Consider the following 57127-nt stretch of genomic DNA (forward strand, 5'->3'; position numbering starts at 1 on the left):
TCGCCGAAAAAGTTAACCCGGCCTTCAAACTCGCCGAGGCAGTCGACGCCGCCGTTCTCTTCAGAGAACTCCATCAGCGCCTGGTAACCGACACAGATACCGAGGAACGGCTTACCGGAGGCGATCGCCTCGCGCACCTCTTTATCCACACCCAGACGACGGATCTCGGCCATACAGTCGCGGATCGCGCCAACGCCGGGCAGCAAAACACGGTCGGCACTGCGCACCTGTTCCGGATCAGCGGTTACACGCACTTCAACACCGGGCTGGACATGCTCGAGCGCCTTGGCGACCGAGTGCAGGTTGCCCATGCCGTAATCGATAACTGCGATACTGCTCATCTCAGAGGCATCCCTTGGTCGACGGCATGATTCCGGCGGCACGCGGGTCTTCCTCCAGTGCCATGCGGATGGCACGGCCGAACGCCTTGAAGATCGTCTCGGCCTGGTGGTGGGTGTTCTTGCCCTTGAGGTTGTCGATGTGCAGCGTCACCTGAGCGTGGTTGACAAAGCCGTGGAAGAATTCACTGAACAGATCCACGTCGAAGCTACCGACGCGACCACGGGTGAAGTCCACATCCATAGCGAGGCCCGGACGGCCGGAGAAGTCGATAACCACGCGGGACAGCGCTTCATCCAGCGGCACATAGGCGTGGCCGTAACGGCGGATCCCTTTCTTGTCACCCACAGCCTGATGGAACGCCTGGCCCAGGGTGATGCCGATATCCTCGACGGTGTGATGATCGTCGATGTGCAGATCGCCAATGGCATTGATCTCCATATCGATCAGACCATGACGGGCAATCTGATCCATCATGTGGTCAAGGAAAGGAACGCCAGTATCGGACTCGAACTGGCCTGTGCCATCGAGGTTGATCGATACGGTGATCTGGGTTTCCAGAGTGTTACGGGTCACTCTGGCGGTACGATCGGCCATCTCTGTCTCCACCGTTGCGCGTGCGTGGGCTTTTGAAAGTGTTTAAGGCGCACATTATACAGTAAGCAGCGACCAACGGCAGCGCCAGGAAAGCTATGGAGTTCATAGTCTGAACGGTTTGACCTCGGGTTTGTCACATAGCAGCATGAAACACGCGTTAGCCTGCCTTCTCACAATAAAGACACGCACAATAGACAATTAGCTACAATGACTGCGGCAACCCCTGCACATACAGAGGCTTACAGGACCCACCTATGAAATTGATAACACGGCTGTTAATCGGATTGCTGGCAGTAATCGTTATAATCATCGGAGCCGGCGGCGCGCTGCTTGGGTTTATCGTCGATCCGAACGACTACCGCAGCGATATAGAACAGGCGGCCCGAGACCAGGCCGGCCTCGATCTCAAGATTAACGGCGAAATCGACTGGTCCGTGTTCCCCTGGTTGGGGCTGGCGGTCAACGATATCGATCTACGCTACACCGATAAGCCGGAGCTGGCCCAGCTGCAGCAGGCCCAGGTGTCTGTGAAGCTGATGCCGTTGTTTGGCGGTAACGTGGAGATGAGCAGTGTTCAGATTAACGGTCTGAAACTGAATCTGATCGCCAACGAGCAGGGCAATAACTGGACCGGTCAGGAAACCGCCGCCAGCAACGACGAACCGGCACAGCAGGAAAGCGGCAGCGACGAAAGCAACGAATCCTTCCTGAAAAGCCTCAGTATCGAAGAGATCGTGCTCAGCGATGCCCAGGTTACCTACAGCGATGAATCCGCCGGCAGCCGCGTGGAAGTCACCGGCCTGAACCTGACCACCGGCCAGCTGATGCCCAACCAGCCGATCCCGCTGGAGCTGAGTGCCGAGGTCAAGCAGTTCCAGAACAACGCAGAAACCCTGTCACTAACCACCTCCCTGACCGCCAACGCACTTCTGGACCTGGCCAGCCAGAGCTACCAGCTCAGCGATATCGTTGCGACCACCGGCATCACGGGCCTGACCCCGGGAGAACCGCTTGAGCTGAACATCGAAGCCGATCTCGATGCCAACCTGGCTGAACAGCTGGCCAATCTGGATCTGCAGAAGCTGGCCCTGGCTAACCTTAACGCCAGTGCCCAGGTCAGTGTGGAGCAGTTTGACTCACCTATGATCAAGGGCGCCCTGAAGGTCGATGACTTCGATCTGAAGCAGCTCCTGGAAACTCTGGGTCAGAGCGCGCCGGAAACCGCCGATGCTGACGCACTGACCCGTATAGGCCTCAGCGCCACCCTCAGCGGTACCCGCGATACCCTGGCGTTTAACCCACTGACAATCACCGTTGACGACAGCAGCTTCACCGGCAACGCCGCCGTTGACCTCAACACCCTGGGCCAGGCGGTCACCCTGAAAGGCGAAAGCTTTAACGCCGACCGCTACCTGCCGCCAGCCAGTGAAGGTTCAGATAGCGCAGCGGGCGAGGGCAGCAGCACCGCCAGCGGCGAGCGCTGGTCGAAGGAAGAGATCATTCCGATCGAACCGCTGCAGGCACTGAATCTCAATGCCAGCTTTGACCTGGGCAAACTGACTATCTCCGGCATCGTCGCGAACAATGTGGGCCTGACGCTGAGTGCACATGACAGCGTGGTTGAAATGAGCCGCATCAACGCCGATATGTACTCCGGCACCATCCGCAACAGCGCCAAGCTGGATGCCCGTGAAAAGCCGCTGAAGATCAATATCAGCGAAAAGATCAGCGGTATTCAGATCGGCGAGCTGCTCACGGACCTTACCGACAGCGCACCGCTGACAGGTACTTTCAGCTCCGACGCCCTGCTCAGCGCCCGTGGCCAGTCGGTACACTCCATCATCAACTCCCTCAGCGGCATGCTGAACATCAAGGCCTCCGACGGTGTCATCGAAGGGATCAGCATGGCGCAGACCCTCTGCCAGGGGATCAATAACGTGGCCAGCCTCGGCGTGAATGCCGAGCAGGTGGACCAGTCCACACCGTTCGCCGATATGGGAGGCTCGTTCAATATCACCAACGGCGTGGTCAGCAACAAGGACCTTACCGCCAACCTGGATGCGCTGACCCTGGGCGGCAGCGGCAACGTGGATCTGCCTCAGGCGCTGATCGACTACCGCCTGGGCCTGACCATCAAGTCCAACCTGTTCAACGAAACCTGCTCGATCAACAACCGTCTGGAAGGTGTCGAGTTCCCGGTGAACTGCAAGGGCTCCTTCGATACAGATCCGGCGCAGATGTGCCGTCCGGATGCCAGCGCCTTCACCAACCTGATCAAGGCGGAAGCACAGAAACGGATTGAAGAGGAAATGGGCGGTAAGATCGAGGAACAGAAGGGCAAGCTCGAAGAAAAACTGGGTGAGAAACTCGGCGACGAGGGCGCCAAATCCCTGCTGAAAGGGCTGTTTGGTAACTGATGACCAGTTTGACTCACATCGAAATGACGCCGGAAGAGTTCCATACGGCCGTACTGGACTGGTTTGACCAGCACGGCCGCAAGGACCTCCCCTGGCAGGAGGAAAAGCTCGCCTATAACACCTGGATCTCTGAAATCATGCTGCAGCAGACCCAGGTGGCCACGGTGATCCCCTACTACCAGCGCTTTATGCAGCGTTTTCCGGATGTACACTGCCTCGCCGAGGCCCATATCGACGAGGTATTGCATCTCTGGACAGGGCTGGGCTACTACGCCCGCGCCCGCAACCTGCACAAAGCGGCGAACATCGTCAGCAATGATTTTGGCGGCGAGTTTCCGCTCAGCGTCGACGAACTGGAAAAGCTGCCCGGCATCGGTCGCTCCACCGCCGGCGCTATCCTGTCGATCTCCAGCGGCCGCCGCGCTGCCATCCTCGATGGCAACGTCAAACGGGTACTGGCACGCTGCTATGCGGTGGAGGGCTGGTCCGGTCAGACAGCTGTGCAGAAAAAGCTCTGGAGCCTGGCGGAACGCAACACCCCCAACCATCGGGTGGGGGACTATACCCAGGCAATGATGGACCTGGGTGCGACTCTCTGCACCCGCAGCAAGCCGAGCTGCCTACTCTGCCCGCTACAGCCCTCATGCAAGGCCTTTGCCCTGGGCATGACCGACAAACTGCCGTCGCCGAAGCCGAAAAAGGTGCAGCCAGTCAAACAGACGCAGATGTTGATCATCCGTAACCAGGAAGGCGACATACTTCTGACCCAGCGCCCACCCACAGGCATCTGGGGCGGTCTATGGAGCCTGCCTGAGGTGCAGGACCTGCGCGACGCGCCTGCCGAACTGGGGCTGGAAATAGCAGCGGCAGAGCCGTTGGAACCCCTGCGCCACACTTTCAGCCACTACCATCTGGATATCACCCCGGTGCTGGTTAGCCTGAAAGACCCCACAAACTGCGTCATGGAAGGGCCGCCAACACTCTGGTATAACACCCGCCAACCACAAAATATTGGCCTGGCTGCACCGGTGAAAAAACTGCTGCACTCCATCACCGACACCAGCAACACGGGAGACAAACCATGAGCCGCACAGTGATCTGCCGCAAATACAAAAAAGAGATGGAAGGTCTGGACCGTCCGCCGTATCCCGGCCCGGTTGGTCAGGATATCTTCGACAACGTCTCCAAGCAGGCCTGGCAGGAGTGGACCGACCACCAGACCATGCTGATCAACGAGAAGCACCTGAGCCTGATGGACCCGAACAGCCGCAAATATCTGCAGGAAGAGATGCAGAAATTCCTCTCCGGTGAAGAGTTCGACAAGGCTGAAGGCTACGTGCCGCCATCCGAGAGCAACTAATAGAAATTAAATAAAGAAAAGTGAAAACAAGGCGTTGACACCCTCCATGAAGTCGGGTTTAATACGCGCCTCGTTGCCCGGATAGCTCAGTCGGTAGAGCAGGGGATTGAAAATCCCCGTGTCGGTGGTTCGATTCCGCCTCCGGGCACCAACGACTTCAGAAGCCCTGCATCATTGATGCGGGGCTTCGTCGTTTCGGGCCCTCTGAAACTATTTTCGCCGCCTCTTTCAGCGACGCTCCCAGACAGTCTTAGCCTTCGGACCCAAGCGCTTTATCAGCCTCGCCGGGTGCTCTGCTCACTACTCTGCTCACCTCCTGCTTCACTGATTCTTCCGTTCTGAAACCACACTCGCATCACCCCGGCCACTCCCTGTAACCGCCCGATAACATTTGTCGTGTCTAATCCCCGGCTCTATTCGTTCAACTCCTTGTTCAATTTTGGGGGCACTATGCTCGGCAATATCAGTATCTGGCAGTTGGTTATCGTGCTGGCGATCATCATTCTGCTTTTTGGCACCAAAAAACTGCGCAACATCGGTGGCGACCTGGGCAGCTCCCTGAAGAGCTTTAAGAAAGCGATCAGCGATGAAGATTCCAAGTTGAATGCTGACAGCGCCCAGCGCAGCGTGCCTGCCGATCAGGACGCTTCCTTTGCGGAATCCGCCCAGCCGGAGAGCCGCAGCAACCCTCTGCCCAATAAGTAAAGCGCAGCTTCATGGTTGATATCGGCTTCACAGAAATGCTGTTAGTCGCTGTCGTCGCACTGCTGGTGCTGGGCCCTGAGCGGCTTCCGGTCGCGGCCCGCACCTGTGGCCTCTGGCTGGGACGCATCCGCCGCATGGTCGGTTCGATCCAGCAGGAGATCAACGAAGAGCTCAAGGTGGATGAACTGAAGCAGGCCACTGCCGCCAGGAAGGCACAGTTCAAGCAGGAGTTCGACAAGGCACGTCGTCCCTTCGCTGCGGACGCAGCAGATGATGCTGCCACGAACACCGCAACCGCACGCAGTGCCGACGATCTCGCGACAGCCAGCACTTCAACACAGACTTCGCCCAACACAGGCACTCTATGAGCACTCAAACTGCCGATCAGGCGCTGCCTTTGCGGTCGCACCTGATTGAACTGCGCCAGCGCCTGTTGCGTTGCGTGCTGGTTATTCTGGTTATCTTTCTCGCCCTGTTCTCCTTTGCCAACGATCTCTACACCTGGGTTTCCGCGCCGCTGACGGCACTGATGCCGGCAGGTACCAGCATGATCGCGACGGATGTCACCTCGCCGTTCTTTGCACCGTTCAAGCTGACCCTGATGGTATCGATATTGATCGCCATGCCGCTGCTGCTGCATCAGGCATGGAGTTATATCGCCCCGGGTCTGTACGGTCATGAGAAGAAGCTGGCGGCGCCGATCCTGGCGTCCAGCGTGGTGCTGTTTTACCTAGGCATCGCTTTTGCCTATGGCGTGGTGTTTCCGATCATCTTTGGCTTTTTCACCAGCGTGGGGCCGGAAAACATCGCGGTGATGACCGATATCAGCAGCTATCTGAATTTCGTGCTGAAGCTGTTTTTCGCTTTCGGGGTGGTGTTTGAGATACCGATCGCCACGCTACTGGTGATCAGCTCGGGCATGACCAGCGTGCAGGAGCTGCAGTCCAAGCGCCCTTATGTGATCGTCGGCTGCTTCGTGATCGGCATGCTGCTGACACCGCCGGATCTGATCTCCCAGAGCCTGCTGGCGGTGCCGATGTGGCTGCTGTTTGAGCTGGGTCTACTGCTGGGCAGAGCGATGACACTGGGTTCATCCCAGGCGAGTGCAGCGGTAGAGGAAAACTAAGCCGCTGCTCTTTTATCAGTTTATCTGCGTTTTAGCGGCGCTTCACCAGCGCCAGCCGCGTTTAACCACGCCAGTTCCATCTGACACCAACCCCAGCAGTCTGGCCGGCTCATCCAGGCTGCTGCCGGGCTCAATGTTGCCCCGCAAGCGGCTGCGGCGGCTCTCCAGATCTGCGTAAAACCGTAGCGCCTGTCCCGTTCCCTGGGTGTTAAGCTGCAACCGGGTTGTCTCGCCACAGTTCAGCATCAGGCGTACCTGGCCAAAATCGGTTTTAACCGGCTGCCGCAGCTGCAGCGAATCACTGGAGACTTGCCCCGAGGCTCGCTGACAGTCGATCCCGCTGCCTGCCAGCGTGATCTCGCCCTGCCACTCGCCCTGCCAGACAAAGCCGGAGCCCGGCTGCGCAGCCGCCCTGACAAAGCCATACTCACTGGGCTGAGGCCGAATCCTGCTCTGCCACTGCCAGGGCCAGCCCTGCCAGGTCGCTGCCCAGCGTTGCTGGGATACCTGAAGATCGACTTCAGCCTGCAGCGGCCAGCCGGGCTTCAGTTGCCAGTTCAGTGCTCCCAGCTGCCAACCGGGCCCGGACAGGGACGCCAGGCCACCGTTAAGCAGGCTGCCATGCGCCTCGCCAAGCTGAAGATCCCTGGGCAGGGTCACCCGATCCAGCCAGAATGACAGCGGCGCCCCCAGCACCAGGGTAACCAGGAACAGGCTTAGGGCCGCCAGCCCGCAGGCTGATGGCCAAAGCAGGGATTTAATCTTCATATTGATCCTTCCCGCAGATTGATCGCCTGGAACAGAAACGCGAACTGCACCTCATCGCCACGGTTATCCAGCTGCCAGTCGCGGCTATACCAGCCACGGGCGCTGGCATCCCTGACCAGCCGCTGTACCGCCTCAAGTTCCATCCCCTGGCCTCGCAGCTGCCAGCCATCGCCGACGGGGCTGAGCTCCTGCGCCAGCAGATCGTGCTGCTGCAACAGCTGCCGCCAGTCCGCTTCCTGCATAGGTACACTCAGCAACAGCTGCTCACTCTGTTGCGACAGCTGCTGCCAGCGCTCGCCGTTCTGCTTCCAGTTGAGCAGCTGCTGCCCCAGCAGCCAGGCGATCAACACCAGTATGATCACTCCGGCCAGTGCCAGACGACGGCGCTCATCCGGCGAGCGGCTGTGCCAGTATTTTTGCTTCAAGTTCATGATTGCACCTCCGCATCCATTAGCTGTGACAGCTGCAACCGCGCTTTTCCATCCAGAATTTCCAACGCCATATTCACACGCTGAGATTCCGGAAGCTGAGCCGACCAACTCTCCCTGATCTGTTCCAGCGCGGGTGTCTCACCTTCGCCCTGCCAGATCAGGCTGGCGTGAAAACCGGTCTCGATACTGTTTCCAAGCCGCTGCAGCCGCCACTGGGGATGTTGAGCAAGCCAGTCAGACAGTGCAATGGTGAGCCCTTCCGTCTCGCTCAGCTGCTGTAACGGCAGTTGTTGCATGCGCAGCTGACGCGTCAGTTGCCGCTGCACCTGCTCCAGATCGGTGCTGGATCCAAGCCCCAAACGCTGCGCCAGCAGTTGATTCGCAGCCTGCTGCTCGCGCCATTGAAAGGCGCCGGTGGCGAGGAGATAAGCCAGGGCGGCCACAGCGGTCAGCTGCAGCGGACGGCGCAGCCCTGTCGGGAGCTTGATCCCCGACGCCTTAGCCTGCCGTGTGGGTTTCAACAGCGAGGTTGCTGCGGAGCTACCTGGCGCCAGCGCCTCGAGTTCATCGACTTCATCGCTGTATTCGCGCCAGCTCTGTACCGCCCATTTTTCCGGCAGCGCGGGCAACTGATTGCCCGGCCAGCTGAGAAAACCGCCGGCACTTTCTTTGTCCGCCGCTTTCAACAGAAGGAGGTTGGCAGGCCCCTGCCAGCCCAGAACACTACCCGGTACAGGCGGCATCAACTGTAGATCGAACAGGACTCGCGTCAGCTTGAAACCCTGCTCAGCCAGCCAGGATTGCCAGGAGTGCAGCAGCGACTTGTCGCAGGCCAGCAGCTGCAGACGCCCCTCGGCCTGGCCGAGTTTCACAATCTGTTGAGTCTCCGGGTCAGACAGCAGCTGCTCCTCCAGCAGAAGCGCATATTCCTGTGCCTTGAGGCCCGGTGGGGCGACCACATCAAACAGGCTGGCGTCAGCTCCCTGCAGCACCAGGGTGACCGGCAGCCGCCGATGCTGAGACGGCGGAAGCCCCCGCCCCGACGCCTGGGTTTCGCCATGACGTCGCTGCAGCCAGCAGAGTCCTGCGCCTTCATCCGGGAGTCCGGGACTCGCAGGGCGCAGTAGCAGTTCTTCCCTGGAGGAAGCACCGAACCAGCGCTTCCTGCCAGATGCCGTCTGAGCGGCAGCTGCTGTGGCCAGAGCGACCTCTTTTTCCACGTCCATTATTCTGTTCATCGTCTTCAATTCTCACCCGGCAGCACGAAGGTGCAGACATAAGGCGCGGGCGCAGTGCCCGGCTTCAGTGCCATCCGGAAATTCAGTTGTACCGCTTCGGTGTGGCTGCCCGGTTGCCCGGGGTATTCCTGCCAGCGCTCGCCCACCCGGAAAGCCAGCCGCACATCGCTGACCCGCTCCAGCAACGCCAGGGTTTGCCAGCGTGGAGCTGCCGGCGTATCCAGATCGGCACTGACACCCAACCAGAGCTGTCCCTCCTGCCAGTGCAGCGCCTGGCGCTGCACCGCGCTGTGCTGATGCGCCGCCACCTGCCAACCCTCGGTTGCACCAAAGCGCTCCGATACAGGCCCAGCGCTGTTTTCAGTCGAGGCGATCACACCGGCAAGCCCCGGCCCGCTCAGCGCCACCCACTCCAGCCGTTGCCGATCCGGCTGCCAGTCGAGGCGATCGTTGTAGAGCGCCAGGTTGTGCGCCTGCAGCGGACGCAGCACCAGCGCCGCGAAGCGGTTGTCCAGCTGCTGGCATAGCTCCAGCACCTCGCTATCCCGGGTAGAGGCTTCCGTTTTGTGGGTGCGCAGCCCCACCCAACCGTCGATCAGCGTGGCCAGCATCACGCCCAGCAGAGCGGTCATCGCCAATGCCAGCATCAGCTCGATCAGCGTCAGACCCTGCTGGCTTTTTTTATCGGCGGTCGACTTCATGGCGCCGCCAGAAACAGGCTGTAGCGATCCAGCGGGCGCTGTTTATCGGTCTCGTCAAACAGCACCAGTTCACCGCGTCTAACACCGCGCAGCCCGGTGGAGTTCACATCCATCTGCCAGTGACAGACACGCTCGCCCTGCACCAGCTCACCCTGCTGTCGCCCGGGAGATGGCCAGTAGGATTCCACTTCAAAGCGCGCCATCAATTCGCGGGCACAGAGCGCGGTGAAGGTGCGGTCGACGCTGGCCAGCTGCAGTTCTACCCGCTGGCCGATCACCTGGCTCACCGCGACTGCCATGGTGGCGGCAATAAACAGCGCTACCATTACCTCGATCAGCGTGAAACCCTGTTGCAACCGCATCACTGGCTCCCCAGATACAGCTGGCCGTGCTCATCCAGCCGTGCCTGGCCATTGGGCCAGGACCAGCTCAGCGCCTCACCCAGGCGTTCGCCGCCGGGCATCCAGATACGCTGAGGCTCAGGCAGATCCTCGCCGCGAAATGGATTGATGGATCGCCCGGTGTTTTGAGCCAGCAGAAGATCCTGGGGCCAGTCCTTGCTGTTGCCGGGGCCATCGCGGCCCAGATCGGTCCAGCCGAGCTGACCACTCTCCGGTGAGAGCCGCATAAAGCGGTAAGCACCGGCGCTGAAATACCAGCCGACGACCCAACCGCGCTGGCGTGCCAGAGTATCGGCCTGGGCGAAACGCACTTCCAGTTGCTGCAGCCGCGATTCGTAGAGACGTCCGGGATCACCGCCCAGCCAGGCCAGCCCCAGGGCGCTGATCATCCCGATCAACGCCAGCACCAGCATCAGCTCCAGCAGGGTGAAGCCGGACTGGCCCTGTGCTGCCGAGGTACCTCCACGCATCGACCGAACCCGCCGTCAGAGCGACCAGTTACCGATATCGGCATCGCTGCCTTCGCCACCGGGCAGGCCGTCGGCACCCAGGGAGAACACATCGATACGGCCATGCTCGCCCGGCATACGGTACTGGTAGGGCATGCCCCAGGGATCTTCCGGCAGACGTCGGATATAGCCATCATCCCGATAGCTGCGCGGTTCCGGCGGCTGCGCCGGACGGGTTACCAGCGCCGCGAGTCCCTGTTCGGTGCTGGGGTAGCGCAGGTTATCGAGGCGGTACATATCCAGCGCCTGCTCCAGCGTCGCCAGGTCGGCGCGGACTTTCTGCTCCACCGCCTTGTCCTGGTTGCTGAGCACGTTGGGCGCCACGATCGCCACAAGGAGACCGATGATGAAGATCACCACCATGATCTCCATCAGCGTGAAACCGGCCGAGGAATGATGTTTGCGTTTAATGCTGGGCGACATGATCACCTCCATGAACAGTTAAATCGGAAATCAGAAATTCAGTGCCTGGTTGAGCTGCATGATCGGCAGCAGGATCGCCAGCACGATGAACAGCACCAGGGAGCCCATGCAGAGGATCATCACCGGCTCGAACAGCGCCAGCGTGGTATCCACGCGCTGGCCAAAGCTGCGTTCCTGATGCGAGGCGACGCGATCGAGCATCTCATCGAGACGGCCGCTGGCCTCACCACTGGCCACCATGTTCACCAGCAGCGGGGGAAAATGACCGCTCTGGCCCAGCGCACGGTACAGAGAGGTACCACCGCGCAGATCCTGGCAGCTGTCCCGCAGCGCCGCCTGCAATACGCGGTTGCCGAGGGTATCGACGCTGACCCGCAACGCATCCAGCAGCGGCACGCCACTGCTCACCAGGATCGCCAGGGAGCGCGACAGGCGTGCGCTGTCGAGCAGCACCAGCAGTCCCCCCAGGCGCGGTAGCCGCAGTAGTGCCCGGTCTCGCCGCAGCGCCCAGGCAGGCTTGCGCAGCAGGATCACCGCGACAACTACACCCAACGCCAGCAGCACCAGCGCCAGCGGCCCGAAGGTCAGCACCGCGTCACTGAGCACAATCAGAATGCGGGTCAGCAGCGGCAGCGCCTGGCCACTGTCGATAAACTGTTCGGTCAGCTTGGGCACCACGAAACTCATCAGGCCGACAACCACCGCCAGAGAGACAAACAGCAGGGCGGCGGGATAGATCAGCGCGGTCATCGCCTTGTGACGCTGCTTCTGCACCTGCTCCTGGTAATCGGCCAGGCGCTCCAGCACCAGGCCAAGCCGTCCGCTGCGCTCGCCGGCGGCCACCAGGGCGCAGTACATGGCGTTAAACTGGCCGCCGCTCTGCCTCAGGCTATCGGCCAGGCTGTGCCCCTCCTGCACGCTGGCCAGCAGCTGCAGCAGCACGGCGCGCAGTCGCGGCTGGGTGCTTTGTTCGGCCAGCAACTGCAGCGACTCGGCCAGCGGCAGCGCCGCCCCCACCAGCGTTGCCAGCTGTCGCGTCAATTCGACCCGCTCGGCATGATTCAATCGCCGGCGTGAGCCTCGCGTACTTTTTTTCTCTCCCACCTCACCCGAAGCACTAGAGGTCGTGGAGGCAAGCTGACGCGGAAACAGTCCGCGATCCCTTAACAGCTGACGCGCCTGGCGCTCGCTGTCAGCCTGAATCAGGTCGCGAACCGTCTTACCGCTGGCATCCAGAGCCTGGTATTTGAACGTCTGCATCGGCCTCTTACCTCAGCTGTTAATCTCAGCGCTCTGTATCAAGCCTGCACAGCGCCGAGCACCTCTTCGAGGCTGCTCTCGCCGGCGGCCAGCCGCGCCAGTGCGGTTTCCACCAGGCTTTGGCGACGGCCCTGGAGAAACTTCTCCAACGCGGTTTCACTGGCGCCGCAGTGGATAAGATCGGCCAGCTCTGAATCCACGCGGATAAATTCATACAGGCCGATCCGGCCCTTGTAGCCGCTGCCCTGGCAGGCATCGCAGCCCACGGCCACCGGCAGCTGTTCCAGCCTGTCGAGGCCCGGCAGCAGCTCGGTTTCGGCGGCGCTGGGCACGCGCCAGTCATGGCACTCTGGGCAGAGCCTGCGCACCAGCCGCTGGGCCATTACGCCCTTCAGGGTCGAAGCCAACAGAAACGGCTCCAGCCCCATATCCAGCAGGCGGGTGATCGCACCCACGGCGCTGTTGGTATGCAGGGTCGACAGCACCAGGTGGCCGGTAAGGCTCGCCTGCACCGCGATACTGGCGGTCTCCTGGTCACGGACCTCACCGATCATGATCACGTCCGGGTCCTGGCGCAGGATGGCGCGCAGGCCACTGGCGAAAGTCATGCCGGCACGGGGGTTGAGCGGGGTCTGGCCGATACCGGGGATGGCGTATTCCACCGGGTCTTCGACGGTGAGGATGTTGCGCTGACCGTCATTGAGCTCATTCAGGCAGCTGTACAGCGTGGTGGTTTTACCCGAGCCGGTGGGCCCGGTGCTTAGCAAGATGCCGTTCGGCTGCGCCAGGGTTCGCTGCAGCGACTGCAGCACCTGCTCCGGCATACCCAGGTGATCCAGCGACAGCCGCGCCGCCTGCTTGTCGAGCACTCGCATCACCACCCGTTCACCGTGGATACCGGGCAGGGTCGATACGCGGATATCGATCTCACGGCCACCGGCACGCAGGCGGATACGGCCATCCTGAGGGGTACGCTTCTCGGCGATATCGAGCTGCGCCATCACCTTGATACAGGAGACCAGCATCGACGCCAGCGCACGCGGCGGCTGCAGCACCTCGCGCAGGCGGCCATCGATACGAAAACGCACCCGGATCGCATCCTCGAAGGTTTCCACGTGCAGGTCCGAGGCGCCGAGGCGGATCGCTTCGGCAAACAGGCCGTTAATCAGGCGGATCACCGGCGCTTCGTTCTCGCTGTCGAGCAGGTCGCCACTGGTGGGCAGATCCTGCATCAGGCTGTTCAGATCCACCTGATCGGCGAGGCCATCGAGCAGGGCGGCGGCATCGCCGTGGCGGCTTTCATAGACCGCGGTCAGGCGCGCATCGAAGGTCTCGCGATCTAGCCACTCCAGCCTGGACGGCAAACCCTTGGTACGCTGCAGCTCCTGCAGTGTGACCGGGTCAAACTCCGGGCTGCAGAACAGCTGCTCTTCACCGTTTTCGCGGATCAGACAAAGGCCCGAACGGCGCGCGACGCGGTAATTCAACAGCGCCTCGATCACATCCAGCCCTCCAGCCGCGCCCGCGAGGAGGGGAACAGCTGACGCCAGGCCAGGTCCTGGGATTCATCTTCAGCTTCGCCGCGACGCTCACGCTGCTGCTTAAGCTCCTTATGGATATCGCGGTATTTCTGCTGGCTGAGCTGCTCCAGCTGTGCCGGATCGCGGACGATTTTCGGCCGGATAAACACCAGCAGATGCTGCTTGGCGTGGCTTTCGCCGTCGGAACGGAACAGCGGACCGACGCCGGGCAGATCGCCCAGCAGCGGCACCTTCTGCTGGCTGTTCTGGCGCTCGTCGCTGATCAGGCCGCCGAGCACCACCATGCCCTGGTCATCCACCATGGCGCTGGTGCGGATCTCGCGCTTGTTGGTCACCACATCACTGGCGCTGGCATCATCGGAGATCGATGAAACCTCCTGCACGATATCCAGGCGCACCGAATTACCGGCGCTGATCTGCGGCTTCAGCGTCAGCTTGATACCCACATCCTTACGCTCGATGGTCTGGTAGGGGTTGGCGTTGTTCTGCGTCACCGAGCCGGTCACAAACGGCACCTCCTGACCCACCAGGATCGACGCCTCGGCGTTATCCAGGGTCAGCAGAGTCGGGGTGGAGAGCAGGTTAAAGCCACTCTCGGTCTGCAGCGCGTTGAGCAGCGCGGCAAAGCTGAAACCGCTGCCGATGCGACCAACACCGGCGGTCAGTCCTTCCAGGCCGCCGAGTAGCTCACCAAGGCTGGCATCGTCACCGCTGGCCGCCGCGGCGCCAATCGCATTGAGGCTGGTGGTGTTGCTGAAGTTGGTACCGGCCAGCGGCACGTTGCCGCCGGAGCCATCCCAGAACAGCCACTGCACACCAAGCTGGCTGGCGCGGGAATCGGAGATCTCGGCAATGATGGTTTCCACCACCACCTGGGCGCGGCGGATATCGAGGCGGTCGATAATCCGTTTGTAGGCGAGCAGATCCTCCTCGGCGCCCACCAGCACGATCGCGTTGGTGCCCTCATCCGCCTCCAACCGCACATTCTGTCTGACCGATACAGAAGAGACCGTGGCCGCCGCGTCACGCTCGGCAGCGCCCATATCGAGCTTGTTCAAAACCTCGACCACCTCGGAGGCGTTGGCGTGCTGCAGGTAAATTACCTCGCTGGTGACATCCGGGTTCCCCGGCCGATCCAGCTGCGCCAGCAGGGCGTCGATACGGTTCAGGTTGCTGCGCCAGTCGGTCACCACCAGGCGGTTGCTGGAGGGCACAGGCGTAATGACCCCGACCTGCGGATCGATCAACGGCTTCAGCGTCGCCATCAGTTCGGCACTGTCGGCGCCGCGCAGCTCATAGACCCGGGTCAGCATCTGTTCGCCGGCGGCTGTGGCCGACATGCCCTGAGACTCCACCGGCAGCGGCTCCAGACGCGCGGCCTGATCCGGCAGCAGTTTGGTCTTGCCGTTGCCCAGATCTACGGCGGCGATGCCCTGGGTACGCAGCTGCGACAGGAAGACGGCGTAAACCTCGTCGGCACTGAGCGCCTCGGTACTGCTCAGGTTGACCTTACCCTGCACCCGCGGATCGATGATGAAGGTGCGGCCGGTGATACGGCCCACGCTGCTGATCACCTCGGTCAGTTCGGTATTGTCGAAGTTGATCTCGTAGCGTGTCTGGGCAGAGACGCCCAGCGGCAGTGTCAACAATGCCGCCAGCAGCATTCCCTGCCAGCCAGATGCCAGTTTGCAGTGGTCGTTTCGCGTATTCATTCTCTATCCATCCAGCCTGCGTACGCCTGCCAGGGGCTGCAACTGCGGCCAGGCGAAACGTTCGAGTCGTCCGTTGTTGTCGATAATCAGCCCCTGGCTGTCGATCCGCTCCAGGCGGATACCCGGCGCCAGCCGGTCTCCCTGTCCCAGCACCAGTCGCTCATTGCCATAGCCCAGCACGACGATGCTCTGCGCCAGCTGCTGCTCGCGCAGCTGTCCCAGCCAGCGCAGCGGCAACTGGGTCGGTGGCAGCGTATCGGAAGGGGGCTTGCGGCTAAGATCGCGGGGTTGCCAGTGCTCAACCAGCAGAGACTGGGTGAGTAGAGGTGAGGTCGGTTGAAAAGAGGCATGAGGTCCTTGCAGCTCGGCATCCGGCGAGTGCCAAAATGCCAATACCGTCTGCGCCAGTAGCCAACCGCTTAGCAGGCAGAGCAGCAGCTGCAGCAGCCCTATCGCCAGTTTCACGCCGGGCCTCCGGCTGCCGTCGGCCAGCCCGGATGCCCCTCAACAAACTGCACCTGGGGACGAGCTAACGTCTGCAGCGTCCAGCTCTCGGGACGGCCGCGCAGATACTGCTCCAGCCTCTGCCATAGCGGTTCTCCATCGCCGCCGTTGCCCCGGGCGAGGGTTCTGCAGTTCATGCGGCCATCCAGCCCCAGCGCCGGCGCCTTGTCGCGCCAGTGCAGCTGATGAATACGACGGCCACGGCCATAGTCGAAGCGGTAATCGAAATCCAGAATACGGGGCAGGTCTTCGGAGGTATCCAGCAGCAGCGGCTCGGCGAACAGCTGCCCGGCGCTCTGTTCCAGCAGTTGTTCCAGGCCATCTATATCGGCCTCAAACTCCACTACGCGCGCCTCGGCACTGGCACTGAGCATCAGCAGATGTTCCCGACGTATCCAGTCTCCCGCCGCCAGCGGCACCTCATAGCGCAAGCCCGGCAGCACGGCCGTGCCGGCATAATCCTGACCCTGCTCTTCATGGATCAGAGCCTCATGGATCAGCTGATCCCAGCTGCCGCCGAACAGATCGCTACGGCGCAGTTGCGCCGGAGCCCTGGCGACGGGCTGATCGAGCCAAGCTGCATGCAGCGCACGCTGTTGATCCAGGCGCTGCTGCAACATTGACTGCTGTTCGCGCCCGACGGAGTCCAGCTTTTCCGCCAGCGCCGGCAGATAATCGGCCTGGAACTGCCAGCCTTCTGCAGCACCGACGATACGGATGCGGAACAGCCCGGTGCCACCTGAGCCGGGCAGGCACACCGGCGCACGGCCGGGTTCGCCAACCAGCTGCGGCCAGAGCGTCTGTCCGCGGGCAGCCAGGATCAGATCCACCCCATTCAGGCGCTGCGACAGCCAGAGCGCCGGGCCAGTGCCGGTATCAGCCAGCAGAATCACCAGACCCGCCTCGCGACGCGCCAGTTGCACCTGCTGACTGAGGCTTTCGAACCACTCTTTCAGGGAACGTTGCTCATCCAATGCATAGGGGTCGGTGGCGGCCACCACGGCGATATCGATGCCTCCACGCTGCAGCAGTTGGTAGGGTTTGATACCGAGGGCCGAGCGGGCGCTGTCATCCAGCGCCCCGGCCAGTGTCTGAATACCGGCGCGCTGCGCCTGGGCATAAAGTTGCGCGGCGCGGTCCGGCCAGAGGCTGCGCTCTTCGCTGCTGACGCGGATCTCGCTACCCAGCAGGCTGCTGCCCTGAACGCCGCTTTCACCCTGGGTCAGGTAAGCCAGTCCGCTGCCGTTCCAGCACTGGCCGTTTTCCAGGGTCAGGGTTTGCACGCCACGGCTGTCGGCCTCACGGCGCAGCTGATCCAGCAGTGCGCCCAGGCAGGCATAACCGCCAACCTGAACCTGAGACTTCGCCTGAGCACCCGCGTCGAACCAGTCGACTACATGCGTATCTGCATCCGCTAACTGCGAGCGGGCTGCTTTGCCGGTAAGCCAGGGCGCCTGGCCCTGACACGACGGCGGCCCCAGCCGCAGAGCCGGCAGGGCCGGTAGCCTTTCAGCGCGCGTATCCAGGGTATCGGCTAAATAAAGCAGCTCCAGCTCGGCCCCCGCGTTGACGGAGTCTGAAGCGGTTGCTGCACTGGGGGATATTTCCTGGCGGGCCGCGCAGCCTGCCAGGGCGGGAACGGCCATGCCGGCACCCAGCCAGTGCAGTAATCGGCGCCGTGTACGGTTGTAAATCAAAGGTCTTTCCACAACTCAAAATCACGAAGGCAAAGGATTCTAAGAGCGAAAGATGGCGGAGTGATTACAACGCCTCAGATCACAGACAAGCAACAGAAACGAAATAAAACAGAGACATAACAGTCAAATTTCCATCATGTTTTGTCCTTAAGATTGCGGCCTTTCGAACCCCCCGGGGTACTTTCAATCCTGTCAAAGAGAGCCTGAATTTCATGAGTAAATTCACTACCACCGACACTGTTCACAACCACAGCGACAACCAGCCCTTCAGCTCCGTGCTGGAGAAAAACCTGTCTCGTCGTACCGTGATGCGCGGCGGTCTGGGTACCGCTATCGCCCTTCTGTCCGGCCTGACCCTGAGCGGTTGTAACAGCGATGATGATGACGACGATAACAACGTCAGTGAAGAAACTCTGGAAAGCATCAAGCTGGCGTTTGAGTCCATCGCCGGCTCCAAAACCGATGGCTGTGCAGTCGCTGCTGGCTACACCGCCTCTGTTCTGGCTCCCTGGGGTACGCCGCTGAACGGCAACGCTGAAGCCTGGAAAAACGACGGTACCAACACCTTCACCGACCAGCTGAACAGCATGGGCATGCACCACGACGGCATGCACTTCTTCCCGATCGATGGCAGCGCTGACGACGGCCTGCTGGTGATCAACCACGAATATATCGATCAGGGCGCACTGCACCCGGCTGGCGCTACCACCGATGCCAGCGGTAACCGCCCGGTCGACGAAGTACGCAAAGAGATCTACGCCCACGGTGTCGCTGTCGTTCGCATCCAGCGCAGCAACGGTGTCTGGTCTGTAGTCGACAGCGATCCGCTGAACCGTCGTTTCACATCCGACTCTGTTATGGATATCGCTGGCCCGATGGCTGGCACCGACCACCTGGTGACTCCGTTCTCCCTGAACGCTACCCAGACCCGCGGCACCAACAACAACTGCGGTAACGGTTACACTCCCTGGGGTACTTACCTGACCTGCGAAGAGAACTGGCCGGGCTACTTCGTCAACACCGCGCCCCTGACCGAAGAACAGGCTCGTATCGGCCTGAGCACTGGCGGTACCCGCTACGGCTGGGATACTGCGGCAGGCGATGCAACCGAAGTGGAAAACGAGTTCGGTCGCTGGAACGTCACCCCGACCGGCGCCGATGCCACCCAGGACTACCGCAACGAAGCCAGCACCTTCGGCTACATCGTTGAGATCGACCCGTTCGACGCCAGCACCCGCGCCGTTAAGCGCACCGCGCTGGGCCGCTTCCGTCACGAAGGCTGCTGGCCGGGCAAACTGGAAGAGGGCAAGCCGGTGGTGTTCTACTCCGGTGATGACTCCCGCTTCGAGTACATCTACAAGTTCGTCTCCACCGCTCTGTGGGATCCGGCTGATGCCAACCCGAGCGATCGTCTGGCGACCGGTGCCAAATACATGGACGAAGGTACCCTGTACGTTGCCCGCTTCGACGAAGACGGCACCGGCGTATGGATGCCGCTGACCCCCGAAAGCGTTGCCCAGGATGGCCGCACTCTGGGTTCTATCTTCGGCGACCTGCCGAGCATCATCCTCAACACCCGTGGTGCTGCGGATGTCCTGGGCGCTACCCCGATGGACCGTCCGGAATGGTGTGCCGTAAGCCCGCTCAACGGCGACGTTTACTTCACCCTGACCAACAACACCCGTCGTACCGAAGCTAACGCTGCTAACCCGCGTATCGACAACGAATACGGCCACATCATCCGCTGGACCGAAGCTGACGACATGTCCGGCTTCGAGTGGGATATCTTCGTATTCGGTTCCAACGATTCTGCCGATGCCGACACCAACCTGTCCGGCCTGACCGATCTGAACGAGTTCGCCAGCCCTGACGGCCTGGGCTTCGACAGCCGCGGTATCCTGTGGATCGAGACCGACAACGGTTCCGACGTTGCTGACGACACCAACGACCAGGTTCTGGCCGTGGTACCGTCCAACGTTGTCGACGCTGACGGCAACCAGACCGTTATCAGCGCCGAAAACCAGGAGATGCTGAAGCGCTTCTTCGTCGGCCCGAACGGCTGTGAAGTAACTGGCCTGGCGTTCAACGCAGATAACACTGCGATGTTCGTTAACATCCAGCACCCGGGTAACTGGCCGTACTCTGACGATGCCACCGAAGTCACTCCGGACGGCACCACCGTGCGCCCGCGTGCTTCCACCGTGGTCATCCAGAAAGAAGATGGCGGTCCGATCGGCGTCTAAGCCTTAAAGGAAACGCAAAAGGGGATGCTTCGGCATCCCCTTTTTTGTGGCTGAAATACAGCTAGCCGATCTGTTTCTCATCAAGGCTTAAGACCGATGAGTGAACTGATTCCGGCCTGAGTCATACTCCTCGACTGGCTGACCAGCCTTCAGAAAATGCGCTGCCGCAACTGCCAGCTGATCCGCTGTGCCGGCACCAGGGCCGCCCACTTGGAGACCCCACGCGCCTGCAGATCCTGCTGATAGGTATAGCGCTCTCCGTTTAACTCAACCTCGGTTTGCAGACGGAAAAACTCCGAATTCAGCAACAGTCCACCCAGCACTGTACTGATCTGCTCCGCACCTGCGCCTGCCAGCACGGCACGTACCTCTTCGGCATCGGCATATCCCTTCTCGGGGCGTCTCAGCAGCAGACGACTCAGCACCGAGGTGGATACCTCGCCCTGGTAGAGCGCCTCCAGCAGCGGCAGCTGATCGGGCGTCAGCACGTTCAGGTTCAGCTTCCAGGCACCGGTGTCGGCCAGGGCGCAAAGCTCCGGGTAGCGCCAGCTCCTGCTGCTGTCCGCGGGAAGCAGCAGGTTCAGCTCGCTGATATCCGCCAGTGCCGTCTGTGCCGGCAGCCGCGCCGGCTCAGACTGCAGATACTCCTGCGACTCGGCACCGCGCGGCATGCGCTGATTGTCGGCATCGACCCAGTCCGCCAGCCGATCTGCCAACTGTTCTGCATTGCCCGCGCCGCGGGATCTCAGCAGGAAGAGCAGCTGTTCACGGGCTTCCGCCGCCTCGGGACCCGCCAGCGCATTGACGTTAAAACAGGCGCGCCGATCCTGCAGGCGAATACGCACCGAGGCATCGGGCACCAGTTCGGTGTCGATCCCTGCCAGCGACATATCCAGCCATTGCCCCTGCAATGCTTTGCTGAACAGGGCACTTTCACGCCAGCGCCGCTCGGTCAGTCCCTCCTCAACCAGTAACTGTGCCGCACGATGCAGCGCCAGCGCCTGACGCCCATCATGCAGGCCCTGCATCTGCTTAACCTCGGTGCGGCTTTGCTCCAGCACCACCGGCAGCCCCAACGCAATCAGCGCCAACGCAAACAGCACCATCAACAGGGCAACGCCACGCTGAGGCGGCAATGGCCGGGCTCGGCGTGAACTGGCTAGAGGCCCGGGCAGGCCAGGGTTCGGGGACAAGTTCGTGACTGACGATCGGCGGGTATCTGACATCTGCGGGCGTTCCGGCGTTAACACAACCCGCTAGTAAACGCGCTATAGATGACTGTCTGGTGACCAAAGGCCCATTGCAGCGGACAAAAGCGGTAAAATAGCCCGAACCAGCGACAGCCTGCTTAGCGGATCAAGAACTCTCCGGAACACTTCCCCCTGGCACTTGTCTACCCAAACCTGTACCTCTTCCAGGGAGTTTGCGTGTTGTTTTACCGAGTGATCGCGTTATTGACCTCTTGCCTAGCTGCGACGGCCCAAGCCGGTTCGGTCAGCATCGAGCTGGATAACGGCGACCATCTGAGCGGCGAGTTGATTGAGCAAAACGAGCAGAGCGTCGTGCTGAATAGCCCGGTACTGGGGGAGATCAGCGTGCCCCGCTCCAATATTGTCGCGCTGGATTCCGAAGCCGCCCTCACAGTCCAACTGGAAACTCTAACTGAAGCCCAAACAGAAACGGAAACCTCGACCGAAAGCCCGATGCCCGAAACGCCAATTGTGGATATAGACGGAATAGACACCGCAGAGATCCGCCTGGCTCTCGATACCGAAGAGGCTCTAGAGGAAGATTTCGGACTTTTCGGCACCGGCTGGCTCTCCTATTGGGAAAGGCGGCTGGACCTGGGCCTTGCCGGCAGCAGCGGCAACTCAGACAGCATGCAGGGCAACCTGTCGTTCACCGCCGAATACGAGAGCAGCGATACCCGTATCAACCACCGCATCAACTACTTCCGCGCCCAGTCCGATCATGAGCTGTCGGACCACTCCTTCTACGCCTCGGTCAACCGCGACTGGCTGCTGCCCAACTCGCCCTGGTTCCGCTTTGCCGAGGGACGTGTCGATGTGGATCAGTTCAACGAGTGGGAATACCGCATCAACGCCAACGGCGGTGTGGGTTATGAGTTCTCCAATACACCGACCTGGCGAGTGCTGGGCCGAACCGGTCTGGGTTTTCAGCGCGCCTTTGGCGGCGAAGACAACGAGCCGATCCCGGAAGCGATGTTTGGCCTGGAGACACGCTGGAAGATGAACGATTTCCAGCGCGTGGAGTTCGCCAATACGCTTTATCCCAACCTGCTCGCTCCCTCGGAGGTACGTAACCTGACCTCGCTGGACTGGATCCTCGATCTGAACACTTATATGGGCGTGGCGCTTAAGGTGGGGCTGAGTAACGAATACAACTCCGTTACCGATGAGGAAGAAAACAACGACTTCAAATACACAGCCTCCCTGGCGTGGACGCTCTGATAGAGCTGTCTATCTGAGCTAACAAGCACGTTTGACCTGTGCATAAGTTAAATTGGCTTTGGGAAGCGGTCGAACGCAGCCTCTCCACAAAAGCTGTGGATAAAAAAGTTTTTTCGCGTGGGAGGCAGGTTGTGGACAAAAAAAGCCCCGGAAAACCGGGGCTCTCAGTCAGCGGATGACCACTATTTTACCAGCAGGGCTTAAGCGCAGACTTCGCTGAACGCCTGATCCAGCACTTCGATAATGCGGTCGACCTGGGCTTCAGTGATCACCAGCGCCGGCGCGAAGTTAAGCACGTTGTTGTAACCGGCGATGCTGCGGTTGGTACGACCGATCAGCAGTCCCAGTTCCTTACAGCGTGCTGCAACAGCCGCGGACAGGGACTCATGCGCAGGCTCGCGGGTTTCACGATCGGCTACCATCTCGATACCGCAGAACAGGCCCTTGCCACGCACGTCACCGATGATCGGATGCTTGGCTTTCAGGGTTTCGAAACCGGCCAGCAGACGTTCACCCATGCGGGCGCTGTTTTCGATCAGGTTCTCCCGCTCCAGGATCTCCATGTTTTTCAGCGCCGCAGCCGGTGCAGAAGTGCAGCCACCAAAGGTGGAGATATCACGGAAGAAGCCCAGGTGATCGCCTTCGGCTTCGCTCAGCAGCTCGTAGACCTTCTCGGTGGTCACGGTGCAGGAGATCGGCGCATAACCGGAAGCCACACCCTTGGCCATGGTGACCATATCCGGCTTGATGCCGTAATGCTGGTAACCAAACCAGGCGCCGGTACGGCCCAGGCCACAAACCACCTCATCGATGATCAGCAGTACGTTGTACTTGTCGCAGATCTCGCGGATCTTTTCCCAGTAGCCTTGCGGCGGCAGGATGATACCGCCACCTGCTGTGATCGGCTCCAGAATCACCGCGCCAACGGTGTCAGCGCCTTCACGCAGAATCACCTCTTCCATCGCTTCGGCAGCACGCACGCCGTAGTCCACGTCGTTACCATACTGATTGCGGTATTCCAGGCAGTGCGGGAACTCGACAAAGCCCGGGGTGAACGGGCCAAACTGTTCGCGACGCTCGTTCTGGCCGGAAGCGCTCAGTGCGGTGATGGTGGTGCCGTGGTAATCGCGCTCCCGGAACAGGATCTTGTGCTTCTTGCCGCCGTAATGCTTGGCAGCGATCTGGCGCACCATCTTGAACGCTTTCTCGTTGGCCTCGGAACCTGAGCTGGAGTAGTAAACGCGGCTCATGCCCGGCATCTTGTCGATCAGCGCATCGGCAAACAGGGCGCCCGGCTTGGTGGCAGCGGCGCCGGAGAAGTAGTTCAGCGCGCACAGCTGCTCGTGCACCGCATCGGCGATCTCACGACGGCCATAGCCGACGTTGGTGACCCAGACGCCACCGGAGGAAGCGTCGAGGTATTCCTTACCTTCGCTATCCCAGAGTTGCAGGCCTTCACCACGGACAAACAGCGGTACTCCGGCTTTAGCGGCCGCTGTGGGGGTGATGTGGTGCCAAACGTGTTCCTTGTCGAGCGCTTTCAGGCTCGCCACTTCATCAGCTTTTATGTTCATAAATCTCTCCTGAGCCCTGAGGCTTATGATTCACGATGTATAGAAAAAGGTGACCAGGCCTGGGAGACCGGCATGATCTCCAGCTGGTTGACGTTCAGATGGGCCGGCAGAGACGCGATCCAGAACACAGAATCAGCGATATCTTCCGGTTTGATCGGATTAGTGCCGGCATACAGCTTGTCGGAAGCCGCCTGGTCGCCACCGGTGCGTACCAGGGTGAATTCGCTTTCCGCCAGGCCCGGCGCCAGGTTGCTGACGCGCACACCTGTGCCTGCCAGATCGCAGCGCAGCGCATGGGAGAACTGCTCCACAAACGCCTTGGTGCCGCAGTAGACGTTACCGCCCGGGTAGGGCCAGTTACCGGCGATGGAACCGATATTGATGATACTGGCGCCCTTGCCCTGTTCGATCAGGGTCGGCAGCAGAGTGTGGGTAACCGTGGTCAGACCGGCGATATTGGTGTTGATCATGCGTTGCCAGTCTTCCAGGCTGGACTCCTGGGCGGGTCCGGTGCCCAGCGCGAGACCTGCGTTGTTGACCAGGATCTTCACCTGCGCGAAGGCTTCCGGCAGGGAGGTCAGCGCAGCCACAACCGCTTCACGGTCGGTGACATCCAGGGTCAGGGTGTGTACTTCGCACTGTTCGCCCAGCTCTTTGGCGATATCGGCCAGACGCTCGGAACGACGTCCGGTCAGCACCAGGCGGTAGCCTCCAGCGCTGGCGAAACGGCGTGCGCAGGCCAGACCAAAGCCCGAGGTTGCGCCTGTAATCAGTACGGTATCTGTCATAAAAACTCCTAAAAACGTAAATCCAAAAACTTTCTAAAAAAGCTTAAACCAGTTGATACAGGCCGGTGCCCAGACCGCTCAGTGACAGCATCACCAGAACGGGCACGGCCACAGGATGAAACGAACTCGGCTGGCGGCGGTGGAACGCCATCTGCCCCAGCTGCACACCTATCCAGGTGGGCAGCAGCAGCGCGAGCAGCGGTACCCAGATACCGGCGTCGATCACGCCACTTATCCACAGCAACAGCAGCGCCAGCAGATCGATACAGGCGAGAAAGATCACCATGGTGGCGCGCTGCACCTTCGGCGTCAGCGGCATGCTCAGCAGGTAGCTGACGATCGGCAGACCGCCCACCGAGGCGGCGGCAGTAAAGCCGCCGGAAAGCACACCCATAAAGCGGGTGACCAGGGTGCGCTCCACCGCGGTTTTCTCGGTTTTGCGCAGCAGCATCAACGTCATCACCAGCACCGCCACGCTGATACCTATCTTCAGCGCCAGCTCCGGCAGCTGGATCAGCAACGTCAGGCCCAGAGGGATGCCCACCAGGGCGCCGCTGCCCATACGTAACATCACGCCGCGATCCGCATCGGGCCAGGCGCCACGCAGCAGCCCCAGGGTACCGATCACATCCAGGATCAGGATCACCGGCACGCTCTGCTGCGGTGGCCAGATCAGGTTGAGCCCGGTGATGGCGATGGCGGCATAGCCAAAGCCGGTATAACCGCGCACCAGCGCCGCCACGAAAACAGGCAAAATCGCCCAGGCCAGATTATCTATCGCTAGAAATGAGGACATCACACGCCAGTCAAAAAAGAGAGTGCGCAGCGGCTGCCGCGCTCCAGCCAACGTTAGGGGGTAGGAGGGGAGAGCTGATAGATCCAGATAGAAAAGAATATGGGTCCAGTCTGAGATTCAGGGCTGGTAGTGATCCAAGGTGTGGCGCAGCAGCTCGATCCCTGGCTCAATTTTGTGCGTGGCGATGGCCGAGAACCCCAGGCGCATGTAGTTTTTCGGTGGATTGGGCTCAAAGAAATGGATGCTGCCCTCCTCGATCAACACCCCATTCCGGGCCGCCTGCCAGGAGAGCTTTTCGGTATCCACGCCCTCAGGGGTTTTCAGCCAGAACGAGGAGGAACCGCCGCGCCCCGCCGGCGAATAGAGATGCGGCAGATGGCGGGCGATGGCAGAGGACATGCGGTCTCGCTTGCTGAAGTAGAGCTCACGGATCTTACGCAGATAAGTATCGTAATAACCCTGGGAGAGAAACAGCGCGGTCAAATATTGATTGTTCGTAGCCGGGTGGCGATACATCAGGCGACGCAGCGCCCGCGCTTCCGAGATCAGCGACTCATCCGCCACCATAAAGCCGATACGCAGGCCCGGCGAGATCGACTTGGAGAGGCTGCCCACGTAGATCACCCGGTTGTCCGGGTCGTTCGCCTTTAGCGCCGGCACCGGGTTTTCCTTCATATTGATCTCGGCGTCGTAGTCATCCTCGACCAGGATGCAGTCGTGTTCGCTGGCCAGGCTCATCAACTGCTGCCGACGCGCCCGTGACATCTCCACCCCGGTGGGCACCTGGTGGCTGGGGGTCAGGCAGATATAGTCACAGCCCTTAAGCCGGTCATCGATCACGATCCCCTCGTCATCCACCTGCTGCAGCTGCAGCCGGGCGCCAAAATTACGGAAGATATTGTGGGCATCACGAAAACCGGGATTTTCGATCCCCACCACCTTGCTGCTGTCGAGCAGCAGGTTGGCGAGCAGGTAGAGCGAGTTCTGGGTGCCGATGGTGATCAGTATCTCGCCATGCTCGGCGTAGATGCCACGCTTGGGCAGCAGGCGGGTGCGCAGTTGCTCGATCAGCGCCGGGTGGTCAGCATCGACCCGATCATGGATCCAGTCGCGGGCACCGGCGCCGGTCAGCGCGCGGCGGGCACAGTCGCGCCACTGCTCGATGGGGAAGAAGTCGTGCTGAATCTGGCCGTAGATAAACGGAAATTCGAAGCTACGCCAGTCGTTGGGCTTGACGATATTGCGCTCACTGCTGGGTTTGCAGACAAAGCGGCGGTTCCAGTCCGGCCCTTTCTGGTTACGGCCACGCTGCCCCTTGAGCAGATCCGGCTCATGAAAGGCGGGGGCGATAAAGTAACCGCGGCGACTGGATGAGACCAGGTAGCCCGCCTCAACCAGGCTTTCGTAGATCAGCACGATGGTATTGCGCGATACCCCCAGCTGCTTGGCCAGGCCACGGGAGGAGGGCATCGGCTCACTAACCGGGATATGCCCCGCCAGGATCGCATCCACCAGTCGCTCACGGATCTGCTCCTGCAGCGTACGGTTCGGATCAAAGTCGAAAGCGAGGAAATGTTCGATCATGGGGCACTAAAAATCACTGAGGAGGGCTACTGCATTAAGTTGGAGCAACTTCTACGCCAAACCGGGCAACTGGCCCCATAAGGTGTCAAATCTGGATCTATAGCAGAGTAGCATGCCCCTTCTAAGGTGGATATAGCCAGGCTGAAAGGCTGTTTCAGCCTCCCCGAGCACAACTTCTTTCGGTCAGTACAGACGACCGGCAAGGCTCCAATTTCGACGTAGAGGTCATTATGGGTGATACCTTTCACGGCGTGATCGCATTTGCGCTGCTCGCCACCATGCTGCTTATCGGCAGCGTCCTTCGCACTCGCATTTCGCTGCTGCGACGCTCGCTGATCCCGTCGAGCATCATCGGCGGCGTGATCGGCTTTGTCCTGCTGTCGCTGGACCTGATTCCGGGCTTCTCGCCCCAGGATTTCACCGCCCTGACCTTCCACCTGTTTACCCTGAGCTTCATGTCCCTGTGCCTGACCGGCTCCAGCAAGGACAAGAGCCTTAGCGGTGGCAGCATCGTGCGAGGCGGCCTCTGGCTGACGCTGATGTGGACGCTGAGCCTGGGCCTGCAGGGCGTTATCGGCCTGCTGGTAGCCAAGGGCTACGCGGCGGTATCCGGCCAGTCGCTCAGCGAGTGGCTGGGTGCGATCATCACCCACGGTTTCACCCAGGGTCCGGGTCAGGCACTGACCTACGGCGGTATCTGGGAAGACAAATACGCGATCGCCAACGCGGCACAGGTCGGCCTGATCTACGCATCGCTCGGCTTTATCGTCGCCTTCTGCGTCGGTATTCCCTTTGCCCGTTACGTCATCAAAAAGGGACTTAACGCCAACCAGGCCTCCAAGATCGACTCCCACTTCATCTCCGGCTTCTACACCCGTGAAGAAGCGCCCTCGTCCGGTCGCCTGGTCTCTCATCCGGCTAATGTGGATAACCTGGCCTATCACCTGGCGCTGCTGGGCGTGGCTTACCTGATCACCTATATCTGGCTCAGCGCCATGCAGCCAGTGGTAGAAGGCTGGCAGCCGCTGGGTATCAACGTATCTGTGCTGTTCAGCTTCAATCTGTTCTTCATCCACGGTCTGTTCGTCGCGGTGGTCATGCGCATGGTGATCGACCGTCTGGGCCTGGACCACTACGTCGATGACGAAACCCTGAAGCGGATCACCGGCTCCTCCGTGGACCTGATGGTGGTCGGTACCGTTATGTGCATCAAGTTTGCGGTGCTGTCGGCTCTGCTGGTACCGATCCTGCTGATCTCCCTGGTGGTTACCCTGGTCACCGCGTTCTTCTGCCTGCTGCTCGGCAAGATGAGCGGGCCGCTGGGCTATGAGCGCGGCATCACCGCCTTCGGCTGCTGCTGCGGTTCCACCGGCACCGGCCTGCTGCTTCTGCGCATGATGGATGCCAACTTCAGCACCTCGGTACCCAAGGAACTGGCGTTCTTCAACCTGGCGATCATCCTGGTGAACCTGCATATCCTGTTTGTTTTCGCCCCGATCGTTCCCTCCATGGGCATGGGCGGCTACATCGCTGTCTATGGCGGCACCGCGCTGGTAGCACTCTGCTGTGTACCGCTACTGCTGCGCGGACGCTCCCGTTCCACTTCAACCCAGGGCATGGAAACCAAACAGGCATGAGTAACACCAGGATTTTCTCTGCACGCAGCGTTATCACCATGAACCCGTCACAGCCGGAGGCGACCCATGTCGCCGTCCGCGACGGCCGCATCCTCGGTGTGGGCTCACTGGAAAGCCTGGCTTCCTTCGCGCCCTACACCCTGGATGAGCGCTACGCCGATGCCACGCTGCTGCCCGGCTTTGTCGAAGGCCACGCCCATGCGCTGGAAGGCGCCATGTGGGAGTATGTCTACCTCGGCTACTTCGAGCGCAAGGACCCGGAAGGACAGATCTGGAGCGGCGTGACCTCCTTTGCCGCCATGCAGGAACGACTGCGCGAGCAGGCCGCCCAGCTGCCGGCGGATCAGCCGCTGATCGCCTGGGGCCTCGACCCGATCTACTTCGATGGCGCCCGCCTGACCCGTGAAGTGATCGATGCCGCCGTCAGTGACCGCCCGGTGGTAGTAATTCACTCCAACCTCCACGTGATCAGCGTCAACAGCGCCACTGTGGAAGCAGCGGACCTGGATCGTCATGCCGGTGTCGAGGGGATCGTCCTCGATGAGAACGGCAAGCCCACCGGCGAGCTGCAGGAACTGGCCGCCATGCACGCGGTGATCTCAGCTCTGGAGCTGAGTTTCGACCTGCTCAAGGGCAACGATGCCAGGGCGCTGCGCCGTTTTGCCAACGCCGCCGCCAACGTCGGTATCACCACCACCACCGACCTGATCAACCCGCTCAATGAAGCCTCCATGGATCATCTCCAGGCCGCCACCGGCAGCGATGAGTTCCCGGTGCGCCTGGTACCGGCGCTCGCCTCCATGGCGTACACCCCGGAAGCGGGTATCGAGCGGATGCACTCGGTGCAGGACAAAAGCCATAACAAGCTGGCGTTTGGCCCGGTGAAGATGGTCACCGATGGTTCCATCCAGGGCTACACCGCGCGCCTGAAGTGGCCCTATTACCATGACGGTCATCCCAACGGCATGTGGAACGCACCGCCGGAAGCGATGGTGGAGATGATCCACAGCTACCATCAGGCCGGCATGCAGCTGCATATCCATACCAACGGCGATGAAGCGGTGGAACTGGCGCTGGATGCACTGGAAGAGGCGCTGTCGCTCTGGCCCCGTGCCGATCACCGTCATACCCTGCAGCACTGCCAGATCATCGATCATGCCCAGCTCAAGCGCGCCGCCAAGCTCGGTGTCTGCCTGAACATGTTCGCCAACCATCTCTACTACTGGGGCGATATCCACCGCGACCGCACCATCGGCCCGGAACGCGCCCTGCGCCTGGAGCCCCTCGCCTCGGCACGGGCACTGAACATCACCACCACCGTGCACTGCGATGCGCCGGTCACCCCGCTGGGGCCGCTGTTCGCCGCCTGGTGTGCGGTCAACCGTGAAACCTCCTCCGGCGCACAGCTCGGCGACCGGGAGAAGGTCAGCGTCGAGACAGCGCTGCGCATGATCACCCTGGATGCGGCCTACACGCTGAAGCTTGATCATATGATCGGCAGCCTGGAGATCGGCAAGCAGGCGGACATGGTCGCGCTGGCGGAAAACCCATTGGAAGTGGATCCCCACGCGCTGCGGGATATCCAGGTGCTCGGCACCGTGCTCGGAGGCGTGGTCTACGATGCCCGCTGAGGCGATACCGCTGACGCTGATCAGCGGTTTTCTCGGCGCCGGCAAGACCACCTGGCTCAACCGGCTGATCCGTCAGGGTCTGCCGGCCAACAGCATCATCCTGGTGAATGATTTCGGCCGCATCAATATCGATGCTGACCTGATTGAAGCCGAGGAGGAGCAAGTACTTACTCTTGCCAACGGCTGCGCCTGTTGTTCTCTGGGGGGAACCCTGGCGGATCAGCTGGCGGAGGTACTGAGCTGGGAGAAACCACCCAGCGCGATCTATATCGAAGCCAGCGGTGTGGCCGAGCCCGCCCGTATCGCCGATATCGCCCGGGTGTCGCCGCGTCTGGCCGACGCCCATATCGACTGTCTGGTGGATGCAGGGCAGATTGAGCGCCACCGAGAAGACCGCTACACCGGGGAGATCTGGCACGCCCAGATCCGCAGCGCCCATCGCCTGCTGATCAACCGTCTGCCCGCCGATGAAAACCTGGCGGCACCGCTGCTTGCCCAGCTAAGCGAGCTTAACCCTGAGGCTTCGCAACAGGTGGAAACCACCTCTGAGCCTACACCGGTAAGCAAGCGCGCCATCAGCGGCGGGCCGATGCACAGTTTTACCCTCAACTGCACAGCACCGCTCAGCCAGCAGAGGCTGGGAAGCCTGTTCAGCGAGTACTCGGACGTCTTACTGCGCGCCAAGGGAATCCTTGCCATCGAGGAAAGCGACAGGGCGCAGGTGTTGCAGTTTTCCGGCAGCCAGCTGCGCTGTACGCCCAGCCTGCGCAAGGGCAAAGGCGGGCAGCTGGTCTGTATCGGCCTGAAAAGTGAGCGTTTTGCTGAACTGGAGCAGCGAGTGCGACAGCTGACCTGAGGTGGCTTAGCTCTTTCCGTCAGCGGTAATAGGCTTCACAATTACCGCATCGAGTGCAGCAGGAGAGCCAAGGGTGTTTGATTTCAAAGAGCTGGAGGCTTTCGTCTGGATCGTGCGCCTGGGTTCGTTCCGCCAGGCTGCGCGCCACCTGCACCTGACCCAACCCTCAATCTCGGACCGGATCGCCCGGCTTGAAGACGCGCTGGGAGAGCAGATCCTTGAGCGTAACCAACGCCCGATCAAACCTACCCTGCGCGGCCGTGAGTTTTTCCGCCATGCCGAAGAGATGCTGCAGGCGCGGCAGAAGGCGCTGTTGCCGTTCCAGCCAGAGTCGAGCTTCAGCGGCACCTTTCACCTGGGCGTGGTTGAAACCATCGTGCACAGCTGGCTGCCGGCCTTTCTCACCGATCTGTCGGGGCGCTACCCGGCGATGACGCTGGAGCTGGAGGTGGATACCACCACCCGCCTGCTGCAGCGACTGCAGAGCCATGAGCTGGACCTGGCCTTCGTCACCGGCCCCGTGGAGCTGGAAGACAGCCTGCACCAGCGGCTCTGCAGCTACCCGGTCAGCTTTATCACACGTCCGTCACTGCTGCAGAGCGTCGGCTCCAAGGAAGAGCTGCTGGAGCGCTACCCGCTGCTCACCTATCCGCGCGATTCACGGCCGTTTCTCGAACTCCAGGGACTGCTCTACGGCGCCGGCCTCAGTCATATCAAGGTGCACAACTCCGGCTCCCTGTGGACCATCGTACGCCTTGCCATGGCGGGTTTCGGTATCGGCGTTATTCCGCCGGTCATCTGTGCGCCGGAGCTGGCCCGAGGCGAGCTGAGCCTGGTGGATATGCCGATCTCCCCGCCCAACCTGAACTTCTATTCCCTCTGGTCTCCCGGCCACGACTCTTACATTGCAGAGGCAATTTCAGCCCACGCGGTCTCCTTTGATAAGGAAAAGGCGGTGGATTTCTACCGCTAATGAAAGATTTTACCTATCGTTAAAAATCAAAAAGATCGATTGGACTTATACTCTCTCTCCTTCTTAAATAAATGTCACTAACCAACATATAAGTGCAGGTCTACTGCATATCCAGCTGGTCAGTGCTGCATGTCTGAGCCAGCGAAGTGCCCCTCGAGCAAAAAACCATTGCTCGCATAAATTTATAAAGTCCAAAAATGAGGTACGTCGCATGATCAAGAGCGTAAAAACGATTGCTGCCGTCTCCGCGATTTCATCTGGCCTGGTGCTGGGCGCACAGGCGCAGGCCGCTGACCTGAGTGTCGTCGGTAGCTGGAGCAGCCTGGAGCTGTACAAGAAATTTGAGCAGCCGTTCTGGAACGATGCTCTGCCCGCCGCAGACGCCAACTTCAACGTCCAGATGACCACCTTCGACCAGATGGGTATCCCTGGCGGAGACGTTTACCGCTACCTGTCAGACGGCATGTTCGACGTCGGTATGACTGTAGCGGACTACACCGTGCAGGATGCGCCGGAGCTGGAAGCACTGGATTTCCCGCTGATCGCGCCGGATGTTGAAACTGCCCGCAAGGTTGCCACCGCCTTCACACCGATTGCAGAAAGCGCCATGAACAAGCGCTTCAACAGCCATGTGCTGGCCATCGTGCCTTACCCGTCCCAGGTGGTTTTCTGTAACCAGCCGATCGAGAACCTGGCTGACCTGGCAGGCAAGAAAGTACGCGCCAGCGGCCGCACCACCTCCGAGTTCATCAACGCCCTGGGTGGCGAAAGCGTCGGCATCGCCTTCAACGAAGTCCCTGCAGGTCTTGAGCGTGGCGTCATCGACTGTGCCGTTACCGGCTCCCTGTCCGGTTACAGCGCTGGCTGGTACGAAATGGCCACCCACCTGCTGCCGGTTCCGGTCGGTGGCTGGGACTACGTTATCACCGCGATCAACAACGACAAGTGGAACAGCCTCGACGAAGCCGAGCAGCAGAGCCTGCAGAGCGCTATCGACACCGAGTTCGCCGACAAGGTCTGGGCCAACGCCGAAGTCGACACCCAGCAGGGTATCGCCTGCCTGACCGGTACTGCCGAGTGCACCAAGGGTGAAGCGGCCAACATGACGCTGGTGGAAGCCACCGACGCTGACATCGAACTGACCCGCAAGCTGCTCGAGGAAACGGTTATCCCGGCCTGGGTTGCCCGTGTCGATGACGCCACCGAGCAGGCGTGGAACGAGCAGGTCGGCAGCCTGGTCGGCCTGACCGCTAAATAACCGGAGTTCGTGATGCACGCTCTTGTTGCCCTGAACGATCAACTGATCGCTCTCACTCGACGCGCATCCCGCTACGTGGCCTGGTCGCTCGGCATGCTATTGCTGGCGACCATCGCCTTTATCGTTGCGGCGATCCTGATGCGCAAGTTCGCAGGCCTGGCCCTGCACGGGGTTGAGGAGTATTCCGGCTACATGCTGGCGATCCTCTCCTCCTGGGGCCTCGCCTACACCCTGTATGAGAAGGCGAATATCCGTATCGATATCGCCCACAACCGGCTGCCCGCCGCCGGACGCGCCACGCTGGATGTTATCGCGCTGTTCTCGCTGACGTTTGTCAGCCTGGTCATCAGCTGGTACGCCTGGCCGGTGCTGGATAAATCGCTGAGCAACAACTCGCTGGCCAATACATCCCTGGCAACGCCGCTGTGGATTCCGCAGCTAGTCTGGTTTGCCGGTTATGTCTGGTTCTCGTTCGTCAGCGTTGTGCTGTCGCTGCGGGTGATTCTCGCCGTGCTGCAAAAAGACGCGGGCCGCATCGATGCCCTGGCCGGTATCGAACCGGACCTGCCTGCCGACGACGAAACCACCCGGGATCCGGCCGCAAGCGGTCAATCCCGAAGCTAATTACTGGAGCACCTCCATGCTTGGATTCCTTTCCGTAGGCGTCCTCGGGCTGCTGCTGCTCAGCATCCCGGTTGCCGTAACCCTGTTGTTGCTCGCGTTTGGCGTCGGCACCTTCTTTTCACCCTTCCCGCTGCTCAAGGCACTGGGACAGAACCTCTGGTCGGCTGCGGACTCCTTCCTGCTGATCGCGATCCCGCTGTTCGTGCTGATGGGCGAAATTATTGTCCGTAGCGGCATCGCCGGCCGCGCCTACCGCGCCATGGATCACTGGCTATCCTGGCTGCCGGGCGGCCTGCTGCATGCCAACGTGGTCACCTCGACACTGTTTTCCGCCACTTCAGGCTCCTCCGTCGCTACGGCGGCCACCATCTCCACCGTGGCGCTGCCGCAGCAGCGTGCGCTGGGCTATGACCCCAAGCTGTTCCTCGGCACCATCGCTGCCGGCGGCACCCTGGGTATTCTGATTCCACCGTCGATCAACCTGATCATCTACGGCTTTCTGACCGAAACCTCTATCCCGTCGCTGTTCATGGCGGGCCTGATCCCCGGTCTGCTGCTGGCCCTGATCTTCATGCTGATCTCCATGGGCCTGTGCCTGGCGTTCCCGAAACTGGGCGGTCCGCGCCGCAGCTCCAGCTGGGGTGAGCGTTTCGGCGACCTGATCCATCTGGTACCGCTGCTGGCCCTGTTCACGGCCATAGTCGGCTCAATCTACCTGGGCTGGGCGACGCCGACCGAATCCGCCGCCATCGGCGTGGTCGCCTCGATGATCCTGGCCGCGATCAATCGCAAGCTGAACTGGACAACCCTGCGCGAAGCGCTGGATGGCACCATCAAGACCACCTCGATGATCATCTTCATCATCATGGCGGCCTCCTTCCTGAACTTCGTCATCAGCGCCGCCGGCCTGCCGCGGGTACTCACCGCGTTCCTCAACGCCCATGAGTTCTCCAACTACGAGCTGCTGTTCGCGGTGATCCTGATGTACATCGTGCTCGGTTTCTTCATCGAGACGCTGTCGCTGATGGTGATCACCATCCCGATCGTGGCGCCGATCATCTTTGGTGCCGGCTTCGACGCCGTCTGGTTCGGCGTCATCATGATCATCTTCGTCGAAATGGCGCTGATCACACCGCCTGTGGGCCTCAACCTCTATATCGTGCAATCCGCACGACGGGGTGAGCCGTTCAGCGATGTGGTGCTGGGCACGCTGCCCTATATCGCCGCCATGCTGATTCTTGCACTGCTGCTGATCGCCTTCCCGGCTATCGCTCTCTGGTTACCTGAAACGCTTTGATATTGGAGTTCTAACACCATGATTCTCAATCTGTCAGTCAACGGTCAGGCGACCGAATTCAGCATCGACAACCTGGCGATCGCCGGCTGGGCCGGGCGCGACCAGGAAGGCGTGCAGCACCATATCGACGAGCTTGCCGAGCTCGGCGTACAGCCGCCGTCCACCACGCCGCTGTTCTACCGCGTCGATCCGCAGCAGCTGACCCAGGCCGACAAGGTCCAGGTGCTGGGCGAGGGCAGCTCCGGTGAAGCCGAGGTGCTGCTGATCGCCGACGCCAACCGTCGTCTGTTCGTATCCCTTGCTTCCGACCACACCGACCGTGAGCTGGAAAGCTACAGCGTGGCGTTCTCCAAGCAGATCTGCGTCAAACCGTTGGCCAAGGAAGCCTGGCCGCTGGAAGAGGTCGCGCCGCACTGGGATCAGCTGCGCCTTGGCAGCGAGATCGAAGAGCAGGGCGCTCGGGTTGAATATCAGAACGGCACCCTGGCCGAACTGCTGGATATCCCCACGCTGCTGGAGCGCCTGCCGAAAGAGCTGCGCGACAACCAGGGCATCCTGCCGAACACCGCCATGCTGTGCGGTACGGTACCGGCCATCGGCGGTATCCGCATGAGCCCGTCGTTCTCCGGCAGCCTGACCGACCCGGTACTGAACCGCAGCATTCGTCTGGACTACAGCCTGGAAACACTGCCGGTTGCCGTGTAATCCAGGATCAGCCAAGGAGTCGATATGAGCGTGGAAAAAGCCTCAGCGTTCTTGAGCGGTGCGCTGAAACAGCGTCGCATCGCCGATGCGCTGAACGCCTTCAAGGCCGGGGACTTTTCCCCGGCGGAGCTGGCCACAGCGCTGGAACAGCGCAAGCAGGGCATGAACAGCGAGCGTCTGGCAAAGATCTATATCAGCCAGAGCGCTGCACCGGAGCATGGCGCCCAGGGCGCCCTGGGCGGCATTCCGATCAGCATCAAGGATCTGTTTGACGTTAAGGGCGAGCAGACCCGGGCCGGTTCCAAGGTGCTGAATTCAGCACCTGCAGCCTCCGAGGACGCGCCCTCCGTGGCGCGTCTGCGCGAGGCCGGCGCCTGGTTTACCGGTCGCACCAACATGACCGAGTTTGCCTTCTCGGGCCTGGGGCTGAATCCGCATTACGGTTCGCCGGAAAACCCCTTCGATGCCAGTCTGATCACCGGTGGTTCCACCTCCGGCGGCGCGGCCTCCATCGCCGATGGTCTGGCGCTGGGGACTCTGGGCAGCGATACCGGCGGTTCTTTGCGTATCCCGGCGGCGTTCTGCGGCATCGTCGGTTTCAAACCGAGCCAGGCCAGCGTGCCGGGTGATGCGGCTTTCCCTCTGTCGCCGAGTCTGGACTGCGTCGGCCCCATGGGCGCCAGCGTGGACTGCTGCGCGCGACTCTGGTCGGTACTGTCACAAACCGAAGTCAGCGACGCCGACAGCGGTGATCGCAAGCTGCGTCTGGCGATTCCGGCGGGAGCGCTGATCGACAACCTGGAAGCACCGGTGGCGGCCGCTTTCGAGCAGGCTGTGGAGTTGCTGCGCCAGCAGGGGCATCAGATCGAAACGCTGGCGTTCGATTCGGTGGACCAGGTCTACGCCATCAACCAGGCCGGCGGTCTGGTGGTGCCGGAGGCGATTGCGATCCACAAGGAGCGTCTGGAAGCCCAGGGCGAGGAGTACGATCCGTTCGTCCGCGATCGTCTGCAGGGTGGTCTGGAACTGCCTGCCTGGGTGTACGCCCAGCGTCTGCTGCCCAGGGGCAAGCTGCAGCAGCAGTTCGCCGCCGAGAGCAGCGGCTTTGATGCGGTGATTCTGCCGACGGTACCAATTCTGCCGCCGGCCATCGCCACGCTGGAAAAGGATGCCGCCGCCTTCCATGCGGCCAACCGCATGGCGCTGCACAACACCAATGTCTTCAACTACCTGGATGCCAGCGCGATCTCTCTGCCCTGGCAGCCGCAACAGGCAAAACTGCCAATCGGCCTGATGCTGGGCCGCCCCCAGGGCGAGGATCTGGCTCTTCTGGCCCTGGCACGCCGTATCGAGGCTCTGATCGAGACATCGATCGGCTAAGTCTGACTAAATAGCACTAGTTGCCGGTTGTACTGCCCGTTACGTGGGCAGTACGCCAAACCTGTACTTCTATCCCTCTCTGGTGAGGTGCAGGCTTTTTTCGGGGTCGGCTTGCACCAGTCAGACCCCGTTTTTTTGCCCGCCAATCACAAACCCAGCCATCCCGTAAAACAGCTGAATAACCCAGGGTGCGGGTTATCCAGCCGATCCGGTTTATCCGTCAAAGGTCTGTGCGGTGCATTTCAGCCAATGGAATACGCCGGCTTGATAAGCGGCATTCCCGGCCTGATATGTATAGGGAAGGGGCGGTGGTCAGGGGTTCGATCAGGCAGACATGAAGTCGTGCCAGCGGCGCACCAGGTAGTTGTGCTCGTCCATTACCGAGTTCCACACCGCCACCTGGCTCATGCGCTGGATATAGCTGCCGCCTTCGCGCACTTCACCCTGGCGGATAACCGGTTTGCCTCCCGCCACGCCGGGCAGGTCCTCACTGGCCGCCTTACCGTCGTACCAGTAATCCCATTCCGCCTTGGACATCAACGGCCGGGAGCGCTGGGGGTTGGAGATATAGTAACCCTGGCGGGCGATCATTGAACCCGGCCAGCCGGACAGCCACCAGTTCATATAGTCGTAAGCCGCATCCAGTACCCTGCCGGTGGCACAGCGGGAGATCGACATGCCGCCATACCAGGCGCGGTAGCCTTCGCGGGGCGCCGCCATGCGCAGGTCGAGCTGCTGCGCCTTGAGCTCGATCAGGGCCGGGGACCAGAGGCTTTCGATGCCGACGGCGCCCTGCTTCATCTGTTCGACCGCGGCAGAATGGTCGCTCCAGAAGGAGCGGAAATGATTTTTACGTTTCAGCTTGATCAGGCATTCGATCAGCTGATCGATCTCTTCGATCGACAGGTTGCCGATATCCTTGAACTTCGCCAGACCCTTCGCTTCCACGGCCAGCGCGGCATCCAGCGCTCCGATCGCGCAGTCGCTCTGCAGACCGACCAGGCCACAGCAGCGCTCATCCACCAGCCAGCCCCAGCTTTCCTCTTCGGCAATCAGGTCCGCGGGCAACAGATCCCGGCGGTAGCCGAAGCTGTCGGCGTTGTGACTGACAGGCAGCATGGTGATTTTGCCGGTAGGGCGCGGGCCAAAGTTACCGTCCGGCTGCACGTAGAGCCTGTCCACCGGCTTGCAGCCATCGCCCAGCGGCGCATGCAGGGTGATGCGGCCGGTTTTCGGCAGCGAGTTGATCTCTTCCCAGTGGGTGATTCGCTTGATATCGATCGGCTGCACCGCCGAGGCGGGCCAGATAAAGTCCACGTTGTGGAACCACTGGTCGTAGATATCGAACGACTCCGGCGACAACACGCCCCGGGTCTGCGCTTCCACACCGTCTAACACCTCGAAGCGGATATCGATGCCCAGATCCTTGCGTGCCTGATCGCGAATGCAGTCGAGCAGGGTCACAGAGGTACCCAGCACACGAAGCACCGGGGCTCCTTTCAGAATCGCCGGTGCTTCAGGTGTTTTCGATGCTTCCGGCGATTGCGATGAAGAGGTTGTCGCAGATTTAGCCATTGAGGATCCTTGGCGCGGGGAAACGACTGATGCTTTCCATAAATGTTTGCAGCGAACGCCGTATTGTAACCTCTGAAAGATTGCGAGTGATAAATATAAGGTATGAGTCACGCTCATCCTTGGGCCACTGGGTCAGCAGCTCCGGCGGATACACTGTGTGCTGTACGCCGTGTAACACCAGCGGGACTTCACTGTCCTTGGGGTGCAACACCCCTTTAACGCGCAGTAGATTGGCGCCGTGGCAGTCAAGCAGCAGCGACAGCCAGATACCCAGGCAGGTCCAGTCCAGCTCTCCATCCAGCTGCAGGCGGAAAGAAGCGATACCATCCAGGTGCTGGCCCGACGGCTGTTGCTTATTAGTAAAGGCGGAAAAGGCGGGGGATCCCAGCCAGCTCTGAATCTGCACCGGTCGCCACTGCTTTCCGCCCGAGACGCCGACAAACAGGTTCTCCAGCTGCGAAGGTTCGATTTCGCCACTGATCAGTTCAGCCGCAGGGTTGATACGCTGAACAATCTCCCTAACCTTATCCAGCTGTGCAGACTCCGCCTGGGCCACTTTCGAAAGCACGACTCTGTCTGCCGCCGCCACCTGGTCGGTCCAGACCGGATAAGACTCGTAGCTGGCCAACCCGTTCTGCGCATCGACCAGACAGATACCTGCCGCCGGCTTCAACTGATTGCGCAGCACAGTATCGGCGGCCAGGGTCGAATTGATCGGGCCGGGATCAGCCAGCCCTGTGGTCTCAAGGATAATGCGGCGGAAAGGAGGAATCTCCCCGGATTCACGCTGCGACAACAGCTTTTTCAAAGCCTCGGACAGCTCTCCACGGATGGTGCAGCAGACACAGCCGCTTTTCAGCAGCACGGCTTCCTGCTCAAGATCACCCAGCAGCAGGTTATCCAGCCCCACCTCGCCAAATTCGTTGATCAGCACCGCGGTATCGCCGAAGGCCTCGTCACGCAGCACCCGCTTCAGCAAAGTCGTTTTGCCGGCGCCGAGAAAGCCGGTAATCACATGGACCGGAATCCTGTTATCCAGATCAGCCATGAGCCTGCTCCTCGCCGACAAACAGCGCCGACAGCGGATCGACCGCGCGTCCGGTCAGATCTGCGACCGCGCGCCAGATCTCGCCCAGGTCGGTGGCCAGCGCCTGCTTGCCTGTAGCCGTAGAGACCAGATAGCTGGTGTTCTGAAAGTCCTTCACCGTCACCCGGGCCGATTCCAGCACACTGTTGATCAGCGCGATCCGGTAAGCCCGCTCGCGCCGACGCTCATCGGCGGCCTGTTCGGGGTCAAGCGTATGGGTCGCGCTCCAGTGGCTTTCGCCACCCAGGGCTCCGCACAGTCCGCACATCAGCAATCTCCTTTAGCGAGCATCAACGATCAGCGCCTCGACTGCGGTGGCGCTACGCAGCAGCCGCTCATCCTCTCCGCGAGGAGCGCTAAGCTGTAGACCAGTGAACTGATTATCCGCATCGATCCCGCTGGGTAGCGCTACAGCCGGGCAGTCCAGCAGACTGGCCACCATCGACAGCTTCAGTGTTTTCAGGTTGGTTGCGGCAAAGAGCTCCGGGTCTTTTTCCAGCGGTTCCAGCTCCGGTGCCACATGGGCCACCGTCGGTGTCAGCAGCACGGCGCCATCGAGATCCTCTTTAAGGGCCTCGATCAGGCGATCACGTTCCCGGTACAGCACCAGCAAACGCTCGCCGTTGACATCGGCGGCTCCCCCAAGTCGCTGCCTGACACGCTGATCCATCAGCTCGCCGAGATCGCTGTTCACCAGGTGGCCGTATTCCGCGTAGGCCTCAACAGCGCCCAGCCAACCCAGCGCTTCTATGCAGTCCAGCGTCTCGTGTACCGGCTCGACGGCGCGCTCCTCAACGCTATAGCCCGCGGCGCGCAGTTTATCGACGGCCTGCATCAGATTACGCCAGACCGCCGGTTCTATATCGATCCGCTCCGGCAGCGCCATATCCACCACAAACCGCACCGCATTCGGTGCCAGCGGCTTCCTCGGCCGGTAGGTCTCGCCACGCATGGCATCATCCACCGCCACACAGTCCGCCAGTGTATGCGCGATCACGCCGATGGTATCCAGAGTATCCGCCAGGGGCGTGACACCGGCCCGGGTATGGCGGTTCTGGGAGGGGCGGTAGGAAACCAGGCCATTAAACGCCGCCGGTACGCGCAGAGAGCCGGCAGTGTCGGTACCTATGGCCGCCGGCACCACACCCTGGGCCACGGCCAGCGCCGAGCCGGAACTGGAACCACCCGGCACACGCGGCGTATCTCCACTGGCAATCGACACCGGCGTGCCGTAGTGAGGATTGAGGCCAAGGCCGGAGTAGGCCAGTTCCGTAAGGTTGGTCTTGCCGACACTGACCAGACCGGCTGCTGCGGCGTTATACGCTGCACGAGCATCGGTTTCCGCCGGCTGCTTCGACAATACCCGGCTGCCCGCCGTGGTCACCGTGCCGGCAAGATCAAACAGATCCTTCCAGGCCAGGGGGACGCCATCCAGCGGCCCCCTGCGCAGCTTCAGCCGCGCGCGATCGGCGGCAGCCTGAGCTTCCGCCAGGGCTCGCTCGGGGCAGAGCGAGATAAATACGCCTTCAGCCTCCAGGGCCTTGGCCAGGGCTTCGCGGGTCAGGGCCACCGGGTCCAATCGGCCGGCCGCTATCTGCTCACCCATCTCCAGGGCGGTCAAAGTAGGGTTACTCATGCTATCCGCCTCAGAGATCTTCGCGTTTCTGTTTCAATGCAGCGGTATCGGCATCGCTGAGCCTGCTGAAACCCCGTGCCTTATCGAATACCCAGTTCCGGCCAACGCTGGTCGCAAGATACTGGTCATCGAAGCCCGAGTTGACCTCCTGCTGCGGATAGCGCGGCATGATCCAGGTTTTCATCAGCAGCCAGTAGATCAGCAGCGCCGACAGGAAGCCCACCGCGTATGCGTATTCAAGGAACAGGATCGCCAGACCACCGCCGATAACCCAGGCGACCAGGCCTGCCGGGTTAAAGCCCGATGCGAAGCGGAACTGACCATTGGGGTTGAACAGGTCAGGCACGTTGAGTCGGCGACGGCGCAGCAGGTAGTAGTCCGCCACCATGATGCCGCCAACGGCGGACAGCAGCGCACCGTAGTAGCTGAGGAAGGTAAACAGGTTATTCAGGATCAGCCAGGGCATCGCCAGGGTGCCGATAATACCGGCCAGCACCAGTGCAACGGCGTAGGAGACGCGCGGCGCGCCGGCATTCACAAAGGTCAGCGCGGCGGGAATCAGGTTGGCGGCATTGTTGGTAGACCACTGCGCCAGGATCACCATCAGCAGCAGAACCACCAGGGTAAAGCCTGCGCCCTGGGCCTGGATCACACTGACCGGGTTCCAGTCGCCCGCGGCGATAAAGGAGACGCCGCCGATCAGCGCGATCCACGCCTGGGTGGCAGGCAGCGCGATGAACTGCGCGACAAACACATTGCGGTTACGCTGACGGAAGCCTTTCGGGTTTGCCGGCACTTTCAGGAAGCGGGTCAGGTTGGGGATATCCACAGCCAGCGCAGACCAGAACGCCATGTTGGCAAAGAACAGGCCGATCACGGACACATCTTCGCCACCGGCGAAGGTCCAGATATTGATGCCCTGGGTCTTCGCCAGCACATCGAGGGTGTAATACATCCAGATTGAGATCGCCAGAATGCATGGAGCCGCGATAGAGGCGAGCATCTCAACCGCGCGGATACCCAGCGCCGTATTGACGATCTGCACCACCGCAAAGATCAGGTACCAGGTCACCCAGCTGTCAAAGCCGGTGAGGTACTCGACGATACCGTTGAGCGCCAGCGCCCCCAGGTAGGTCTGGATACCGAACCAGATGGCGGCAACCACGCCGCGCGATACCGCCGGTAGATGCGTACCCTTGATACCGAAGGGCGCCCGCAGATAGACCGAGAACGAGAGCCCGTGCTCGGTGCCGATATCGGCGGTCAGCGTCATCACCACGCCCAACACCAGGTTGGCCAGGAAGATCACCACCACCACTTCGGCCAGTGACAGCCCAGCAACGCCGCCGGCGCCCAGCTGGAAGGTGGCGATGATGACGGCCATGCCGATCCAAAGCCAGATAAAACCCCAGAATCCGATTGTTCTTTGAGAACGCCATACCGGGAGAATCGACTCCTCCAGCAAATGGCTGTCTGTCTGTGGGCTTGTTCCATCTGCCTCTTGATGACTTTGATGACCGTTCAAACCCTGGCCTCCGCTATAGATGAATTTTGAATACAGAATTCATTTATAGAACACAAAAAGTAGCCAGATCAACCAAGAGTTGAAAAAAACCGTTCTTAGACATGTTTCTGTCGCACTGATCAACTTTTCACCAAAAAATATCCAACCCACATCAAATAAAGTCATTTTTCACTAATAAAAACAGAATAACTGGTCTAAAAAACTAACAAAAACCGCAATCACACCATGAAAAATCAATAATCCAGAATCCGGCAGTCGATTTATCAACGCCAGGAAATCTTGCCATATAAAGAAGGGAAACGCCGATACCCTTCCAATCCCACATTGACTTAAATGAATTTTGTATCCAGAGTTCATTTTCGATCATGCGAGACCGATCATGCGAGACCGATCATGCGAGACCGATCATGTGAGACCGATCATGGAGACAAGGGTTAGTCACTGTCTCTCTACCCATATTTAAAAGAGAAATGCCGCGACCGGGCGGTCTAGGAGATTGTTGTAATGGCCAAGAAAGAAATACTCTGCGCCTTCGGGATTGATGTGGACGCCGTAGCCGGCTGGCTGGGTTCTTACGGTGGTGAAGACTCACCTGACGATATCTCCCGCGGCCTGTTCGCCGGCGAAGTGGGCGCACCGCGACTGCTCAAGCTGTTCGAAGACCACAACCTGAAAACCACCTGGTTTATTCCGGGACACAGCATCGAGACCTTCCCCGAGCAGATGCAGGCCGTCGCAGACGCAGGCCACGAGATCGGCGTTCATGGCTACAGCCATGAAAACCCGATCGCCATGACCCGTGAGCAGGAACGCGATGTGCTCGATCACAGCATCGAGCTGGTCACCAAGCTGGCGGGCAAGCGTCCCACCGGTTATGTAGCGCCCTGGTGGGAGTTCAGCCCGATCACCAACGAGCTGCTGCTGGAGCGTGGCATCAAGTACGATCACAGCCTGATGCACAACGATTTCCACCCGTACTACGTTCGTGTCGGCGACTCCTGGACCAAGATCGACTACTCCAAATCCGCCAAGGAGTGGATGAAGCCGCTGCAGCGTGGCGAAGAGACCGACCTGATCGAGATCCCGGCCAACTGGTACCTCGATGACCTGCCGCCGATGATGTTCATCAAGAAGTCCCCCAACAGCCACGGCTTCGTCAGCCCGCGTCACCTGGGTGAAATGTGGCAGGACCAGTTCGACTGGGTTTACCGCGAAAATGACTATGCCGTATTCACCATGACCATCCACCCGGATGTCTGCGGCCGCCCGCAGAACCTGATGATGCTGGAACGTCTGATCAAGCACATCCAGAGCCATGAAGGCGTGCGTTTCTGCACCTTTGATGAGATCGCTGACGACTTTGCCAAGCGCAACCCGCGCAGCAAATAAGCCCGGCGCCGAGGCTCCAATTCAAATAACTCAAAAAGTGAGATTCAACTCATGAACAGCAAGACTTCTCCGGCTGTGGACGCGGGCACCCGCGTCCCGGCCGACGGGGTCGCTCCCTGGGATGTGGAAATCACCCAGGGGCAGATCCTCTACGCTTCCTTGACCTGTTTTATCGCCTGGGTAGCCTCGGTTTACGACTACACCCTGTTTGGCACCCTGCTGCCGGTTATCGCTGAAGACTTCGGCTGGACCACAGCCCAGGCCACGGCGGTCAACACCTGGGCCACCATCGGCGTGTTCGCCATCTCGCTCATCGTCGGTACCATCCTGGATCGACTGGGACGTAAAAAAGCGCTGATCCTTCTGGTGATCGGCGGCGCGATCAGCTCCGGTCTGTCAGGCCTGGCTGCCGGTGTTGCCTCCATGGTGATCATCCGCTCCTTCTCCGGCTTCGCCGTCTCCGAAGAGGTGGTGAACTCCGTTTACCTGAACGAAATCTACAAAAAGGCCAAAAACCGCGGCCTGATGTTCAGCCTGGTACAGAGTGGCTGGCCGGTGGGCGCACTGCTGGCGGCGTTCATGGTCTCCTGGCTGCTGCCGACCGTGGGCTGGCGTGGCAGCTTCTTCATCGCGGCGGCTGCATCGATCATCGTTATCGTGATGGCGCTGAAACTGCCGGAATCACCGGTGTTCGCCGCCATGAAAGAGGTAGAGCGCCGCCGCAAGGCCGGCGATATGCAGGGCGCGCAGCAACTGGCCGCCCAGCACGACATTGAAGTCGACCACGGCCACGACCTGGGCCTTAAGGGCGTCTTCACCCCGGAACTGCGCAAGCACACCATCTCACTGTCACTGGTGTGGCTGCTGAGCTGGATGGCGATCCAGGTATTTGCAGTACTCGGCACCACCGTACTGGTGGAAGCCAAGTCGGTGAGCTTCGAGAATTCCCTGCAGGTACTGATCCTGGCCAACGCGGTCGGCTTTGTCGGCTACCTGTTCCATGGCTGGCTGGGTGACCGTATCGGTCGTCGTGCCACCGTACTGATCGGCTTCGTACTCGGCGGTATCGCCAGCCTGGCAATGCTGGTTGGCCCAAGCTCAGACAGCTTCGTCTACGCCATGTACGCGCTGACCCTGTTCTTCCTGCTCGGCCCCTTTGCCGCGATGCTGTTCTACATGGGCGAATCCTTCCCGCCGCAGGTACGCGGCATGGGCGCCAACGTAGCCCACGTTATGGCACCGATCGGCGCGATCATCGGTTCAGCCCTGGTTTCCGTGCTGCTGACCCTGGGTCTGCCCATGGGTACAACCGCCATCATCGCCGGCTCCTTGCCGCTAGTGATCAGCGGCCTGCTGATGTTCGGTACCCGCCGGGTTGACCACTCCGCCAACTAATGAGCATTAAGGAATCAGATTGTGGATAGTTTAAAACGAGACGATGGCCTTGCCGGCAAGGTCGCCATTATTTCCGGTGCCGCCAGCGGCATCGGCCAGGCCCTGGCACTCAGTTATGCACAGGCGGGCGTTAAGGTCGTAGCCGGTTATTTTCCCGGCGACCCGCACGACATCCAGCAGACTGTGGATAAAGTTATTGCCGCCGGCGGCCAGTGCATTCCGGTAGCCCTGGATGTACGCAGCCAGCAACAGTGCGACGAGCTAGCCAGCACCGCGGTGCAGGAGTTCGGCAGGCTGGATATCGTTGTTGCCGCGGCCGGCATCCTGCGCCAGGCATCCATTGGCGAGATGAGCGATAACGAGTGGGACGACATGCTGTCGGTGGACCTGTCCGGTGTCATGCGCCTGTTCCGCTCCGGCTCCAGGCAGATCGAAGAGGGCGGCTCAATGATCGCTATCTCATCGATTGCGGGCGGCGTCTACGGTTGGGACCACCACGCTCACTACGCCGCGTCAAAGAGCGGCGTGCTTGGCCTGGTACGTTCGCTGGCCGTTGAACTGGCGGAGCGCAGGGTTCGCGTCAACACTATCATTCCGGGGCTGATCGAGACTCCCCAGTCGCTGGATCCGGTCAACTCCCTGGGTAGCGATGGCCTCAAAGCCGCTGGCGCCTATATCCCGCTGGGCCGCGTTGGACGCGCCGACGAGGTGGCCAAGGTTGTGCGCTTCCTCAGCGGCGACGATTCCAGCTATATCACCGGGCAGGAACTGATTGTCGATGGCGGCCTGACCGTACGCTGGCCGGGTTGATACAGAGGTAGATAAAGAGGGAGCTTCGGCTCCCTGCTTTTGGAGACTTGCATGAACAAACTAGACAACAAAGTCGCGCTGATCATCGGCGCCGCCAGCGGCATCGGCCAGGCGATCGCGAAACTGTACCAGTCTGAAGGGGCAACTCTGGCCCTGGCCGATCTTAACCAGGATGCCTGCGCCAGCATTTGCACAGCTGAGGATTCGGCTTATCGCGTCGACGTCAGCTCCGCCGAGTCGGTGCAGGCGCTGGTAAACGCAGTGGTCGAGCGCCACGGTCGTATCGATATTCTGGTCAACAGCGCCGGCATCCTGAACGAATGCCCGATCACCGAGATGTCTCCGGATATCTTCGATCAGATGATCGCCGTTAACCTGCGTGGCGTCTTCCTGGCGTGTCACTACGTGGCGCCGCTGATGGTTGAGCAGCGCTCGGGCCGCATCATCAATATCGCTTCCCAGCTGGCCCACAAGGGCGCCATCGGCATGTCCCACTACAGCGCGGCCAAGGCTGGCATCCTGGGGATGACCAAGTCCATGGCACGGGAACTGGCACCCTACAACGTGCTGACCAACGCCATCGCTCCCGGCCCGATCAGCACCCCGCTGCTGGGCGATGTCAGCAGCGAATGGATCGGTGAAAAAGAGGCAGAACTGCCGCTGGGTCGCTTCGGCAAACCCGAAGAGGTGGCGCCTTCAGCCCTGCTGCTCGCCGCATCCCCGGACGGCGATCTTTACCTCGGGCAGGCGCTCGGCCCCAACAGCGGCGACGTCATGTAACTCTTCGTCTGACTCTTCATGTAAAGCCGCCCCTCCGATACCGGGTCGAAGGCCCGGTATCCTTCCAAAGACGCTGTACACCTAATATCAGCAGCGCACATAATAGTTCGGCACCCCCTCCAAGCCGGCATCCTAGATTGCCTATTTAATGGACTAGAAGAGAGAACCCGTTCTGTCTGCTCTACAACTAAAACCAGATGATCAACAGACGCGCGAACCGATGTACGAGGTCATCCGCAAGGCCCTCAGAGAAGCGATTCTGGACCGCCGTATTCAACCCGGCCTGGTATTGCTCGAAGGACCTATCGCGAAGCTGTTCGACACCAGCCGTGGCCCTGTTCATACCGCCCTGGAAAAACTGTTTGAAGAGGGGCTGATTCAGCGCTTTGACGGCCGCGGGTTTATACCGAAAACCTTTGCCAGCGATGTTGAGCCGGTCAGAGCCAAGCTGACGTTTGAAAACCTGGGTATCACCAAGGTCGCTGCGCAGCCGGTGGAAAGCAGGCCCGCCGCCGATCGCATTTTTGATGATGTGGAGGAAGCCGTGGCCATGTCCATCGCCTTCGGCCACTTCAAAATCAACGAGATCGCCCTGAGTGAGTACTACGGCGTCAGCCGCACCGTCGCGCGCGAGGTGCTGGGACGCCTGAAAAGCCGGCAACTGGTGGAGAAAACCAAGCAGTCGCCCTGGCTGGCCGGGCCTCTGACCGCAAGGGCCGTGGCCGATGACTTCGAGATTAGAGCGCTACTGGAGCCGGCGTTGTTGATCGATTCAGCGCCGCAGCTGGATCCGGACAAGGTGTTCGCCATGCAACGCCGCCTGGCGCACCTGATTCTACACCCGGAAGAACAAACCGCATCTGCGGTCGCCAAAATAGAATCGGAGCTGCATTCAGAATGGCTGAGCTTCGCTCATAACAAGAAAGCGCTGAAGATGATCGCCCAAAGCCAGCTGCCGCTGATGGTGAACCGCATCTTTTTCAGCACCCTGGGCATTCCGCCCGGGGACCCGGTTTTCATGGAAAACAAACTGGTGGTCGATCACATCGCCCAGGGCGCTTACGAAGCCGCCGCCGCGAGCCTCAAGGCCCACCTGAAACATGCCGCAGAGCGCACCCGAAAGCGCCTGAAAGTGCTTTCGGTGTTCCCGGAGCCGCAATTACCGCCCTATCTGGTCCGGGTCACCTGATACACGCCCCCAAAACGCTGAAGACCGTTCAGGCTTCAGCGTTAATCGAGTCTAATCTCTCTATCCAGCCGCACCCAATCACTGCCCATAACAGATCGCATCAGTCAGATGAACGGATCAACAACCGATCCAGCAGCCAGTAGGGCAGGATACGTCGCATCAATCCCATGAAATGGGTCGGGAAGGTGACGTAGTAACGCGCCTTGGGGCGACGGCTTTCAATGGCGTGCAGAAGGGGCTTGAGCACCGCTTCTGAAGTCAGGGTGAACGCGGGTTCTTTGCCAGGCTCCTGGTTAGCCAGCCGAGCGACAACCGCTTCATAGGTCTGCCGGTGAGCGCTGGCCTCGACATCGATATTTTCGTTGAACTTGGCAAAGGCGTTTTTGCGGAAAGCGCTCTCGATCGGGCCCGGCTCAATCAGGCTGACGGCGATGCCGCTGCCCTCAAGCTCCAGCCTCAGGGTGTCCGTCAGGCCTTCAAGCGCGAATTTGGAGCAGTTGTAGGCGCCACGATACTTCAACGCCACCATCCCCAGCACCGACGAGTTCATCACGATGCGGCCATGCCTCTGACGCCGCATCACCGGCAGTACCCGGTTGGTCAACTCAAGCGTCCCCAGCAGATTGGTTTCCAGCTGGGCGCGCATCACATCGCGGGTAAGGTCTTCGACGGCACCGGGCTGACCGTAAGCAGCGTTGTTGAACAGGGCATCCAGGGTGCCTCCGGTCCGCTCCAGTACCTGATCCACTGCACGGTTGATCGAATCGCTGCTGTCCAGATCCAGCTGCAGGCTCTCAAGGTCCAACTCACTGAGAACCTGTACATCCTGTTCCTGCCGGGCAGTGGCAAACACACGGTAGCCAAGCTCCTTAAGACGTAGCGCGCAATGTCGCCCAATACCGCTGGAGCAGCCAGTGACGAGGATCGATTTCATGTTCTTTCCCTGTGGTGATTCTCTGTGAAGCGCTTAAGCAGGCATCAGTCCGCCGCTTGAGCACTCGAAACGGCGGCTTCCAGCTGTTCGATCTTGGCGTTCTGTCGATCAATAAAGCTTTGTTGAGAGTCCAGATTCAGCTTATCTGCTATCCCCTGAAACTGCAGACGGGCGTTTTCCTCTGTCAGGCTCTTTACCTGGAAGTACTGAAAAGCATTCATTCCCAGCGAAAGGGCAACGACCAGGGCGATCACGATCGCCGCATCCAGATGAAGGGTGAACTTTTTCAATGCCATTTCCTTAACGAGCATTTGGGGTAGGGCCGACTCTGCGGCTTAGCAGGCCTTTTATACGCGCTAAGGGAGACTCAGAAAAGCACTGACCGCATCAGTGTCGTATCTGGCAGTCTTGCCAGAATATGCACGCCAGAAATGACATAGAAGCAGAGATTCACTCGGGAAAATTAAAAATTATCCAATATAAACAAAGCGTTAAGAATTAACACCTGAGCTACCAAAGCTGGCATCCAAGTTGCGATACAGAATGCAGGCAGTCAGCCTCAACCCGAGCAGCAAGGAGAAAGACGATGGTTGCTACTCACAATGACGAGAAGTACGAAGAACTCGGACTGATACCCTCAATCCTGATGGTCGTGGTCGGTCTGGTTATCGCTATCATTCCAGCCCTTGTCCAGATCGGGATACTGGCGGCGGGCTAACCTGAAAGACTCCCAAGCAACTGTTTTAGCCCCGGTTCTGTCCGGGGTTTTTTATGCACAAAACACGGAGAGATGGCTGGATAACCCGGCTCATCGGATATGCAGACAGACTAAGCCTGTAAACTAAGCACGGAAAAAGTACGTGAAAAACGGTGTTGAGAGGTTGAGAGGTTGAGAGGTTGAGAGACTGTACTGAGAAGCGGTACTTGAAAAACTACGCGGGAAAACTTTTTTAGGGGAGATCACCATCGGTGAGCACCGATGGTGCAGATGGGGAGACTCGAACTCCCACGCCCGTGAAGGCACTAGCACCTGAAGCTAGCGTGTCTACCAATTCCACCACATCTGCGTCGGTTTGTGCGGCTTTATGTCTCTTACGAGGCAAGCGGCGCCGATCCGCTCTAACTTTTGACACTTTCGAACTTTTGCCGTTCAACACCACTTCGGGGAAGTGGTGCAGATGGGGAGACTCGAACTCCCACGCCCGTGAAGGCACTAGCACCTGAAGCTAGCGTGTCTACCAATTCCACCACATCTGCTTCGAAAGTGGGGCGCATTATATAGAGCGCCCCGGGGGTCCACAACCCCCTTTTGAAATCTTTTTTAAACTCCTGGCAAAAGCGCCTCAGGGCGCCAGGCATTTTTCGAAACGACTAGCCAAATCAAGCAGATAGTCCGGATAGGCGTTCGCGCTCAATTTGAAATCCACGGCCAGAGGGTCTATCTCGGCGATTTTCAACTCCAGGCCATCGGTAATCCGCTCCACCAGGGTGCTGCTGAACTGGGGCTCGGTGAGTACGCAGGCTGTCTGCTTCTGCTCCAGAGTCTCCCGGATCTCCGCTAGGTGGCGCGCTCCCGGGCTGCGACCCGGATCCACGGTAAAGTAACCCTGCTGGTTAAGATTGTAGTGTTCGACAAAGCCGGTATAGGCATCGTGGAACACGAAGAAGCCACGTTCATGCAACGGCTCCAGTGTCGCGCTGATCTGGCGGTCTACAGCATTTACCGACGCCTCGAAGTGCTCGAAGTTGCTGACCAGCTGCGCTTCCTGCTCCGGGTATGCTTCGATCAGACGGGCGAGGATATTCCGCGCCGCCTCCAGACCAGTCATCGGATCCAGCCAGGGGTGCACATCCAGACCGCCATGGTCATGTTCGTGGCCGTGATCATGGGCAGCCTCTTCGTGCTCCTCATGGTGCTCTTCTTCGTGCTCATCAGCATGCCCGGCATGTTCTTCATGGTGCTCATCGTGCTCACCCTCGTCATGATCATGGCCGTGTTCATCGTGATCATGCTCCGCATGGCTATCTTCATCATGGTGCTCATCTTCGTCATGATGCTCATGCCCCGCGTGGCCATCGGCCTCGCCCGACAACAGCGTCACCTGCGACACACCGGACTGATTCAGAGGCTTCTCGAGAAAGCGTTCCAGCTCCGGTCCGACCCAGACCACCAGCCGCGCGTCATCCAGAGAACGCATATCCGAGGGCTTCATGGCATAGTGATGCGGTGAAGCGCCATCCGGCAGCAGCACGCGGGTCTCGGTCACTCCCTGGGTAAGCGCTGCGGCAATCATCCCTAAAGGTTTTATACTGGCGACCACACCCCCGTCTTCTGCGCTGGCAGGAGCGGAAGAGAGCAGCACAGCCGATGCGACAGCGGCACCCAAATTGCGACGCGCATTGGAAAACACTAAATTTTGGATCGAAATCACACTCACCTCTAACGTACAGTAATCGCCATGTTATACTATAACAAACCGAATTTCTGGCGTTGTCAATACGAGACGATATGAACCGCGAAGATCCAGGCTTTGAAGCCAACCACAACCACGATCACTGCATGGAGTCGGCGTTATCCACGGCGAAAGATCTCTGCCGTGAACGCAAACAGCGTCTGACGCCCATCCGTGAACTGGTGCTGAAGCTGATCTGGGAAAACCACCAGCCCATGGGCGCCTACGAGCTGCTACCCGCGCTTGCGGCCGCCGGCTTCAACTCGGCTCCGCCCACGATCTATCGCGCGCTGGAGTTCCTGCAGGAGCAGGGACTGGTGCACCGGATCGCTTCACTGAACGCGTTTATCGGCTGCCCGCATCCAGAGAGCCCGCACCGCAGCGGCTTTCTGATCTGCAGTGGCTGCCAACGGGCAGTGGAGCTGGATACCGCACCGGTACACCGAGCGCTCAGCGAGTCGGCCTCCGAGCTTGGTTTCAAGATCGCCCACGAAACGGTGGAAGTGGTGGGTCTCTGTGCAGACTGCCAAAGCCAGCCCGGGGAGACGGCGGATGCCTAATCGCGACCTCGTCCGCCTCAGCCAGATCAACGTACGCTTTGGCGATGACGAAGTACTGAAAAATATCAGCCTGAATCTGCATGATGACTGCATTACGACGCTGATCGGCCCCAATGGTGCAGGGAAAACCACCCTGGTCCGAATCGTACTCGGCCTGATCAAGCCCACTGACGGCAATATCTGGCGTCGCCCCGATCTGCGCATCGGCTACATGCCGCAGAAGCTCCATATCGATCGCACCCTGCCACTGACCGTCGCTCGCTTTATGCAGACGCCACAGCGCAGTGAAAAAACCGCCGTACAGGAAGCATTGCAGGCGGTAGCCGCGGATCATCTGCTGAATAAATCACTTCACGACCTCTCCGGCGGCGAAACCCAGCGTGTGCTGCTGGCCCGCGCCCTACTGCGCAATCCGACTCTGCTGGTGCTGGATGAGCCGGTCCAGGGCGTCGACCTGAACGGCCAGGTGGAGCTATACAACCTGATCGCGCGGATCCGCCGCGAGCGCAAGCTCGGCGTGCTGATGATCTCCCATGATCTGCACCTGGTGATGGCCTCCACCGACCATGTGGTCTGCCTTAACCATCATGTCTGCTGCTCTGGTCACCCCGAGGCGGTGAGCAACGATCCCTCGTTCCGGGAGCTGTTCGGGCCCTCCCAGGCCAATGCGCTGGCCCTGTACAACCACCATCACGATCACCACCACGATATCCATGGCGATGTGGTCGATGATCAACCCTCTCCCTGCTGTAACGGACACTGAACCATGGCGGATTTTCTTCTACTGGCCCTGGCCGGAGGTATCGGCATAGCCGCTGTGGCGGGGCCTCTGGGCTCTTTTGTGGTCTGGCGGCGAATGGCCTATTTCGGCGATACCCTGGCGCATTCGGCGCTGCTCGGCATCGCCCTGGGCTTTCTGCTCCAGATCAACCTGAACCTGGCCGTGGTGGCCAGCTGTGTGCTGCTGTCGCTGATTCTGGTAGCGCTGCAGCGCCAGCACCTGGTGGCCACCGATACCCTGCTGGGGATCATGGCGCACAGCTCGCTGTCGCTGGGTCTGGTGGCGATTGCACTGCTGGATAACGTGCGTATCGATCTGATGCAGTACCTGTTTGGCGACCTGCTGGCCATCGCACCTTCGGATCTGATCTGGATCTACGGCGGCGGTGCTCTGGTGCTGTTGGTGACCTGGCGACTGTGGAACCAGTTGCTGGCGATTACCATCAACGAGGAGCTGGCTCAGGTCGAGGGCGTGAATACCCTCGGTGTAAAACTGGCCCTGATGCTGCTGATCGCCACCGTCATCGCCGTGGCGATGAAACTGGTGGGCATTCTGCTAATCACCTCTCTGCTGATTATCCCGGCGGCCGCGGCACGACGCATCTCCTCCACCCCTGAGCAGATGGCGGTGTTCGCGTCGCTACTGGGCATGGTTGCTGTGGTCGCTGGCCTCAGCGCTTCCTGGTTCTGGGATACGCCGGCAGGCCCCTCGGTTGTGGTCGCGGCTCTGGCTGAGTTCCTGCTGCTCTACGCCGCGCCACGCGGCTTATCCAGAGCCTAAGCCCGGGTTATGAGATCGATTACATCCTGGCAGTACTGGCCGGAGAAAAAGCTGCATTCGCGGATCTGGGCGCTGGCCTGGCCGATGATGCTTTCCAACATCACCGTGCCGCTACTGGGCCTGGTGGATACCGCCGTGATCGGCCATCTGCCGTCACCGCATTACCTCGGCGCGGTAGCCGTGGGCAGCATGATCTTCACGGTCATCTACTGGACCTTTGGTTTTCTGCGCATGGGTACCACCGGCATGGTGGCCCAGGCGTCGGGCCGCGAGGATGGCACCGCAGTGCGGACGCTGCTGGCCCAGTCGCTGATACTCGCCACGGTGATCGGCAGCCTGATTATCCTGCTGCGCACGCCGGTCACCGACCTGGCGCTACGACTGATGGACCCGGAGGTGGATGTACTGGGCGAAGCCCACGCATACGCCGCCATACGGGCTTTCGGGGCGCCGGCCATGCTATGCAACTATGCGCTGCTGGGCTGGTTTGTGGGCAACCAGAACACCCGGGTTCCGCTAGTCCTGCTCACTGTCAGCAACCTGATCAACATGCTGCTGAACGTGTTTTTCGTCTACGGTCTGGGCATGCACGCCGACGGCGTGGCGCTGGGCAGCGTGATCGCCGAGTGGTCCAGCCTGGCGCTGGGTCTCTGGTTTGTGCGCCGCATGCTGAAGGATATTCCGGGGCAATGGCTGACCGGGCCGCTGAAGCGCCTGCGCGACTACTCAGAGATGTTCCGGGTCAACCGCTACCTGTTCGTGCGCACGGTGATTTTACTGCTGACCCTGGCGTTTTTTACCTCCCAGGGCGCCAAGCAGAGCACCGATATACTCTCCGCCAACGCCGTGCTGCTCAACTTCGTCATGCTGATCTCCAATGCCCTGGACGGCTTTGCCCACGCCACCGAGGCGTTAAGCGGCAAGGTACTGGGCAAGGGAAGACGAGAGGAGTTCTATCGCACCGTGGTCAGCGCCGCTATCTGGTCGCTAGTCAGCGCCATGCTGCTGGTGGTGATCTTCGCCCTCGGCGGTAACCTGATCATCTCGATGCTCACCGGCATCGAAGCGGTGCGCAACGAGGCGGCCATCTATCTGCCCTGGCTGATTGTGCTGCCGTTGATCGGTGTCTGGAGCTTTCTGCTGGACGGGGTGTTTATCGGCACGACTCAGGTGAAGGCGATGCAGAATACCATGCTGTTCTCGGTCTTCTGCGTTTTCGCACCGGTCTGGTGGCTGAGCCAACCGCTGGGAAATCACGGCCTGTGGATGGCGCTGCTGAGTCTGTTTGCTGCCCGCGGCGCCAGCGGTGCCTGGGTTTTCTGGCGTATCAGTCGGCGTGATACCTGGAGAGAGAGGGGCTGATTGTTCAGCCCCTGTTTGATCTCGCGCTTTGGTAACAAAAGCGCTCAGTGATCCCGGCGGTTCAGACCAGAATCGAAGTTGATCACCTGCACCTGATCGCGCTCATCGTCGCTGCTGCCCGGTGCTTTATCGCTGCGCTCGCCGCTGACGCGGGTTTCCAGCTCTTCCGGATCCGGGCGTCCGTCCAGACGCAGCGAATCCTCAAAGCCGCATTTCACGCACTCACGGTATTCACGCTCTTCGTCGCGGTACATCCGTACCGAGTCCATCTGCGCACAGCGCGGGCAGACCGCACCGGCAATAAAACGTTTTACTACACTCATCTCTAGCCTCTCCCGTCCCGTCCGCCCGGCATAGCCGGACGAACCGAACCTTGATCTATTGAGCACTGGTTCCTGAAGCTGGGCTCTTGAGACCATTGTACCGCTATTCGATACCGGAATGGCGTAACAGAGCATCCACACTGGGTTCACGGCCGCGGAAAGCAATAAACAGCTCCATCGGCTCGCGGGAGCCGCCCTGCTCAAGAATACTCTCGCGGAATGACTGGCCGGTCTCCGGGTTGAAGATCCCTTCCTCCTCAAACCGTGAGAAAGCATCTGCAGAGAGCACCTCGGCCCACTTGTAGCTGTAGTAGCCTGCGGCATAGCCACCGGCAAAGATATGGCCGAAACCGTGCTGGAAGCGGTTCTCGCGCGGCGGCTGGAATACCGCTACTTCCTGGCGTACGCCATCGAGCACCGCCTGGATATCGGTCTTGCCCGGCTCGTATTCGTGGTGCAGGCGGAAATCAAACAGCGAAAACTCCAGCTGTCGCAGCATCATCATGCCGGACTGGAAGTGTTTCGCCGCCAGCATCTTGTCGAGCATCTCCTGCGGCAGCGGCTCGCCGGTTTCATGATGACCGGAGATCAGGGCGAGCGCCTGGGGCTCCCAGCACCAGTTTTCCAGGAACTGGCTCGGCAGTTCCACCGCATCCCAGGCAACACCGTTGATACCGCTGACATCGGGGCACTCCATGCGGGTCAGCATATGGTGCAGGCCGTGGCCAAACTCGTGGAACAGGGTGGTGACCTCATCGTGGGTCAGCAGCGCAGGCTGGCCCTTGGCAGCCGGTGTGAAGTTACACACCAGGTAAGCCACCGGCAGCTGCAGTGAACCATCCGGCAGGCGGCGACGGATCTGGGCATCGGCCATCCAGGCGCCACCGCGCTTCTTGGCACGGGCGAAAGGATCCAGGTAGCAGTAGGCGATCGCCTCGCCATCTCGGCTCAGGCGGTAAAGACGTGCATCCGGGTGCCAGCTGTCGAACGCTTCGATCTGTT

Annotated in this window: 56 protein-coding genes and 3 tRNA genes (2 of these 59 only partly in view); 28 read left to right on the forward strand and 31 right to left on the reverse strand. The window is 60.4% G+C overall.

Going from position 1 to position 57127, the window contains the following annotated elements; translation table 11 throughout:
* Together hisH and hisB are read right to left on the reverse strand one after the other, a co-directional pair.
* Positions 1-341 carry the 5' portion of an imidazole glycerol phosphate synthase subunit HisH gene (hisH, locus tag CLV83_RS18750; RefSeq protein WP_132296229.1) on the reverse strand. It extends 310 nt beyond the left edge of the window, so 341 of the gene's 651 nt are visible here — the first part of the coding sequence; it begins with the start codon at positions 339-341; its stop codon lies beyond the left edge, outside the window.
* 1 nt (position 342) lies between these two features.
* A complete protein-coding gene (gene hisB, locus CLV83_RS18755) occupies positions 343-936 on the reverse strand; it encodes an imidazoleglycerol-phosphate dehydratase HisB (RefSeq protein ID WP_132296232.1) in 594 nt (197 codons plus the stop codon).
* Positions 937-1190: 254 nt separating this feature from the next.
* Here hisB and CLV83_RS18760 point away from each other — a divergent pair, with 254 nt between their 5' ends.
* From CLV83_RS18760 to tatC, 7 genes are all read left to right on the forward strand, one after another.
* The gene (locus tag CLV83_RS18760; protein ID WP_132296235.1) at positions 1191-3353 is read left to right on the forward strand and encodes an AsmA family protein; all 2163 of its coding nucleotides are present in this window, start codon (positions 1191-1193) and stop codon (positions 3351-3353) included.
* Positions 3354-3376: 23 nt separating this feature from the next.
* On the forward strand, positions 3377-4438 hold the full coding sequence (mutY, locus tag CLV83_RS18765) for an A/G-specific adenine glycosylase (RefSeq protein ID WP_132296692.1): 1062 nt from the start codon (positions 3377-3379) through the stop codon (positions 4436-4438).
* On the forward strand, positions 4435-4713 hold the full coding sequence (locus tag CLV83_RS18770) for an oxidative damage protection protein (protein ID WP_132296238.1): 279 nt from the start codon (positions 4435-4437) through the stop codon (positions 4711-4713). Before mutY ends, CLV83_RS18770 begins: the two co-directional genes overlap by 4 nt.
* 75 nt (positions 4714-4788) lie before the next feature.
* A tRNA-Phe gene (locus CLV83_RS18775) sits at positions 4789-4864 on the forward strand.
* Between the two features lie 299 nt (positions 4865-5163).
* Positions 5164-5418 carry a twin-arginine translocase TatA/TatE family subunit gene (gene tatA, locus CLV83_RS18780; protein WP_132296241.1) on the forward strand — a complete coding sequence of 85 codons (255 nt, stop codon included), beginning with the start codon at positions 5164-5166 and terminating at the stop codon, positions 5416-5418.
* Positions 5419-5453: 35 nt separating this feature from the next.
* Positions 5454-5786, forward strand: coding sequence for a Sec-independent protein translocase protein TatB (tatB, locus tag CLV83_RS18785; RefSeq protein WP_243642445.1), 333 nt, complete (start codon positions 5454-5456; stop codon positions 5784-5786).
* Complete coding sequence (gene tatC / locus CLV83_RS18790; RefSeq protein WP_132296244.1) at positions 5783-6544, forward strand: twin-arginine translocase subunit TatC; 762 nt, start codon at positions 5783-5785, stop codon at positions 6542-6544. The genes tatB and tatC overlap by 4 nt, the downstream gene beginning before the upstream one ends.
* A gap of 42 nt (positions 6545-6586) precedes the next feature.
* Here the strand turns inward: tatC and gspN are convergent, their stop codons facing one another.
* The 12 genes from gspN to CLV83_RS18850 are packed head-to-tail and all read right to left on the reverse strand — an operon-like array spanning position 6587 to position 17729.
* Positions 6587-7312: a type II secretion system protein N gene (gene gspN / locus CLV83_RS18795; RefSeq protein WP_132296247.1), complete on the reverse strand. Its 726-nt coding sequence runs from the start codon at positions 7310-7312 to the stop codon at positions 6587-6589.
* Positions 7309-7743: a hypothetical protein gene (locus CLV83_RS18800; RefSeq protein WP_132296250.1), complete on the reverse strand. Its 435-nt coding sequence runs from the start codon at positions 7741-7743 to the stop codon at positions 7309-7311. The genes gspN and CLV83_RS18800 overlap by 4 nt, the downstream gene beginning before the upstream one ends.
* Complete coding sequence (locus tag CLV83_RS18805; RefSeq protein ID WP_132296253.1) at positions 7740-8981, reverse strand: hypothetical protein; 1242 nt, start codon at positions 8979-8981, stop codon at positions 7740-7742. The genes CLV83_RS18800 and CLV83_RS18805 overlap by 4 nt, the downstream gene beginning before the upstream one ends.
* Before the next feature lie 5 nt (positions 8982-8986).
* Positions 8987-9682 carry a PulJ/GspJ family protein gene (locus tag CLV83_RS18810; RefSeq protein ID WP_132296256.1) on the reverse strand — a complete coding sequence of 232 codons (696 nt, stop codon included), beginning with the start codon at positions 9680-9682 and terminating at the stop codon, positions 8987-8989.
* The gene (locus CLV83_RS18815) at positions 9679-10044 is read right to left on the reverse strand and encodes a type II secretion system protein (RefSeq protein WP_207894954.1); all 366 of its coding nucleotides are present in this window, start codon (positions 10042-10044) and stop codon (positions 9679-9681) included. The genes CLV83_RS18810 and CLV83_RS18815 overlap by 4 nt, the downstream gene beginning before the upstream one ends.
* Complete coding sequence (locus tag CLV83_RS18820) at positions 10044-10553, reverse strand: prepilin-type N-terminal cleavage/methylation domain-containing protein (protein ID WP_132296262.1); 510 nt, start codon at positions 10551-10553, stop codon at positions 10044-10046. Before CLV83_RS18820 ends, CLV83_RS18815 begins: the two co-directional genes overlap by 1 nt.
* 15 nt (positions 10554-10568) lie before the next feature.
* Positions 10569-11015 carry a type II secretion system major pseudopilin GspG gene (gene gspG / locus CLV83_RS18825; protein WP_132296265.1) on the reverse strand — a complete coding sequence of 149 codons (447 nt, stop codon included), beginning with the start codon at positions 11013-11015 and terminating at the stop codon, positions 10569-10571.
* A gap of 30 nt (positions 11016-11045) precedes the next feature.
* Positions 11046-12275, reverse strand: coding sequence for a type II secretion system inner membrane protein GspF (gene gspF / locus CLV83_RS18830; protein ID WP_104005326.1), 1230 nt, complete (start codon positions 12273-12275; stop codon positions 11046-11048).
* A gap of 38 nt (positions 12276-12313) precedes the next feature.
* Positions 12314-13777, reverse strand: coding sequence for a GspE/PulE family protein (locus CLV83_RS18835; RefSeq protein ID WP_243642446.1), 1464 nt, complete (start codon positions 13775-13777; stop codon positions 12314-12316).
* Positions 13774-15528 (reverse strand): secretin N-terminal domain-containing protein, encoded by a 1755-nt coding sequence (locus CLV83_RS18840; protein ID WP_207894955.1) that lies wholly within the window; start codon positions 15526-15528, stop codon positions 13774-13776. The genes CLV83_RS18835 and CLV83_RS18840 overlap by 4 nt, the downstream gene beginning before the upstream one ends.
* Before the next feature lie 3 nt (positions 15529-15531).
* Positions 15532-15993 (reverse strand): hypothetical protein, encoded by a 462-nt coding sequence (locus CLV83_RS18845; protein WP_207894956.1) that lies wholly within the window; start codon positions 15991-15993, stop codon positions 15532-15534.
* A complete protein-coding gene (locus CLV83_RS18850; protein WP_207894957.1) occupies positions 15990-17729 on the reverse strand; it encodes a bifunctional UDP-sugar hydrolase/5'-nucleotidase in 1740 nt (579 codons plus the stop codon). Before CLV83_RS18850 ends, CLV83_RS18845 begins: the two co-directional genes overlap by 4 nt.
* A gap of 212 nt (positions 17730-17941) precedes the next feature.
* Here CLV83_RS18850 and CLV83_RS18855 point away from each other — a divergent pair, with 212 nt between their 5' ends.
* Positions 17942-19972 carry a PhoX family protein gene (locus CLV83_RS18855; RefSeq protein WP_132296268.1) on the forward strand — a complete coding sequence of 677 codons (2031 nt, stop codon included), beginning with the start codon at positions 17942-17944 and terminating at the stop codon, positions 19970-19972.
* 149 nt (positions 19973-20121) lie between these two features.
* On the opposite strand, the gene gspK is transcribed toward CLV83_RS18855, so the two are convergent.
* A complete protein-coding gene (gene gspK, locus CLV83_RS18860; RefSeq protein ID WP_165900355.1) occupies positions 20122-21108 on the reverse strand; it encodes a type II secretion system minor pseudopilin GspK in 987 nt (328 codons plus the stop codon).
* A gap of 291 nt (positions 21109-21399) precedes the next feature.
* Between gspK and CLV83_RS18865 the strand changes: the two genes are divergently transcribed.
* Entirely contained in the window at positions 21400-22443 is a 1044-nt protein-coding gene (locus CLV83_RS18865) for a DUF481 domain-containing protein (RefSeq protein ID WP_207894958.1), read from the forward strand.
* A 200-nt stretch (positions 22444-22643) separates the two neighbouring features.
* Here CLV83_RS18865 and CLV83_RS18870 read toward each other — a convergent pair whose 3' ends face one another.
* From CLV83_RS18870 to pdxR, 4 genes are all read right to left on the reverse strand, one after another.
* Positions 22644-24017 carry an aminotransferase family protein gene (locus tag CLV83_RS18870; protein WP_132296274.1) on the reverse strand — a complete coding sequence of 458 codons (1374 nt, stop codon included), beginning with the start codon at positions 24015-24017 and terminating at the stop codon, positions 22644-22646.
* Between the two features lie 23 nt (positions 24018-24040).
* The gene (locus CLV83_RS18875; protein ID WP_104005332.1) at positions 24041-24805 is read right to left on the reverse strand and encodes an SDR family oxidoreductase; all 765 of its coding nucleotides are present in this window, start codon (positions 24803-24805) and stop codon (positions 24041-24043) included.
* Positions 24806-24848: 43 nt separating this feature from the next.
* The gene (locus tag CLV83_RS18880; RefSeq protein ID WP_104005460.1) at positions 24849-25601 is read right to left on the reverse strand and encodes a sulfite exporter TauE/SafE family protein; all 753 of its coding nucleotides are present in this window, start codon (positions 25599-25601) and stop codon (positions 24849-24851) included.
* Between the two features lie 117 nt (positions 25602-25718).
* A complete protein-coding gene (pdxR, locus tag CLV83_RS18885) occupies positions 25719-27185 on the reverse strand; it encodes a MocR-like pyridoxine biosynthesis transcription factor PdxR (RefSeq protein WP_132296277.1) in 1467 nt (488 codons plus the stop codon).
* Between the two features lie 230 nt (positions 27186-27415).
* On the opposite strand from pdxR, the gene CLV83_RS18890 reads away from it, so the two are divergent.
* The 9 genes from CLV83_RS18890 (at position 27416) to CLV83_RS18930 (ending at position 37546) form a co-directional block, all read left to right on the forward strand.
* The gene (locus tag CLV83_RS18890; protein ID WP_104005334.1) at positions 27416-28822 is read left to right on the forward strand and encodes a sodium/glutamate symporter; all 1407 of its coding nucleotides are present in this window, start codon (positions 27416-27418) and stop codon (positions 28820-28822) included.
* The gene (locus CLV83_RS18895; protein ID WP_132296280.1) at positions 28819-30453 is read left to right on the forward strand and encodes an amidohydrolase; all 1635 of its coding nucleotides are present in this window, start codon (positions 28819-28821) and stop codon (positions 30451-30453) included. Before CLV83_RS18890 ends, CLV83_RS18895 begins: the two co-directional genes overlap by 4 nt.
* Entirely contained in the window at positions 30443-31309 is an 867-nt protein-coding gene (locus CLV83_RS18900) for a CobW family GTP-binding protein (RefSeq protein ID WP_132296283.1), read from the forward strand. Before CLV83_RS18895 ends, CLV83_RS18900 begins: the two co-directional genes overlap by 11 nt.
* 73 nt (positions 31310-31382) lie before the next feature.
* Positions 31383-32282, forward strand: a complete 900-nt coding sequence (locus CLV83_RS18905; RefSeq protein ID WP_132296286.1) for a LysR family transcriptional regulator — start codon at positions 31383-31385, stop codon at positions 32280-32282.
* 211 nt (positions 32283-32493) lie between these two features.
* Entirely contained in the window at positions 32494-33540 is a 1047-nt protein-coding gene (locus tag CLV83_RS18910; RefSeq protein WP_132296289.1) for a TRAP transporter substrate-binding protein, read from the forward strand.
* A gap of 12 nt (positions 33541-33552) precedes the next feature.
* The gene (locus tag CLV83_RS18915) at positions 33553-34164 is read left to right on the forward strand and encodes a TRAP transporter small permease subunit (RefSeq protein WP_132296292.1); all 612 of its coding nucleotides are present in this window, start codon (positions 33553-33555) and stop codon (positions 34162-34164) included.
* Between the two features lie 16 nt (positions 34165-34180).
* Complete coding sequence (locus CLV83_RS18920; protein WP_132296295.1) at positions 34181-35461, forward strand: TRAP transporter large permease; 1281 nt, start codon at positions 34181-34183, stop codon at positions 35459-35461.
* An 18-nt stretch (positions 35462-35479) separates the two neighbouring features.
* On the forward strand, positions 35480-36166 hold the full coding sequence (locus CLV83_RS18925; protein ID WP_104005341.1) for a DUF2848 domain-containing protein: 687 nt from the start codon (positions 35480-35482) through the stop codon (positions 36164-36166).
* A gap of 24 nt (positions 36167-36190) precedes the next feature.
* Positions 36191-37546 carry an amidase gene (locus tag CLV83_RS18930; RefSeq protein ID WP_132296298.1) on the forward strand — a complete coding sequence of 452 codons (1356 nt, stop codon included), beginning with the start codon at positions 36191-36193 and terminating at the stop codon, positions 37544-37546.
* Between the two features lie 324 nt (positions 37547-37870).
* On the opposite strand, the gene CLV83_RS18935 is transcribed toward CLV83_RS18930, so the two are convergent.
* From CLV83_RS18935 to CLV83_RS18955, 5 genes are read right to left on the reverse strand one after another with little or no spacing between them, the layout of a single operon-like run.
* Entirely contained in the window at positions 37871-39121 is a 1251-nt protein-coding gene (locus CLV83_RS18935; protein WP_207894959.1) for an ABC transporter substrate-binding protein, read from the reverse strand.
* On the reverse strand, positions 39114-40169 hold the full coding sequence (locus CLV83_RS18940; protein WP_132296301.1) for a CobW family GTP-binding protein: 1056 nt from the start codon (positions 40167-40169) through the stop codon (positions 39114-39116). The genes CLV83_RS18935 and CLV83_RS18940 overlap by 8 nt, the downstream gene beginning before the upstream one ends.
* A complete protein-coding gene (locus CLV83_RS18945; protein ID WP_132296304.1) occupies positions 40162-40476 on the reverse strand; it encodes a hypothetical protein in 315 nt (104 codons plus the stop codon). The genes CLV83_RS18940 and CLV83_RS18945 overlap by 8 nt, the downstream gene beginning before the upstream one ends.
* Before the next feature lie 12 nt (positions 40477-40488).
* Positions 40489-41844 (reverse strand): amidase family protein, encoded by a 1356-nt coding sequence (locus CLV83_RS18950; protein WP_207894960.1) that lies wholly within the window; start codon positions 41842-41844, stop codon positions 40489-40491.
* Between the two features lie 10 nt (positions 41845-41854).
* On the reverse strand, positions 41855-43369 hold the full coding sequence (locus CLV83_RS18955; protein ID WP_132296307.1) for an NCS1 family transporter: 1515 nt from the start codon (positions 43367-43369) through the stop codon (positions 41855-41857).
* 504 nt (positions 43370-43873) lie between these two features.
* Between CLV83_RS18955 and CLV83_RS18960 the strand changes: the two genes are divergently transcribed.
* The 5 genes from CLV83_RS18960 (at position 43874) to CLV83_RS18980 (ending at position 48932) form a co-directional block, all read left to right on the forward strand.
* Positions 43874-44758 carry a polysaccharide deacetylase family protein gene (locus CLV83_RS18960; RefSeq protein WP_132296310.1) on the forward strand — a complete coding sequence of 295 codons (885 nt, stop codon included), beginning with the start codon at positions 43874-43876 and terminating at the stop codon, positions 44756-44758.
* A gap of 51 nt (positions 44759-44809) precedes the next feature.
* Complete coding sequence (locus tag CLV83_RS18965) at positions 44810-46153, forward strand: MFS transporter (RefSeq protein WP_132296313.1); 1344 nt, start codon at positions 44810-44812, stop codon at positions 46151-46153.
* A gap of 21 nt (positions 46154-46174) precedes the next feature.
* Positions 46175-46963: an SDR family NAD(P)-dependent oxidoreductase gene (locus CLV83_RS18970; protein ID WP_132296316.1), complete on the forward strand. Its 789-nt coding sequence runs from the start codon at positions 46175-46177 to the stop codon at positions 46961-46963.
* Between the two features lie 51 nt (positions 46964-47014).
* The gene (locus CLV83_RS18975; RefSeq protein ID WP_132296319.1) at positions 47015-47743 is read left to right on the forward strand and encodes an SDR family NAD(P)-dependent oxidoreductase; all 729 of its coding nucleotides are present in this window, start codon (positions 47015-47017) and stop codon (positions 47741-47743) included.
* Positions 47744-47963: 220 nt separating this feature from the next.
* Positions 47964-48932, forward strand: coding sequence for a GntR family transcriptional regulator (locus CLV83_RS18980; RefSeq protein WP_132296322.1), 969 nt, complete (start codon positions 47964-47966; stop codon positions 48930-48932).
* 100 nt (positions 48933-49032) lie between these two features.
* Here the strand turns inward: CLV83_RS18980 and CLV83_RS18985 are convergent, their stop codons facing one another.
* Together CLV83_RS18985 and CLV83_RS18990 are read right to left on the reverse strand one after the other, a co-directional pair.
* Positions 49033-49866, reverse strand: coding sequence for an SDR family NAD(P)-dependent oxidoreductase (locus CLV83_RS18985; RefSeq protein WP_132296325.1), 834 nt, complete (start codon positions 49864-49866; stop codon positions 49033-49035).
* Between the two features lie 44 nt (positions 49867-49910).
* Positions 49911-50156: a hypothetical protein gene (locus CLV83_RS18990; RefSeq protein ID WP_132296328.1), complete on the reverse strand. Its 246-nt coding sequence runs from the start codon at positions 50154-50156 to the stop codon at positions 49911-49913.
* A 296-nt stretch (positions 50157-50452) separates the two neighbouring features.
* On the opposite strand from CLV83_RS18990, the gene CLV83_RS22885 reads away from it, so the two are divergent.
* Entirely contained in the window at positions 50453-50584 is a 132-nt protein-coding gene (locus CLV83_RS22885) for a hypothetical protein (protein WP_279387536.1), read from the forward strand.
* 262 nt (positions 50585-50846) lie between these two features.
* On the opposite strand, the gene CLV83_RS18995 is transcribed toward CLV83_RS22885, so the two are convergent.
* The 3 genes from CLV83_RS18995 to CLV83_RS19005 all read right to left on the reverse strand — a co-directional run bounded on the left by CLV83_RS18995 (position 50847) and on the right by CLV83_RS19005 (position 52187).
* Positions 50847-50933 (reverse strand) — tRNA-Leu (locus CLV83_RS18995).
* Positions 50934-51036: 103 nt separating this feature from the next.
* Positions 51037-51123 (reverse strand) — tRNA-Leu (locus CLV83_RS19000).
* An 86-nt stretch (positions 51124-51209) separates the two neighbouring features.
* The gene (locus CLV83_RS19005) at positions 51210-52187 is read right to left on the reverse strand and encodes a zinc ABC transporter substrate-binding protein (protein ID WP_132296331.1); all 978 of its coding nucleotides are present in this window, start codon (positions 52185-52187) and stop codon (positions 51210-51212) included.
* Positions 52188-52375: 188 nt separating this feature from the next.
* Between CLV83_RS19005 and CLV83_RS19010 the strand changes: the two genes are divergently transcribed.
* Genes CLV83_RS19010 through CLV83_RS19025 form a run of 4 tightly spaced genes read left to right on the forward strand, consistent with a single transcriptional unit; the run spans position 52376 to position 55802 of the window.
* Positions 52376-52879 (forward strand): Fur family transcriptional regulator, encoded by a 504-nt coding sequence (locus CLV83_RS19010; protein ID WP_132296334.1) that lies wholly within the window; start codon positions 52376-52378, stop codon positions 52877-52879.
* The gene (znuC, locus tag CLV83_RS19015; RefSeq protein WP_132296337.1) at positions 52872-53642 is read left to right on the forward strand and encodes a zinc ABC transporter ATP-binding protein ZnuC; all 771 of its coding nucleotides are present in this window, start codon (positions 52872-52874) and stop codon (positions 53640-53642) included. Before CLV83_RS19010 ends, znuC begins: the two co-directional genes overlap by 8 nt.
* A 3-nt stretch (positions 53643-53645) precedes the next feature.
* Complete coding sequence (gene znuB, locus CLV83_RS19020; protein ID WP_132296340.1) at positions 53646-54440, forward strand: zinc ABC transporter permease subunit ZnuB; 795 nt, start codon at positions 53646-53648, stop codon at positions 54438-54440.
* Positions 54441-54449: 9 nt separating this feature from the next.
* Positions 54450-55802, forward strand: a complete 1353-nt coding sequence (locus tag CLV83_RS19025; RefSeq protein ID WP_132296343.1) for an MATE family efflux transporter — start codon at positions 54450-54452, stop codon at positions 55800-55802.
* A 44-nt stretch (positions 55803-55846) separates the two neighbouring features.
* Here CLV83_RS19025 and CLV83_RS19030 read toward each other — a convergent pair whose 3' ends face one another.
* Together CLV83_RS19030 and prlC are read right to left on the reverse strand one after the other, a co-directional pair.
* Entirely contained in the window at positions 55847-56125 is a 279-nt protein-coding gene (locus CLV83_RS19030; RefSeq protein ID WP_132296346.1) for a YheV family putative zinc ribbon protein, read from the reverse strand.
* Between the two features lie 103 nt (positions 56126-56228).
* A protein-coding gene (gene prlC / locus CLV83_RS19035) for an oligopeptidase A (RefSeq protein ID WP_132296349.1) crosses the window boundary here: on the reverse strand, positions 56229-57127 show its end. Its footprint extends 1135 nt past the window's final position; the window shows 899 of its 2034 coding nt (coding positions 1136-2034); its start codon lies beyond the right edge, outside the window; the stop codon is at positions 56229-56231.

This window comes from Marinobacterium mangrovicola (assembly GCF_004339595.1).
GTDB classification, from domain to species: Bacteria; Pseudomonadota; Gammaproteobacteria; order Pseudomonadales; family Balneatricaceae; genus Marinobacterium_D; species Marinobacterium_D mangrovicola.

Coding starts and splice junctions, on each gene's coding strand:
- CLV83_RS18925 (WP_104005341.1), top strand. CDS start 35,480: ATGATTCTCAATCTGTCAGTCAACGGTCAGGCGACCGAATTCAGCATC.
- CLV83_RS18840 (WP_207894955.1), bottom strand. CDS start 15,528: ATGAATACGCGAAACGACCACTGCAAACTGGCATCTGGCTGGCAGGGA.
- tatA (WP_132296241.1), top strand. CDS start 5,164: ATGCTCGGCAATATCAGTATCTGGCAGTTGGTTATCGTGCTGGCGATC.
- CLV83_RS18880 (WP_104005460.1), bottom strand. CDS start 25,601: ATGTCCTCATTTCTAGCGATAGATAATCTGGCCTGGGCGATTTTGCCT.
- hisB (WP_132296232.1), bottom strand. CDS start 936: ATGGCCGATCGTACCGCCAGAGTGACCCGTAACACTCTGGAAACCCAG.
- CLV83_RS18760 (WP_132296235.1), top strand. CDS start 1,191: ATGAAATTGATAACACGGCTGTTAATCGGATTGCTGGCAGTAATCGTT.
- CLV83_RS18940 (WP_132296301.1), bottom strand. CDS start 40,169: ATGGCTGATCTGGATAACAGGATTCCGGTCCATGTGATTACCGGCTTT.
- CLV83_RS19025 (WP_132296343.1), top strand. CDS start 54,450: ATGAGATCGATTACATCCTGGCAGTACTGGCCGGAGAAAAAGCTGCAT.
- CLV83_RS18920 (WP_132296295.1), top strand. CDS start 34,181: ATGCTTGGATTCCTTTCCGTAGGCGTCCTCGGGCTGCTGCTGCTCAGC.
- CLV83_RS18960 (WP_132296310.1), top strand. CDS start 43,874: ATGGCCAAGAAAGAAATACTCTGCGCCTTCGGGATTGATGTGGACGCC.
- CLV83_RS19030 (WP_132296346.1), bottom strand. CDS start 56,125: ATGAGTGTAGTAAAACGTTTTATTGCCGGTGCGGTCTGCCCGCGCTGT.
- znuB (WP_132296340.1), top strand. CDS start 53,646: ATGGCGGATTTTCTTCTACTGGCCCTGGCCGGAGGTATCGGCATAGCC.
- CLV83_RS18810 (WP_132296256.1), bottom strand. CDS start 9,682: ATGAAGTCGACCGCCGATAAAAAAAGCCAGCAGGGTCTGACGCTGATC.
- CLV83_RS18930 (WP_132296298.1), top strand. CDS start 36,191: ATGAGCGTGGAAAAAGCCTCAGCGTTCTTGAGCGGTGCGCTGAAACAG.
- CLV83_RS18910 (WP_132296289.1), top strand. CDS start 32,494: ATGATCAAGAGCGTAAAAACGATTGCTGCCGTCTCCGCGATTTCATCT.
- mutY (WP_132296692.1), top strand. CDS start 3,377: ATGACGCCGGAAGAGTTCCATACGGCCGTACTGGACTGGTTTGACCAG.
- CLV83_RS18805 (WP_132296253.1), bottom strand. CDS start 8,981: ATGAACAGAATAATGGACGTGGAAAAAGAGGTCGCTCTGGCCACAGCA.
- tatB (WP_243642445.1), top strand. CDS start 5,454: ATGCTGTTAGTCGCTGTCGTCGCACTGCTGGTGCTGGGCCCTGAGCGG.
- CLV83_RS22885 (WP_279387536.1), top strand. CDS start 50,453: ATGGTTGCTACTCACAATGACGAGAAGTACGAAGAACTCGGACTGATA.
- CLV83_RS18915 (WP_132296292.1), top strand. CDS start 33,553: ATGCACGCTCTTGTTGCCCTGAACGATCAACTGATCGCTCTCACTCGA.
- znuC (WP_132296337.1), top strand. CDS start 52,872: ATGCCTAATCGCGACCTCGTCCGCCTCAGCCAGATCAACGTACGCTTT.
- tatC (WP_132296244.1), top strand. CDS start 5,783: ATGAGCACTCAAACTGCCGATCAGGCGCTGCCTTTGCGGTCGCACCTG.
- CLV83_RS18870 (WP_132296274.1), bottom strand. CDS start 24,017: ATGAACATAAAAGCTGATGAAGTGGCGAGCCTGAAAGCGCTCGACAAG.
- gspF (WP_104005326.1), bottom strand. CDS start 12,275: ATGCAGACGTTCAAATACCAGGCTCTGGATGCCAGCGGTAAGACGGTT.
- CLV83_RS18875 (WP_104005332.1), bottom strand. CDS start 24,805: ATGACAGATACCGTACTGATTACAGGCGCAACCTCGGGCTTTGGTCTG.
- CLV83_RS18950 (WP_207894960.1), bottom strand. CDS start 41,844: ATGAGTAACCCTACTTTGACCGCCCTGGAGATGGGTGAGCAGATAGCG.
- CLV83_RS18820 (WP_132296262.1), bottom strand. CDS start 10,553: ATGCGTGGAGGTACCTCGGCAGCACAGGGCCAGTCCGGCTTCACCCTG.
- CLV83_RS18945 (WP_132296304.1), bottom strand. CDS start 40,476: ATGTGCGGACTGTGCGGAGCCCTGGGTGGCGAAAGCCACTGGAGCGCG.
- CLV83_RS18935 (WP_207894959.1), bottom strand. CDS start 39,121: ATGGCTAAATCTGCGACAACCTCTTCATCGCAATCGCCGGAAGCATCG.
- gspN (WP_132296247.1), bottom strand. CDS start 7,312: ATGAAGATTAAATCCCTGCTTTGGCCATCAGCCTGCGGGCTGGCGGCC.
- CLV83_RS18900 (WP_132296283.1), top strand. CDS start 30,443: ATGCCCGCTGAGGCGATACCGCTGACGCTGATCAGCGGTTTTCTCGGC.
- CLV83_RS18770 (WP_132296238.1), top strand. CDS start 4,435: ATGAGCCGCACAGTGATCTGCCGCAAATACAAAAAAGAGATGGAAGGT.
- CLV83_RS18965 (WP_132296313.1), top strand. CDS start 44,810: ATGAACAGCAAGACTTCTCCGGCTGTGGACGCGGGCACCCGCGTCCCG.
- gspG (WP_132296265.1), bottom strand. CDS start 11,015: ATGTCGCCCAGCATTAAACGCAAACATCATTCCTCGGCCGGTTTCACG.
- CLV83_RS18980 (WP_132296322.1), top strand. CDS start 47,964: ATGTACGAGGTCATCCGCAAGGCCCTCAGAGAAGCGATTCTGGACCGC.
- CLV83_RS18985 (WP_132296325.1), bottom strand. CDS start 49,866: ATGAAATCGATCCTCGTCACTGGCTGCTCCAGCGGTATTGGGCGACAT.
- CLV83_RS18890 (WP_104005334.1), top strand. CDS start 27,416: ATGGGTGATACCTTTCACGGCGTGATCGCATTTGCGCTGCTCGCCACC.
- pdxR (WP_132296277.1), bottom strand. CDS start 27,185: ATGATCGAACATTTCCTCGCTTTCGACTTTGATCCGAACCGTACGCTG.
- CLV83_RS18815 (WP_207894954.1), bottom strand. CDS start 10,044: ATGCGGTTGCAACAGGGTTTCACGCTGATCGAGGTAATGGTAGCGCTG.
- CLV83_RS18975 (WP_132296319.1), top strand. CDS start 47,015: ATGAACAAACTAGACAACAAAGTCGCGCTGATCATCGGCGCCGCCAGC.
- CLV83_RS18800 (WP_132296250.1), bottom strand. CDS start 7,743: ATGAACTTGAAGCAAAAATACTGGCACAGCCGCTCGCCGGATGAGCGC.
- CLV83_RS19010 (WP_132296334.1), top strand. CDS start 52,376: ATGAACCGCGAAGATCCAGGCTTTGAAGCCAACCACAACCACGATCAC.
- CLV83_RS18895 (WP_132296280.1), top strand. CDS start 28,819: ATGAGTAACACCAGGATTTTCTCTGCACGCAGCGTTATCACCATGAAC.
- CLV83_RS18855 (WP_132296268.1), top strand. CDS start 17,942: ATGAGTAAATTCACTACCACCGACACTGTTCACAACCACAGCGACAAC.